Source organism: uncultured Parvibaculum sp. (genome assembly GCF_963975745.1).
Lineage (GTDB): Bacteria > Pseudomonadota > Alphaproteobacteria > Parvibaculales > Parvibaculaceae > Parvibaculum.
The window spans coordinates 171,881-229,551 of sequence record NZ_CAXBIB010000002.1 but is presented as its reverse complement, the minus strand read 5'-3'; the positions used below and the strand labels follow the sequence as shown (position 1 = coordinate 229,551).

The 57,671-nt window shown below is 63.3% G+C and carries 47 protein-coding genes and 1 tRNA gene (2 of these 48 running past the window's edge); 32 read left to right on the top strand and 16 right to left on the bottom strand.

Going from position 1 to position 57,671, the window contains the following annotated elements; all coding sequences use genetic code 11:
* Together AAC071_RS02655 and AAC071_RS02650 are read right to left on the bottom strand one after the other, a co-directional pair.
* Positions 1-874 carry the 5' portion of an LLM class flavin-dependent oxidoreductase gene (locus tag AAC071_RS02655; RefSeq protein WP_339829717.1) on the bottom strand. Its footprint begins 158 nt before the window's first position, so 874 of the gene's 1,032 nt are visible here — the first part of the coding sequence; it begins with the start codon at positions 872-874; its stop codon lies beyond the left edge, outside the window.
* 10 nt (positions 875-884) lie between these two features.
* A complete protein-coding gene (locus tag AAC071_RS02650) occupies positions 885-1,325 on the bottom strand; it encodes a hotdog domain-containing protein (RefSeq protein WP_339829715.1) in 441 nt (146 codons plus the stop codon).
* A 188-nt stretch (positions 1,326-1,513) separates the two neighbouring features.
* Between AAC071_RS02650 and AAC071_RS02645 the strand changes: the two genes are divergently transcribed.
* The 5 genes from AAC071_RS02645 to AAC071_RS02625 all read left to right on the top strand — a co-directional run bounded on the left by AAC071_RS02645 (position 1,514) and on the right by AAC071_RS02625 (position 7,754).
* Positions 1,514-2,026 carry a PAS domain-containing protein gene (locus AAC071_RS02645; protein ID WP_339829713.1) on the top strand — a complete coding sequence of 171 codons (513 nt, stop codon included), beginning with the start codon at positions 1,514-1,516 and terminating at the stop codon, positions 2,024-2,026.
* Between the two features lie 75 nt (positions 2,027-2,101).
* The gene (locus AAC071_RS02640) at positions 2,102-3,253 is read left to right on the top strand and encodes an acyl-CoA dehydrogenase family protein (RefSeq protein WP_339829711.1); all 1,152 of its coding nucleotides are present in this window, start codon (positions 2,102-2,104) and stop codon (positions 3,251-3,253) included.
* Positions 3,254-3,975: 722 nt separating this feature from the next.
* The gene (locus tag AAC071_RS02635; RefSeq protein WP_339829709.1) at positions 3,976-6,090 is read left to right on the top strand and encodes a TonB-dependent receptor; all 2,115 of its coding nucleotides are present in this window, start codon (positions 3,976-3,978) and stop codon (positions 6,088-6,090) included.
* 82 nt (positions 6,091-6,172) lie between these two features.
* On the top strand, positions 6,173-7,168 hold the full coding sequence (locus AAC071_RS02630) for a lysophospholipase (RefSeq protein ID WP_339829707.1): 996 nt from the start codon (positions 6,173-6,175) through the stop codon (positions 7,166-7,168).
* A gap of 85 nt (positions 7,169-7,253) precedes the next feature.
* Positions 7,254-7,754, top strand: a complete 501-nt coding sequence (locus AAC071_RS02625; RefSeq protein WP_339829705.1) for an Hsp20/alpha crystallin family protein — start codon at positions 7,254-7,256, stop codon at positions 7,752-7,754.
* Between the two features lie 3 nt (positions 7,755-7,757).
* Here AAC071_RS02625 and AAC071_RS02620 read toward each other — a convergent pair whose 3' ends face one another.
* Positions 7,758-10,262, bottom strand: a complete 2,505-nt coding sequence (locus tag AAC071_RS02620) for a patatin-like protein (protein WP_339829703.1) — start codon at positions 10,260-10,262, stop codon at positions 7,758-7,760.
* A gap of 290 nt (positions 10,263-10,552) precedes the next feature.
* Between AAC071_RS02620 and AAC071_RS02615 the strand changes: the two genes are divergently transcribed.
* A complete protein-coding gene (locus tag AAC071_RS02615; RefSeq protein WP_339829701.1) occupies positions 10,553-11,290 on the top strand; it encodes an SDR family oxidoreductase in 738 nt (245 codons plus the stop codon).
* 31 nt (positions 11,291-11,321) lie between these two features.
* Here the strand turns inward: AAC071_RS02615 and AAC071_RS02610 are convergent.
* Positions 11,322-11,397, bottom strand: a tRNA-Val gene (locus AAC071_RS02610).
* Positions 11,398-11,468: 71 nt separating this feature from the next.
* On the opposite strand from AAC071_RS02610, the gene AAC071_RS02605 reads away from it, so the two are divergent.
* On the top strand, positions 11,469-12,638 hold the full coding sequence (locus AAC071_RS02605; protein WP_339829699.1) for a DUF3047 domain-containing protein: 1,170 nt from the start codon (positions 11,469-11,471) through the stop codon (positions 12,636-12,638).
* On the opposite strand, the gene gph is transcribed toward AAC071_RS02605, so the two are convergent.
* Complete coding sequence (gene gph / locus AAC071_RS02600; protein ID WP_339829697.1) at positions 12,635-13,324, bottom strand: phosphoglycolate phosphatase; 690 nt, start codon at positions 13,322-13,324, stop codon at positions 12,635-12,637. The two genes, AAC071_RS02605 and gph, sit on opposite strands and share 4 nt — an antisense overlap.
* 107 nt (positions 13,325-13,431) lie before the next feature.
* Between gph and AAC071_RS02595 the strand changes: the two genes are divergently transcribed.
* Positions 13,432-13,923: a GNAT family N-acetyltransferase gene (locus AAC071_RS02595; RefSeq protein WP_339829694.1), complete on the top strand. Its 492-nt coding sequence runs from the start codon at positions 13,432-13,434 to the stop codon at positions 13,921-13,923.
* On the opposite strand, the gene AAC071_RS02590 is transcribed toward AAC071_RS02595, so the two are convergent.
* Positions 13,924-15,066, bottom strand: coding sequence for a M14 family metallopeptidase (locus tag AAC071_RS02590; protein WP_339829692.1), 1,143 nt, complete (start codon positions 15,064-15,066; stop codon positions 13,924-13,926).
* Positions 15,067-15,180: 114 nt separating this feature from the next.
* On the opposite strand from AAC071_RS02590, the gene AAC071_RS02585 reads away from it, so the two are divergent.
* The 5 genes from AAC071_RS02585 to AAC071_RS02565 all read left to right on the top strand — a co-directional run bounded on the left by AAC071_RS02585 (position 15,181) and on the right by AAC071_RS02565 (position 21,046).
* The gene (locus AAC071_RS02585) at positions 15,181-16,641 is read left to right on the top strand and encodes an NAD-dependent succinate-semialdehyde dehydrogenase (RefSeq protein ID WP_339829690.1); all 1,461 of its coding nucleotides are present in this window, start codon (positions 15,181-15,183) and stop codon (positions 16,639-16,641) included.
* 3 nt (positions 16,642-16,644) lie between these two features.
* On the top strand, positions 16,645-17,343 hold the full coding sequence (gene rpiA, locus AAC071_RS02580; RefSeq protein WP_339829687.1) for a ribose-5-phosphate isomerase RpiA: 699 nt from the start codon (positions 16,645-16,647) through the stop codon (positions 17,341-17,343).
* Between the two features lie 16 nt (positions 17,344-17,359).
* Positions 17,360-18,745, top strand: coding sequence for a glutathione-disulfide reductase (gene gor / locus AAC071_RS02575; RefSeq protein WP_339829684.1), 1,386 nt, complete (start codon positions 17,360-17,362; stop codon positions 18,743-18,745).
* Between the two features lie 164 nt (positions 18,746-18,909).
* Entirely contained in the window at positions 18,910-20,301 is a 1,392-nt protein-coding gene (locus AAC071_RS02570; protein WP_339829681.1) for a 3-deoxy-7-phosphoheptulonate synthase class II, read from the top strand.
* A gap of 112 nt (positions 20,302-20,413) precedes the next feature.
* Positions 20,414-21,046 (top strand): hypothetical protein, encoded by a 633-nt coding sequence (locus tag AAC071_RS02565; RefSeq protein WP_339829678.1) that lies wholly within the window; start codon positions 20,414-20,416, stop codon positions 21,044-21,046.
* On the opposite strand, the gene AAC071_RS02560 is transcribed toward AAC071_RS02565, so the two are convergent.
* The 6 genes from AAC071_RS02560 to AAC071_RS02535 all read right to left on the bottom strand — a co-directional run bounded on the left by AAC071_RS02560 (position 21,043) and on the right by AAC071_RS02535 (position 28,986).
* A complete protein-coding gene (locus tag AAC071_RS02560; protein WP_339829675.1) occupies positions 21,043-22,056 on the bottom strand; it encodes an NADP-dependent oxidoreductase in 1,014 nt (337 codons plus the stop codon). The genes AAC071_RS02565 and AAC071_RS02560 overlap by 4 nt on opposite strands.
* A 136-nt stretch (positions 22,057-22,192) precedes the next feature.
* Positions 22,193-23,218 (bottom strand): NADP-dependent oxidoreductase, encoded by a 1,026-nt coding sequence (locus tag AAC071_RS02555; protein WP_339829672.1) that lies wholly within the window; start codon positions 23,216-23,218, stop codon positions 22,193-22,195.
* A 146-nt stretch (positions 23,219-23,364) separates the two neighbouring features.
* Positions 23,365-24,726 carry an efflux transporter outer membrane subunit gene (locus tag AAC071_RS02550; protein WP_339829669.1) on the bottom strand — a complete coding sequence of 454 codons (1,362 nt, stop codon included), beginning with the start codon at positions 24,724-24,726 and terminating at the stop codon, positions 23,365-23,367.
* 8 nt (positions 24,727-24,734) lie between these two features.
* Positions 24,735-26,681, bottom strand: coding sequence for a MacB family efflux pump subunit (locus AAC071_RS02545; RefSeq protein WP_339829666.1), 1,947 nt, complete (start codon positions 26,679-26,681; stop codon positions 24,735-24,737).
* Positions 26,678-27,907: an efflux RND transporter periplasmic adaptor subunit gene (locus AAC071_RS02540; protein WP_339829663.1), complete on the bottom strand. Its 1,230-nt coding sequence runs from the start codon at positions 27,905-27,907 to the stop codon at positions 26,678-26,680. The genes AAC071_RS02545 and AAC071_RS02540 overlap by 4 nt, the downstream gene beginning before the upstream one ends.
* A gap of 80 nt (positions 27,908-27,987) precedes the next feature.
* The gene (locus AAC071_RS02535) at positions 27,988-28,986 is read right to left on the bottom strand and encodes an NADP-dependent oxidoreductase (protein WP_339829660.1); all 999 of its coding nucleotides are present in this window, start codon (positions 28,984-28,986) and stop codon (positions 27,988-27,990) included.
* A gap of 171 nt (positions 28,987-29,157) precedes the next feature.
* Here AAC071_RS02535 and AAC071_RS02530 point away from each other — a divergent pair, with 171 nt between their 5' ends.
* The 13 genes from AAC071_RS02530 to AAC071_RS02470 all read left to right on the top strand — a co-directional run bounded on the left by AAC071_RS02530 (position 29,158) and on the right by AAC071_RS02470 (position 44,228).
* A complete protein-coding gene (locus tag AAC071_RS02530; protein ID WP_339829657.1) occupies positions 29,158-30,825 on the top strand; it encodes an NAD+ synthase in 1,668 nt (555 codons plus the stop codon).
* A gap of 223 nt (positions 30,826-31,048) precedes the next feature.
* Positions 31,049-32,407 carry a glutamate--tRNA ligase gene (gene gltX / locus AAC071_RS02525; RefSeq protein ID WP_339829654.1) on the top strand — a complete coding sequence of 453 codons (1,359 nt, stop codon included), beginning with the start codon at positions 31,049-31,051 and terminating at the stop codon, positions 32,405-32,407.
* Positions 32,408-32,616: 209 nt separating this feature from the next.
* Positions 32,617-34,263: a citramalate synthase gene (gene cimA, locus AAC071_RS02520; RefSeq protein WP_339829651.1), complete on the top strand. Its 1,647-nt coding sequence runs from the start codon at positions 32,617-32,619 to the stop codon at positions 34,261-34,263.
* A 413-nt stretch (positions 34,264-34,676) separates the two neighbouring features.
* Positions 34,677-35,621: an EamA family transporter RarD gene (gene rarD / locus AAC071_RS02515; protein ID WP_339829648.1), complete on the top strand. Its 945-nt coding sequence runs from the start codon at positions 34,677-34,679 to the stop codon at positions 35,619-35,621.
* Between the two features lie 163 nt (positions 35,622-35,784).
* Positions 35,785-37,167 (top strand): Rieske 2Fe-2S domain-containing protein, encoded by a 1,383-nt coding sequence (locus AAC071_RS02510; protein WP_339829645.1) that lies wholly within the window; start codon positions 35,785-35,787, stop codon positions 37,165-37,167.
* Entirely contained in the window at positions 37,167-37,730 is a 564-nt protein-coding gene (locus AAC071_RS02505) for a 3-phenylpropionate/cinnamic acid dioxygenase subunit beta (RefSeq protein WP_333668315.1), read from the top strand. Before AAC071_RS02510 ends, AAC071_RS02505 begins: the two co-directional genes overlap by 1 nt.
* Positions 37,731-37,867: 137 nt before the next feature.
* The gene (gene hcaB, locus AAC071_RS02500; protein WP_339829636.1) at positions 37,868-38,698 is read left to right on the top strand and encodes a 3-(cis-5,6-dihydroxycyclohexa-1,3-dien-1-yl)propanoate dehydrogenase; all 831 of its coding nucleotides are present in this window, start codon (positions 37,868-37,870) and stop codon (positions 38,696-38,698) included.
* Between the two features lie 13 nt (positions 38,699-38,711).
* A complete protein-coding gene (locus tag AAC071_RS02495; RefSeq protein ID WP_339829633.1) occupies positions 38,712-39,584 on the top strand; it encodes a VOC family protein in 873 nt (290 codons plus the stop codon).
* A gap of 26 nt (positions 39,585-39,610) precedes the next feature.
* Positions 39,611-40,462, top strand: coding sequence for an alpha/beta fold hydrolase (locus AAC071_RS02490; protein WP_339829630.1), 852 nt, complete (start codon positions 39,611-39,613; stop codon positions 40,460-40,462).
* A complete protein-coding gene (locus AAC071_RS02485; protein ID WP_339829627.1) occupies positions 40,452-41,231 on the top strand; it encodes a fumarylacetoacetate hydrolase family protein in 780 nt (259 codons plus the stop codon). The genes AAC071_RS02490 and AAC071_RS02485 overlap by 11 nt, the downstream gene beginning before the upstream one ends.
* 9 nt (positions 41,232-41,240) lie before the next feature.
* A complete protein-coding gene (locus tag AAC071_RS02480) occupies positions 41,241-42,188 on the top strand; it encodes an acetaldehyde dehydrogenase (acetylating) (RefSeq protein WP_339829624.1) in 948 nt (315 codons plus the stop codon).
* Between the two features lie 2 nt (positions 42,189-42,190).
* A complete protein-coding gene (gene dmpG / locus AAC071_RS02475; protein WP_339829849.1) occupies positions 42,191-43,216 on the top strand; it encodes a 4-hydroxy-2-oxovalerate aldolase in 1,026 nt (341 codons plus the stop codon).
* 25 nt (positions 43,217-43,241) lie between these two features.
* Positions 43,242-44,228, top strand: coding sequence for an AraC family transcriptional regulator (locus AAC071_RS02470; RefSeq protein ID WP_339829621.1), 987 nt, complete (start codon positions 43,242-43,244; stop codon positions 44,226-44,228).
* A gap of 204 nt (positions 44,229-44,432) precedes the next feature.
* Here AAC071_RS02470 and AAC071_RS02465 read toward each other — a convergent pair whose 3' ends face one another.
* Positions 44,433-44,981, bottom strand: coding sequence for a TIGR00730 family Rossman fold protein (locus AAC071_RS02465; protein ID WP_339829618.1), 549 nt, complete (start codon positions 44,979-44,981; stop codon positions 44,433-44,435).
* A gap of 144 nt (positions 44,982-45,125) precedes the next feature.
* On the opposite strand from AAC071_RS02465, the gene AAC071_RS02460 reads away from it, so the two are divergent.
* The 4 genes from AAC071_RS02460 to pssA all read left to right on the top strand — a co-directional run bounded on the left by AAC071_RS02460 (position 45,126) and on the right by pssA (position 49,779).
* Positions 45,126-46,094 (top strand): Ig-like domain-containing protein, encoded by a 969-nt coding sequence (locus AAC071_RS02460; RefSeq protein ID WP_339829615.1) that lies wholly within the window; start codon positions 45,126-45,128, stop codon positions 46,092-46,094.
* A 132-nt stretch (positions 46,095-46,226) separates the two neighbouring features.
* Positions 46,227-48,134 (top strand): ABC transporter ATP-binding protein/permease, encoded by a 1,908-nt coding sequence (locus tag AAC071_RS02455; protein ID WP_339829612.1) that lies wholly within the window; start codon positions 46,227-46,229, stop codon positions 48,132-48,134.
* Positions 48,135-48,174: 40 nt separating this feature from the next.
* Positions 48,175-48,882: a phosphatidylserine decarboxylase gene (locus AAC071_RS02450; RefSeq protein ID WP_339829847.1), complete on the top strand. Its 708-nt coding sequence runs from the start codon at positions 48,175-48,177 to the stop codon at positions 48,880-48,882.
* A 27-nt stretch (positions 48,883-48,909) separates the two neighbouring features.
* On the top strand, positions 48,910-49,779 hold the full coding sequence (pssA, locus tag AAC071_RS02445; protein WP_339829609.1) for a CDP-diacylglycerol--serine O-phosphatidyltransferase: 870 nt from the start codon (positions 48,910-48,912) through the stop codon (positions 49,777-49,779).
* Between the two features lie 223 nt (positions 49,780-50,002).
* Here pssA and AAC071_RS02440 read toward each other — a convergent pair whose 3' ends face one another.
* On the bottom strand, positions 50,003-51,316 hold the full coding sequence (locus tag AAC071_RS02440) for a hypothetical protein (RefSeq protein WP_339829606.1): 1,314 nt from the start codon (positions 51,314-51,316) through the stop codon (positions 50,003-50,005).
* 278 nt (positions 51,317-51,594) lie between these two features.
* Between AAC071_RS02440 and AAC071_RS02435 the strand changes: the two genes are divergently transcribed.
* Positions 51,595-53,895, top strand: coding sequence for an MMPL family transporter (locus AAC071_RS02435; RefSeq protein ID WP_339829603.1), 2,301 nt, complete (start codon positions 51,595-51,597; stop codon positions 53,893-53,895).
* A gap of 202 nt (positions 53,896-54,097) precedes the next feature.
* Entirely contained in the window at positions 54,098-55,507 is a 1,410-nt protein-coding gene (locus tag AAC071_RS02430; protein WP_339829601.1) for a class I SAM-dependent methyltransferase, read from the top strand.
* Between the two features lie 18 nt (positions 55,508-55,525).
* Here the strand turns inward: AAC071_RS02430 and AAC071_RS02425 are convergent, their stop codons facing one another.
* Both AAC071_RS02425 and AAC071_RS02420 read right to left on the bottom strand, forming a co-directional pair.
* The gene (locus AAC071_RS02425) at positions 55,526-57,052 is read right to left on the bottom strand and encodes a HAMP domain-containing sensor histidine kinase (RefSeq protein ID WP_339829598.1); all 1,527 of its coding nucleotides are present in this window, start codon (positions 57,050-57,052) and stop codon (positions 55,526-55,528) included.
* Between the two features lie 157 nt (positions 57,053-57,209).
* Positions 57,210-57,671, bottom strand: the 3' portion of a protein-coding gene (locus AAC071_RS02420; RefSeq protein WP_339829595.1) for an undecaprenyl-diphosphate phosphatase. The gene runs 348 nt beyond the window's last position; 462 of the gene's 810 nt are visible here — the last part of the coding sequence; its start codon lies off the right edge, out of view; the stop codon is at positions 57,210-57,212.

Sequence of the window (57,671 nt, the reverse complement as noted above, 5' to 3'; positions counted from 1 at the left end):
GCTGTTCGATGGCACGCAGCATGGTCCGATCCTCGTCGGTATAGGGATAGGCGAGCGCCTCTTCGATGGACGGGAAGGGGCCCGCGCGATTTTGCAGTAGCTGCATGACCCAGAGATTGCGTGAGGCAGAAATCCGCCGTGCCTCTTCTTCCGTTTCCGCCACCGTCACCGATACGGCAAGGGAGCTGCGCGGTGACGAGAGGTGGCGTGAGGCGCGGAAGTTGCGACGGTAGATTTCAAGCGGCTGCGTGCCGGCATCCTGGTTGATGAAATGAGCGAAGCAGTAGGCCATGCCGAACTGCGCCGCGATAATGGCGCCGTCGCCACCCGATCCGAGCATCCAGAGATCGGGCATGCCGGGGCCGCGCGGCGTGGCGTGGAGCCCCGTATAGGGATGATCCGCCGGAAAGCCACCAGCTTCGCCGGCCAGTCCTTGCGAATCCTCGAGGAACTGGGTCAGCAGTTCGACCTGCTGCGGAAAGACACCGACATCATAGGCCTGCGGGCCGGGTTGCAGCGCACGCGTGGTGCGTAGGTCGCCGCCCGGCGCGCGACCGAGGCCCAGATCGATGCGGCCTGGATAGAGTGTTTCGAGGAGGCGAAAGCATTCGGCGACCTTGAGCGGACTGTAGTGCGGCAGCATCACGCCGCCGGAACCCACACGGATACGCGAGGTGGCGCCGGCAACCGCAGCGATCAGGACTTCGGGCGCCGAGCCGGCGAAAGACGAAGTGTTGTGGTGTTCCGCAAGCCAGTACCGGCTGTAGCCGAGCCGTTCGGCATGGCGCGCCAGGTCGATTGTGTTGGCAATGGCCTCGGCCGCCGTACCGCCTTTGCGGATCGGCGATTGGTCGAGGACGCTGAGCGTGACCACGATAGGCCTCCTAACCGATCGGCTTTTTCTTGACCCGCTTCACGATACCCGAAAAGTTGAGCAGGATGCGCTCCTCGGCGCCGTGCCCGGTGAAGACCTGCCCGCGCAGGAAGACCATGCTCCCCGTATTCCTCACAATGTCGCCCCGCGCCTCGATGAATTCGCCGGCGCCCGCCGCTGCGGTGAATTCGCCATTGAGCGACAGCGTGACCGACGGCCCTTGAAGCACCGATCGGCCAATGGCGAAAAGCGAGAAATCGGCAAAGGTCAAAAGCAGGCCGCCATGCAGAAAACCGCCGCCGTTGCAGTGATGCGGTTTGGCCTCGAAGGCGCTGGTTACACACCCGTCTTCATGCTGGCGGAAGTAGAACGGCCCGGCATGGTCCTCGAATGGGTCATGCCCTTCCCATGTCTCATATCCGGAAAGCCGGCCGCTTGCCTCGCTGTTCATCGATAGACCCGTGTGTTGTGATTTTCGGAATGCGCGTTTCTATCAGGAAGGCCGGATTTTCCAAGCCCACCTCTTTTCCACAACATTGATAAGGAGATTCACACTCCGTTAGCAGCTTGGGGAGCACTCTTCTCCTTGGCGCGGCGACAACCGCATTCAGGCAGGGCGATGGCCGGATGGCGCAATCCATGAACGACTTCAAGACCCTCATAGAGCCCGCTGTTGCGGAGTCGGTCGGGTTTCGGCGTCTGAAGGAACTTCAGGAGCCGCTCTGCATCCATATGCTTGAGTACTGGAAGAGCGTGCGTGGTGCGCGTGCCATGCCCCGGCCCGACGATATGGATCCGATCAGGTTTGCCCGTTTCATGCCCAACCTGCTGATGCTGCAGGTCAATTGGGAGCCCTTCGATTTGACCTATCGCCTTCTTGGCGAGGATATCGTTGCCGCGCATGGTGCCAATTTCCGGGGCCGGCGTGTCCTCGATGTCGACGAATACAAACAAGGATTCGGCACCACGCTTTTTGAATTCTACAAGTACGTGGCCGAAGCCGGGCGACCTTACGCCGCAGCGGGGAGCATGGAATATATGGGCCGTGGCCATGTGACTTTCGAAGGCGTCTACATGCCGCTCTCGATCGCAGGTGAACGTGCGGACAGGATTCTAGGCGCATCGGTCGCACGGTCTGTTCCGGGCTCCTGAAAAGCATCCTTTTTGACCGCCCGGCCTTGAATGGCCTAAATTCCCGCAGCCTTATCACTGACCTGCGGGAACCCCATGGCCCTCGACGCCGAAACACGAGAACAGCTCATTTCTTCCGTCCGCCGTTTTGTCGACGAGCGCCTGCGCCCGATCGAGGACAAGGTGTCGGAAACGGACCAGGTGCCCGAAGAAATCGTGCAGGAAATGCGCGACCTCGGTCTCTTCGGTATTTCGGTGCCGGTCGAATATGGCGGCCTCGGCCTGACCATGGAAGAAGAGTGCCTGCTGATGTTCGAACTCGGCCGCACCTCGCCGGCCTTTCGCTCGGTCATCGGCACCAATGTCGGCATCGGCAGCCAGGGCATCGTGATGCATGGCCGCCAGGACCAGAAGGAATACTGGCTGCCGAAAATCGCCAGCGGCGAGATCATAGTCAGTTTTGCATTGACCGAACCGGAGGCCGGCTCCGACGCCGCCTCGCTGAAGGCAACGGCCATTCGTGACGGCGATCACTACATCGTCAACGGCACCAAGCGCTACATTACCAATGCCAACAAGGCGCATGCCTTCACGCTGATGGCGCGCACCGACCCGAAGACGCCGGGCGCGAAAGGCGTTTCGGCCTTCGTCGTGCCGCGCGACCTGCCGGGCATCCATGTCGGCAAACCCGAAAAGAAGATGGGGCAGCAAGGCGCGCATATCTGCGATGTGATCTTCGACGACGCGCGCATCCCCGCTGATTGTCTGCTGGGCGAGGAGGAGGGCAGGGGCTTCGTCACCGCCATGCAGGTGCTGGAACGCGGCCGTCTGCATATCTCGGCTGTCTGCATCGGCGTTGCCGATCGCCTTGTCGAAGACAGCGTCAGATATGCGGCCGAGCGCAAGCAGTTCGGCGCCCCTATCGGCGACCTGCAGCTCGTACAGGCGATGCTCGCGGATTCCAAGATGGAGGCCTATGCCGGCCGTTGCATGGTGCTCGACGCCGCCCGCCGCCGCGACGCGGGTGAGAACGTCGCCACCGAAAGCTCCTGCTGCAAGCTCTTCTGCTCCGAAGCCGTCGGGCGCATCGCCGATCGCGCGGTGCAGGTGCATGGCGGCGCCGGCTATGTAGCCGACTACGGCATCGAGCGTTTTTACCGCGACGTGCGCATCTTCCGCATCTACGAAGGCACAAGCCAGGTCCAGCAGGTCATCATTGCGCGCAATCTGCTGAAGGCGGTGAACTGAGCGCCATCTCGCACAGATGAGCGGAGGGGCGGCAGGCGCCACCGGCCCTCTTCATTCTGTCGACTACCGTCGTGTTCGTCGTCGCCACACTGACCGGTGAGGCGCCGAGCTTGTCGATGTCGCGCAGTTGAGCCGGCGCGTTGTGCGTCACCGCGCCGCACGCGCGGAGGCGGGCCGCGCTTTGACATGACGGTTCCCGTGCCGATACTGACCGGAAAACAGGGGGTCGGGTGGCACCGCGGCAACAGGCACAGCGGCAAGGTTCGAGAGTCTTCCGGAAGTCCGGTGGGCTGTCTGTTGTTGCGCGCCTCGTCGTTCTGTTGGCCGCCGTTTCGATTCTTCTGCCGGGCCTGTCCGGCGTCCTCGTCGCACAGCAGCCGCATCAGCTTGAGACCGGCATTTTCGGCGACCGGATTGTCATCTGTACGGGCAGCGGTCTGAAGGTCATCTGGCTGGATCAGAACGGCCCCGCCGAACCTGCGGATGAAGACACCTACAATATCGCGCCGGGTCTCTGTGCACCTGTTGCAACGCTGGCCTTGGCGGCGTTTCGCGACGATCTTTTCGTTCAGCTCCGGCGGCCGAACGCACCCGGTCTGCCATGTCCGACATTGGAGTCGTGCGCGCCGCATACGGCGGATCGCCCGCCATCGCCGCCGAGGGGGCCGCCTGTTTTTTCCTGAATCGCTCCAGTCTCCATTCAGGTCAAACAGGAAAATCAAATGTCATCCAATTGCTTCCTTGCGGGGCAGCGCGCTGTCCTGCGCGCCGGCGCGGCATCGGCCGCCCTGGCTGTTGCGTTCACGGTCGTGAGCCCGGCAGATGCCGATACCGCACAGCATCCGATTCCCCACGCCCCCGAAATTCTGGTCGAGGCACCGCCCGAACTCGAACCTGCGAAACAGGTCGTAACACCCGACATGATCAACGCATCGCCGGCCCGGGATGCAGGCGAATTCCTTGCGCGTCTGCGCGGCGTTTCTGCGGGACGCATGGGCGGTCACGGGTCGGAAATTTCCATTCGCGGTCAATCCGAAGACCGCATCGCCGTCATCGGTGACGGCGCCTATGTCTTCGGGGCGTGTCCGAACCGCATGGATCCGCCGAGTTCCGCCATGTTGCTGATGTCAGGCGATCGAATAACGATACGTCGCGGCTATCAGTCGGTACTCGACGGCCCGCCGGCACCGGCGGGAACCATCCGTATGGAACGCGCCGATCCGGCAGATATGGGGGCCGGCTTCTCCGGCCGAATCGAGAGTGGAATCGAGTCGAACGGCGCGCAGCGCTTCGCGACCGTGCAGGCGCGTGGCGTGGCGGAGAACGGCTATATACGCGCCTTTGCGACCGCCCGCCGGGCCACGAATTACGAGGACGGCGATGGGCGTGAAGTGCGTTCCGCCTTTGAGCAATATGGTGGCGGCGCTGAGGCGGGCTGGCGCTACGGCGCAGGATCGGTGCTGTCCGCGTCCGTCGAGAACGATCGCGTCGAAGACACGCTTTTTGCGGGGGCGGGCATGGACTCGCCATGGACGGCAACCGACACCTACCGCTTGGCACTCGATCACAATATGGAGGGACCCGGTGCGCTTCGTCGTATCACGGCGAACGTCTACGGCTCTTTTGTCGATCACGTCATGGACAACTATTCGCTGCGCACGCCCCCGGGCATGGTCATGCGGACCGATGCGGAATCGAATACGTTTGGCGGACGGTTCGCGGGCGAGTTTTCCTTTTCAGCTACGATGCTGACACTTGGTGTCGATCACCGTTCCAACAATCGAGACGCGGTCTCTCGTATGTCGATGGGCGCGATCCCCCCAGTAACGATTTCCGGCTACACATGGCCGGACATCGAAATTCGGGATACTGGCCTTTTTGCCGAAAGCGAGACATCGCTCACCGAAAGAACCCTGTTGACGGCCGGTGCGCGTGTCGACCTTGTCTCGGTCAGCGCCGGGAAAGCGGACCTCTTGCCTGCCGGCATGGGTGCAGTGACGGCCCGGCAGCTCTATGTTGCGTATTATGGCATCGGCGATACGGATCGTAGCGAGACCAATCTCAGCGGCCTTTTGCGCGTGACGCATGACTTCGGTCCCTTCGCCGGCTGGCTCGGTGCCAGTCGGGCAGTGAGGACGGCCGATGCAACGGAACGCGGCATCGCACGTGCTTCGGGAGCGAACAGCTGGGTCGGCAATCCCGGATTGCAGCCTGAAAAGCATCACCAGATCGACCTTGGCATTGAAGTCCGGCGCACAGGCTGGAACGCTTCGGCGGGGGTCTGGCACGACAATGTGTCCGATTTCATCAGTCGCGACACGGCCCGAGGTCAGCCGGGCGTGCTGCTGGCAAATGGTGCGAGCATCTTCCGCAATGTCGATGCGGAACTGACGGGCTTTGATCTGGAGGGTACCTGGAACTTCGCACGCGGCTGGCGGCTGGGCGGAGACGCGACCTATACCTATGGGCGGAACGTGACGGATGACAGGCCGCTCTATCAGATCCCGCCTTTGGCGGGAAAACTTGAGCTCGCCTATGAAGTGCCTGACTGGAGCGCCGGCATACGGACACGCTGGGCCATGAAGCAGACGCGGGCCGACACGAACCCGCTGACGGGCTCGGCGATCGACGTCCGAGAAACGCCGGGCTATGCGGCCGTCGATCTGTTTGCCAGCCGGAAGGTGTTGGGGTCGGTGGAATTTCGCGGCGGAGTCGCCAACCTGCTGGATGCGACTTATGCGTCGCATCTGAGCCGCTCCAACGGATTCGATCCGGCCGTGGTTCAGGTCAACGAGTCTGGCCGTACGTTCTACATTCAGGCAAGTCTGGACTTCTGAAGCGATGGGCGGGGAGGCGCAAGGCACCTCTCCGCCCTGACGCAGCCTCGATAGCGGCACGCCGTTGCGATAGGATGATCGCATGTTGCGATCCTGCGCGGTGTTTCTGTCGATCCTTGCAGCGTCGGCCTGTGTGCCGCGGTCGATGACGGTCGGCGACGCGGTGTTTGCGCCGCGCCTCGAGCATGGCTCCGCCGTGACGGCAGCAGTGATGGCCGATGGGGCGCGGCTTCCCATATTGTCTTTTGAGCCCGGGAATCCGCGTGCCGTCATCATTGGACTGCACGGCTTCAACGACTACGCCAATGCCTTTGCAGATCCGGGCCCGGGCCCCTGGTTCGCTGGTCGTGATATCGCATTCTTTGCCTACGACCAGCGTGGCTTTGGCCGCGCGCCGGGGCGTGGACACTGGGCTGGCGACCGGCAAATGGCCCGGGACCTTGTTGAGATTGTGTCGCTTCTGCGTCAGCGGCACCCGGGTGCGCCGGTCTATCTGCTGGGCGAGAGCATGGGCGGTGCAGTAGCCATGCGCGCCATGGCGCTGCCGGAAGCACCGGTGGTGGACGGCTTGATCCTGGCAGCGCCGGCTGTCTGGGGCTGGAAAACGATGAACCCGTTCTATGCGACGGTGCTCCGGATCGCCGCCCACACGGTTCCATCGGTTCGTCTCACCGGGCAGGGGCTCGACATCTGGCCGTCGGATAACATCGAGATGTTGCGGGCGCTTGCCCGGGATCCGCAGGTGATCAAGGAAACGCGGATCGACGCGGTATACGGCCTGGTCGGCCTGATGGATGGGGCCTATGAGGCATCCGGCAATCTGGGTGTGCCGGTCCTGTTCCTTTATGGCGCGCGCGATGAGTTGGTTCCGTCCGGACCCACGGCCGCAGCATTGGAGGCCATGCGCGGCAGCAATGCGCCGGTCACGGCGCTCTGCTATCCTGAAGGTTGGCACATGCTGCTGCGCGACCTGCAGCGCCAAACGGTCTGGGACGACATCGCGGCATGGATCGACGGTGAGGATCTCCCATCGGGCCGCCGTGATCTGCGGCCTTGCGGCACACTTGCACTGGATTGATCGCTTCCTAACTTGATAGGCAGCAGGGTAGATGCCTGCTTGTTCCATTCGTGTTTTTTTGTTGATCAGAATCCAGGAGGACAGAATGGCCAATCAAGTCACGAAATCGAACGACAGGGGCCGCGGTTCGCTTTTTTCCGGCGACCCCTTTGCGGGTTTCCGCGAGGAAATGAACAGTCTGATGGACCGTGCATTCGGCCGCGGATTTGGCTTCTTTGATGTGCCCGCGCTTGATCGCCTCGGGAACGGACAGATCGTCCCGCAGATCGATCTTCACGAAACCGACAAGGCCTACACGTTGACGGTTGAATTGCCGGGGATCGATGAGAAGGATGTCGATCTCAGCGTCCACAATGGCGTGCTGACGCTGAAGGGCGAGAAACGCTACGAAAAGGAAAGCGGCGACGAGGATGCGCGAATGATCGAACGCCACTATGGACGGTTTGAACGTTCCTTCACGCTGCCGTCCGCGGTGGATGAGGCGAAGATCGATGCGAGGTTCGACAAGGGCGTTCTGAAGGTTACATTGCCGAAGAATCCGGAGGCGGTGTCGCCGGGGCGTCGTATTTCGATCGGCAAGGGTTGACCTTCAACGGCCCTGCGACACGTTTCGGTGGCTTTCGCTGTGGTTTCCCTCCGGCGCCCGCGCATTCGTGTCGGGCGCCGTTGCCTTTCCGTTGCTGCCGAAGCGAATGTCGATCTCGCGTTCGAGGTCGGTGAAGAGATCGGGAATGTGGTCGAGATAGGGGCGCTCGGCTCTTAGAATGGCACGGAAGAGACGCGCCTTGAGTTGGTCGATGTCCAGCGTCGAGGCGTGAATGGCGGCGGGTGCCGCGCTGGCAACGATATCGACCAGCCGATCGGCGGCATGCAATCGACCCCACAGATAGTCATTCTCGCGCGCCCGCCGGCTGAAGAAGGCGGCGAAATAGCCGAGGTCGCGCCCCATCAGTGTTGCGGGCGCACCGCCTTCGCGCAAGGCCGTGGCATCTTCCGGACTGATGCGGTCGACAAGCACCGTGTCGACGTCGTCAAGATCCTGCCACTTGTTGAGTGGCAAAGTCAGCACATCGAAGAACGGAAATCCGACATAGGCCTGCACCAGTTCGATGCGGGCCTCGGGCGGCAGGCAGGTCGCGGCCATCTCCGCGAAGGTCTTGTCGATTTCACGGTCGAGACCGACAAGGTCGAGCTTCGGCGCGACGAAGGAGGCAAACTGATCGACCTCGTGCGGCTCGGCGATGCCATCGTCATAGATGGCCGTGCAGAGGGCCCGTACTTCGTCGGTTTTGAGGCGCGAGACCGACTCGAACTGCAGCCGCTCGAGACATTTGTAGAGGCTGGCCTTGAATTCGTCGAGCGCATCCGGATCGCAGGCCTCATCGGCCTCGCCGTTGCGCGCATAGAGTTCGTTGAGGCGCCGGATGACGAAGCGCAGGCGCCGGACACGAAAATGAACGTCGAATTCGCGCAGAAACCTTACCCACGCATCCTCCTTGCTGGGCTCTGCACCTTCATTTGCATGTTGCGACCAGAGCACCGGAAATATTCTACGCTCCTTGGCCCATGCTTCCACGGCTCTCGAAAGTGCCAGCCGGTCGCTGGGATGGTGGACGGCGTCGGACAGATCGGCAACGACGCTGGTGATCTGATCGAGCACCGAACTGACCTTGAGCTGGATATAGGCGTCATAGGCATAGCCTGCCTCGACGGCCGATTGGGCATTGGCCTTGTTGCGGAGCTTGGCCAGAAGTTCCGGCGTCGGCGGTGAATCGGCATCGCCATTGAAGAGCTGCCGGACGCGTTCGGCAACGTGCGGGCGCGTGGCTGAAACGATCTGGCGGTAGCGGCGCACGCGTTCGGAAAAGTCATGCAGCGACTCAAGCTCGTCGCGCACCGGCTGGTTGCGCGGGATGTCCGACAGCGCGCCGCGAATGGTCTGGAAGAAGCCGGGCTTTGCGCCGCCCGCTTCCACATGGCCGCCTTTCGGATCGGGATCGATATAGACGACGCGGCGGTCGACCTCCCGATAGGCCGGACGTCCGCGAATGGATTCAATGGCCTCGGCAAAGGGCTTGTTGTTGAGCACGCTACCGTCGATGAACGAAGCCCGGGCCGGATCGGAACCGGCCGCGATAAGCGGCTTGAAATTTCCCGTGATGAACTTCTCGCGTGTCGGCCAGTCCTCGCCGCGGGACTTGAGAACCTTGTCGACTTCGCTGATCTGCAGGGCGGGAAAGGCGCCAGGAAATGATGAGGTGGCGCGTGCGGCAAAGACAAGCCCGGGAACGTGGTCGCGATCGAAATCGCTTTCCACACGTCCGCTCGGATGTCGAAAATAGCTGAACTTCAGAATATGCCGATGTTCGCGCTCGCGGATCGACGTAGGATCGTGAAGGGGAATGTTCTGGCTGTAGCCGTGGAAGTCGGTCACCGACACCATCAGGTCGAGCCGGTGTCCGCCGGGCAGCAGGGAATTCTCTGGCGATGCTTCTTCTTCCATGGCCATGCAGGCGTCGAGCAGCATGCCGCTCATGATTTCGCCCGAGAAGGGCGGCTGGAACCAGCGCGACCGCGTGAATAGCTGCAGCTTCTGGCGCATTTCGACATCGGGCGCATAACGCGCCAGCCACCGGTCGGTGAAACCCCAGAACAGCGGCTTCATGAACAGCTTGTCCCAGCGCTTGGCTAGGTGAGCCTCGTCCATCAACGCGACGATGTCGGCCTGCTCGAGCCACATCTTGCGATGCGAGTCCATCGGCAGGTCATGGGCGAGCGCGCGGGCAAGCAGCACGCCATTGATGCCGCCGGCCGACGCGCCGGCGATCGTGTCGACGAATATTCGAAGTTCGACGGTCTCGCCGATCGCCTGGATCAGCTCGAAATAGGCCTCTTCGGTGTCGGTCTCTCGCGCGTCGCCATGATCGATGTCGTTGTAACTTGCCGACGGCCGATGCGAGCGGGCGAGATCCTGGTGGTAGACACGCGAGGCACGGACCAGCTTCAGAATCTCCTTGGTCACGCCATGCATGTAGACGGCAAGCGAAACGCCGCCGTAGCAAACCAGCGCAAGCCTGAGTTCCTTTTCCTTCATCGTCTTTCCGCCCGTCGGAATTTCCGGCGCCGCTTGGCGTCCGGGCTGTGGGGACCAGTCTAGGGCCGCACCCCCTCATGACCAATTAACGCTAATGGCGGCCAATTCCGCCACCTTATTAACAAAAGTTAATTGTGATTTGGCGGGGGTGCCGCAGCGTCTCCGCGCGAAGTGGCGGAACACGGACCTGCGATCGTTGCATTGGCGGCCCGCAAGGTCGTAGAGACGACGAACAGGTATTCTCGAAGCATGGAGACATGGGCGCCAGCCCGGTCGCCGGGGAGGGACGGATGAAAGAGGCTCTGGATTTCACAGGCAAGGCGGTCCTGGTCGTGGGCGGATCGAGCGGCATCGGCAATGGCATTGCCCAGGCGTTCCGGGCGCACGGTGCCTCGGTTCATGTCTGGGGCACGCGTGCGTCGGCCGCCGACTACACATCCGCCGAAGGCTCCGACATGACGGGTCTTGGCTATACGCAGATGGATGTCTCCGATTTCGCCGCCATCGAAGCCCATCGGCCGCCCTTCGCGACCCTTGACGTACTGGTCCTCGCGCAGGGCACGGTCATCTATCGTAAGGGCGAATTCCGCATGGACGGCTTTACGAAAGTGATGGATGTCAATCTCAACAGCCTGATGGCCTGCGCGCTGAAATTCCGCGAAATGCTGGCATCTGCCAGGGGCTCGCTGATCACCATCAGCTCGACCGCGGCCTTTCATTCGACGCGCGGCAATCCCGCCTACAATGCGTCCAAGACCGGTGCCGTGGGCCTGACACGCACGCTGGCCGAGGCCTGGGCCGGCGACGGCATCCGGGTCAACGGCATCGCGCCGGGCCTGGTCGACACCAAGTTGACGAAAGTCACGACCGAAAACCCCGAACGCCTCGCGGCCAGTTTGCAGAACATCCCGCTCGGTCGCCTCGGTACGCCGGAAGACATGGCAGGCGTGGCGCTCTTCCTCGCATCGCCGTTGGCGGCCTATGTCGTCGGCCAGACCCTGCCGGTCGATGGCGGTCTGATCCTCTGATCGGGCCAAAAGTGCGTGTAATAGGGGAAAATGGTGGACGGTACTGGACTCGAACCAGTGACCCCTGCGATGTGAACACAGTGCTCTACCAACTGAGCTAACCGTCCCCGAGGTGCCCGTCTATAGGCTTGGGGGCGACGGCAAGTCAAGCCGCAGCGGTCAAGGGGAGAAGCAGGAAATGACGGATCGGCAGGGCCTGCGGGCGATGACGACATTGGCGCGGCTGAGCGCGCGGGGCCTGGGCCGCGCCCTTCGGCCGCGCAGTACCGGGTCCGCGGCCGGCCCCGCTTTCGGGTCGGCGATGCGGCGCCACTTGGCCGACCCGGCGGTCGCCCGTCAATGTCGCGAGGTGCGCCTCGTGAAGCTCGGCCCCGATGGCGGCTGGCAGTCGCTCGGTTTCGACGTGCAACCGGGCGATGAGGTGACGGTCCTGGCCGCCGGCGGCTTCTGGGCTTCGAAACTGCTCGACCTGCGTTTCGGTGCGCGGATGGGCATCTGGCTGCGCCCGGGCGCGGGTGCCATTGTCAAAACGCCGGCCGACGCCGCCTCGCTGCGCATGGAGGCGGGCGGCCCACTTCACATCGTGGCCAAGCCCCCCGGCGAATGGGCCGACGAGTCGGGTACCTTCGATCCCGCATTTCCGCGCGGCGGCGTGTCCGGCGAAATCGATGCCTGTGTCATCGTCTGGAAGGAAGGCGCACTGTCGGGCCTTGGTGCCATGGCCGGCGCCGGTGATCACGGCGGTCTGGTCGCCGCCGCACTGGAGCGCGCGCGGCATCCGGTTCCGCCGCCACGGGGCTGGCGTTATCTCTGGCGCCTTGGCGCGGGCGAAATCTACAGTGAGACATCGCATGGCGGGGAAAGGCGCATTTGCTGCCACACGCGGCAAGACGTCGGCATTCTTCAGTTCCCCGCTGATTTCCCGCTGACGGAGAGCACCCGTCTGCGCTGGCGCTGGAAGGCCGACAAGCTCCCCTGCGACCTGCCGGAAGACATCCAGCCCACCCATGACTATCTCTCGATCGCGGTCGAGTTCGAGGACGGGCAGGATCTGACCTACATGTGGTCGTCGTCGCTGCCGGAAGGCACGATCTTCCGCTGCCCCTTGCCTTTCTGGGACAAGGTGGAAACCCATTGGGTTCTGCGGGCCGATGCCGGCGAACTCGGTCGCTGGCTGGCCGAGGAGCGCCCCTTGAGGGCCGACTATGCCAAGGCCATCGGCACGCCGCCGGCACGCATCGTCAAGGTGTGGTTGATCGCGGTCAGTGTCTTTCAGCGCGGCGAAGGTATCTGCGAATATGCCGATATCGAACTGGTCGACGGCGAGCGCGTGCTGAAAATTCTCTAGTCGAAGTGATGCGGCATCAGCCGCTTCAGCGCCGCCGGGAACTCGTCGAAATGATCGATCACAAGGTCGGCGCCGAGTTCGGCCACCGGCACCCGCGTATAGCCGAAACTGACGCAGATCGACGGCAGCCGCGCATTTCTGGCCGCATCGATGTCGGTCTCGCTGTCGCCGACCATCACGGCATGCGCCGTGTCGCCGGCAAGCTGGCGGATCGCTTCGAAGAGATGCTCGGGATCGGGCTTCTTGACCGGCAGGGTGTCGCCGCCGATGACAACCGGGAAATAGTGATCGACGCCGAGCGTCGTCAGCAACTGCCGCGACAGCTGCTCGGGCTTGTTGGTGCAGACGCCAAGCAGCGCGCCGCGCGCGGCGAGGCGTTCGAGTTGCCCCGCGACGCCGGGCCAGAGCTGCGTGTGGTCGGCGATATGGCCGCTGTAATGGTCGATGAACTCGACAAAGAGCCGGTCCAGCAGGTCCGCGCTGGCTGGTTCGCCGGTTTCGCGAAAGCCGCGCTCCATCAACAGCCGCGCACCGCCGCCGACCAGGTGCCGTACGCGGCTTTCCGGCACGCGCACCCGTCCATGCCGCTCCAGGATCACATTCATGGTTGCGCAGAGATCGAGTGCCGTATCGGCCAGCGTACCGTCGAGGTCGAAGAGCAGGGTGGGGCGGGGCGCGGACATCATGTGACATTCCAGATTGGGCTCGGCAGCCGCAAGCTCTCTCGCATGTTGGCTTGCGCTTGGCAAGACAGGGACTTCCCTTGTGCGGCCGGGCGGGCCAGACTTGGCCCATGAGCGTTCTGACCCGATACAGGCTGCGCATGGCGCGGCCCGGTGCCGACGCGCAGGTCCTTGCGCGGCTGAAGATTGCCTGCTGGCGCGAGGCCTATCCCGGCATCCTGCCGCAGCCGATCCTCGACGGTCTCGATCTCGGCCGCTCGACGGCCGAATGGCGGTCGGCCCTGAACGAGGGTATCGCCTGGATTGCGACAGAGGCGGGCGCCCCGGTCGGGTTCGGTCACATGCGCGGGGCCGAGGTGACAACACTTTATGTCCGTGCCGCCGATCACGGGCGTGGCGTTGGTCGCGAAATTCTGCACCATCTCTTTGACGAGATCGGTTGTCTCGGCCACCGCATGGCGCATCTCTGGGTGCTTGAGGAAAACCCGAAAGCACGCCGCTTCTACGAGCGCATGGGCGGGCGTCTTGCCGCGCGCCGTTGCGTCGGCTTTCGCCGCTACCCGCACATCACGGAAGTTCGCTACGATTTTACGCTCGGCTGATCAGTCTGCTGCGCGCAAACCCTCGCGCGCCCACTGGCCGAGACCCGACAGTGTGGTCTCGTAGCAGCCCAGCGCGTTGGTGATCACATTCTCCTGCCATGACCGGCGGCGCGGCGCATAGTCGTCGCGAATCTCCTCGAAATAGCCCGCCGCCTCCGGCGCGTCGAAGCCACCGACGAAACGCAGCCATCGCTCCAGCATCGGCACCCGCATTGCCTTGGCGGCACTGCCCTTGGTCTGCGCCGAACGAAACTCGATCACGGCACCTGCGATCTCGGCCTGCGGTTTCAGCTGTTCCTCGATCCCCCAGAACATGATGCCACACCGAGTCGGCCGCTTCGAACCCCACATCGCATCGACGGTATTCGGGTCGAGTGCCGTGCGGCCCCACCATGAGGCGGCACGCGCAAAACCGGTGCTCCGGGGATCGGAGAAGCAGAGGTGAATGAGATCCCCGTCGCCGGCGGGACCCGAATGCCAGTCGACGAAGCCGACGCGATGGGCACCGGAAAGCTGGTCGCGCACGATCTGCCGCATGGTGAGGTTGGACCATTCAGGCGCCTGACCGCCGAAATGATAGCCGTCCGGATGGCTGTATTGCCCGCGGCTGATGGCGTCTTCAAGCGCCCATTGGCCATGGCGCTCGATAAAGCGAGCGCCGCCCGCCAGCATTTTCTGGATGGCCGCATCGTCGATCCGCTCGGGGCAGAGCAACGGATGCAACTCGTCATAGAGTGGGTTGTCGGGATGCGGCTGGCTATGATCGAGAAAGTTGCGATTGAGATCGACATTGTTCTCGGTCCCGCGCAACCCCCAGGCGAAGCCGTAGGGATTGACCGCATGCACCATCAGCATGGCGACGTCGGGCGGCAGTCGCCGCGGACCGCCCTCGCTGATCCATGCAAGTTGCGCCGCCGATCCGCCATATCCTTCGGCACCATGCATGCCACAGCTGTTGAGCAGCACCGTTCCGGCATCCGCGGGGCCGAACCACGCCGTGTCGGTGAAAAGTGGCGTCAGCTGAGGACCCTTCGCATGCGGGTTTTCATGCGTTGCGATGCGGGCGCCGGCCGCCTCGGCCGCAGCGAGAAAGCGCGCGCGGGCCTGCACATAGGTTTCCGAGAAGAATTCCGTGGCCTTCATGCGAGGGATCTTTTCCGGCCTCTTTCCGGCATGAAGCCGGAGTGCTAACAAGGGGCAAGGATATAGTGCCGAGCCCATCATTCCAAAGGACTTCTCCACTTCAAAGGATTTCCTATGACGCTTGCCGCCCGTCTCAACGACAAGACCTTGCTGAAAAGCCTCTGTTACATCGATGGCAAATGGCAGGGCGACAAGGCGCCGCAGCTGGCGGTCACGGATCCGGCAACCGGTGAAACCATCGTCACGGTGCCGTCCCTCGGTCAGGCCGAAACGCGCGTTGCGATCGAAGCAGCGGCGCGCGCGCAGAAGGAATGGGCCGCGCGGCCGGCAAGGGAGCGTTCGGCCATTCTCCGGCGCTGGTTCGATCTGATGATGCAGAATCAGGACGATCTTGGCGCGATCCTGACGGCCGAGCAGGGCAAGCCGCTCGCCGAGGCGAAGGGCGAAATCGCCTATGCCGCCGCCTTCATCGAATTCTATGCCGAAGAGGCAAAACGCGTGTATGGCGCGATCGTGCCGGCGCCGACCGCGGACCGCCGTATCGTTGTGCTGAAACAGCCAGTCGGCGTCTGCGCTGCGATCACGCCTTGGAATTTTCCGGCCGCAATGATCACACGCAAGGCGGCGCCGGCGCTGGCCGCCGGTTGCGCCATGGTCGTGAAGCCGGCAACAGCAACGCCGCTTTCGGCCTTCGCGCTGGCGGAGCTCGCTGAACGCGCGGGCCTGCCGGCCGGCCTCCTCAGCGTCATCACCGGCAAGGCGGGCGCCATCGGTGGCGAAATGACATCGAGCCCGCTGGTCCGCAAGCTGACCTTCACCGGGTCGACCGAAATCGGCAAGGAACTGATGGTTCAGGCCGCCTCCACCGTCAAGAAAGTGGCGCTCGAGCTCGGTGGCAATGCGCCCTTCATTGTTTTCGACGACGCCGATATCGATGCGGCGGTCGAAGGCGCTGTCGCTTCGAAATACCGCAACACCGGACAGACCTGCATCTGCACCAACCGTTTTCTGGTACAGGACAAGGTGCATGATGTCTTTGTCGAAAAACTTTCCGCGAAGGTCGCCGCGCTGAAAGTCGGATCGGGCTTCGAAGACGGCGTGGCGCAGGGACCGCTGATCGACATGGCGGCCGTCGAAAAGGTCGAGGAGCATGTGGCGGATGCGGTCGCGGGCGGTGCACGCGTTCTGACTGGTGGCAAGCGCCACGCGAAGGGCGGCACCTTTTTCGAGCCGACGGTCATCGCCGGCATGACGCCGGACATGATGGCGGCACGCGAGGAAACCTTCGGGCCGCTGGCGCCGGTCTTCCGCTTCAGGACGGAAGAGGAAGCGATCCGGCTGGCCAATGACACCCCCTTCGGGCTTGCCTCCTATTTCTACAGCCGCGATATCGGCCGTGTCTGGCGCATGGCCGAGGCGCTCGAATACGGACTGGTCGGCGTCAATGCCGGCCTGATCTCGACCGAGGTGGCACCCTTTGGCGGCTACAAGGAATCGGGCCTGGGCCGCGAAGGCGGGCCATGGGGCATCGAGGAGTTTCTCGAAGTGAAATATGTCGCAATGGCGGGACTCTGAACCATGAATGCCGACGAACAGAAACAGGCGGCAGCGGTCCGCGCGCTCGATTTCATCGAACCTGGCATGAAGCTGGGTCTCGGAACGGGTTCGACTGCGGAACACTTCGTGCAGGCGCTGGGCGCGCGCGTGAAAGAGGGGTTCGATATTGTCGGTGTGCCGACATCGGAGCGGACAGGGCAGCTTGCCGAAAGTCTCGGCATTCCGCTGACCAATCTTGATGACACGCCGCATCTCGACGTCACGATCGACGGCGCCGACGAGCTCGATATCGATCTGCGTCTGATCAAGGGCGGCGGCGGCGCGTTGCTGCGCGAAAAGATTGTCGCGACGGCATCCGACCGGATGATCGTGATTGCGGACGCCTCGAAGCTTGTGACGACGCTGGGCGCCTTTCCACTGCCGGTCGAGGTCATTCCCTTCGGTTGCACGGCAACGGCAGGCAGGATGGCCGAGGTGGCAAGTGCCTGGGGCTGTACGGGCAGGATCGCCCGGCGCACCGACGAGTATGGCGAACCTTTCTTCACCGACAGCGGGAATTTCATCTTCGATTGTGCCTTCGGCAGGATTCCAGATCCGGTCGGACTTGCACATGAGCTCAACCGCATTGCCGGTGTCGTCGATAACGGATTGTTTATCGGGATTGCGGATCTGGCCATTGTAGGCACGCCCTCGGGTACCGATATCATCGAGGCGAAATAGGCCCCGGGAGCGAATGATGACTGGAAAATACGACTACGATCTTTTCGTCATCGGCGCGGGGTCGGGCGGCGTGCGCGCCGCCCGCATTGCGGCCAGTCACGGTGCGAAGGTTGCTGTCGCCGAGGAATATCGCGTCGGCGGCACCTGCGTCATTCGCGGCTGCGTGCCGAAAAAGCTGCTGGTCTATGCAAGCCATTTTGCCGAAGACTTCGAGGAGGCGGCGGGCTTCGGCTGGACCGTCGGCGAAACCAGCTTCAGCTGGAAAAAGCTGATTGCCAACAAGGACCGGGAGATCGATCGCCTCAACGGCATCTATATCCGCAATCTCGAAAAGGCCGGTGTCGAGATCATCGAGAGCCGCGCCGTGCTGAAGGATGCCAATACGGTCCGCCTCGTTGCCGATGGGCGAGAGATCACCGCGGGCAGGATTCTGGTTGCCGTGGGCGCGACGCCGTTCCGGCCGGACCTTCCGGGCGTCGAGCATGCGATTACCTCCAACGAGGCCTTCCATCTCGATGCCTTGCCCGGGCGCATCGTTGTCGTGGGCGGCGGCTATATTGCCGTTGAGTTCGCCGGCATTTTCAACGGTCTCGGCGCCGAGACGATCCAGCTTTATCGCGGCCCGCTTTTCATGCGCGGTTTCGACGAGGATCTGCGCAAGATTCTGGCGGAGGAGATGGTCAAGAAGGGCGTCGATCTCCGGATGAACAGCGACATTGTCGCGATTGAGCGCAAGGCGGGCGAGTTACACCTGAAACTCGCCGATGGCGACGTGCTGAAGACCGACGCGGTGATGTATGCAACCGGCCGCGTGCCCAACACTGCCGGGCTCGGTCTGGAAAATGCAGGCGTCGCGCTCGGCCCGAAGGGTGAGATCCTTGTCGACCGTTTCTCGAAGACGAACATCGACAGCATCTACGCCGTCGGCGACGTCACCGATCGCGCCAATCTGACGCCGGTCGCGATCCGCGAGGGCCAGGCCTTTGCCGAGACGGTGTTCAACGACAACCCAGTTGCCGTCGATCATTCGATCATCCCGACGGCAATCTTCTCGCAACCTGAAATGGGCACGGTCGGATTGACCGAGGTCGAGGCCCGGACAAGGCATGGCGAGATCGACATCTACAAGACCAGCTTCCGCCCGATGAAGGGAACCCTGTCGGGCTCCGACGAAAAGACCTTCATGAAGCTGGTGGTCGAGCCGGCGTCGCAGCGCGTGCTGGGCGTTCACATTCTGGGTCCGGCCTCCGGCGAGCTCATCCAGGCTGTCGGCATCGCCGTCACCATGGGTGGTACCAAGGCCCAGTTCGACGCGACCATCGCGGTTCACCCGACGGCCGCCGAGGAATTGGTGACACTGAAGGAAAAGTGGCAGCCGCCGGCAGCCCGGGCGGCGGATTAACCCCGATTCCGGGTCCCTGAGCGCAATCAAGGGCTTAGGCTTCCCTTTAGAGCCCTTGTGGCCTATAACTCGGCCTTCCATATGAGGAGTGCGTGGCAGCGGAGTGGGGCAATCGGGCCCGAAGCCCCGCGCGGCGCGCTCTTTTGTTCTTTGGAGACAAGAAGATGGCGGAGACCTGGAAACCGGAGAGCTGGCGCGCCAAGCCCGCCAAGCACCTCCCGAACTACCCGGACGCAGCGGCCTTGGCCGCCGTGGAGGAGCGCCTGCGCACCTATCCGCCACTGGTTTTTGCAGGTGAGGCCCGCAAGCTGAAGGCGGATCTGGCCGAGGTCTGCGAGGGCCGTGCGTTCCTGCTTCAGGGGGGCGATTGCGCCGAGAGCTTCGCCGAATTCTCCGCCGACAATATCCGCGACACCTTCCGTGTGCTGCTGCAGATGGCTGTGGTGCTGACCTTTGCCGCCTCCTCGCCGGTCGTGAAGGTCGGCCGCATCGCCGGTCAGTTCGCCAAGCCGCGCTCCTCGCCCACCGAAACCATCGATGGCGTGACGCTGCCCTCCTATCTCGGCGACAACATCAACGGCATCGAGTTTGACGAGAAGGCCCGTGTGCCCGATCCCGAGCGCCTGTTGCGCGCCTATTCGCAATCGGCCTCGACGCTGAACCTGATCCGTGCTTTTGCGCAGGGCGGCTATGCCGATCTCGATTTCGTGCACCGCTGGAACCTCGGTTTCGTCGCCGACAGTTCGGAAGGCGCGCGCTACGAGGAACTGGCGAACCGCATTACCGAAGCGCTCGATTTCATGCGCGCCTGCGGCATCGACAGCGAAACCCAACCGCAATTGCACACCACCGAGTTCTACACCAGCCACGAAGCTCTGCTGCTCGGCTACGAGCAGGCGATGACCCGCGTCGACTCGACGACCGGCGAGTGGTACGACACCTCGGCCCACATGCTCTGGATCGGTGACCGTACGCGCCAGCCTGATCACGCCCATGTCGAGTTCCTGCGCGGCGTGAAGAACCCGATCGGCATGAAATGCGGCGCCACGCTTGATCCGGAAGAGCTTGTGCGTCTGACCGAAATTCTCAATCCGAAGAACGAGGCGGGACGTCTGACACTGATCTGTCGCTTCGGTGCCGAGAATGTCGAAAAGCATCTGCCGCAGCTCATTCGCGCCATCGAGCGCGAAGGCCGGAAGGTCGTCTGGTCCTGCGATCCGATGCATGGAAACACGATCAAGGCCTCGTCGGGCTACAAGACGCGTCCGGTCGACCGCATTCTCGCCGAGGTACAGGCATTCATGGCCGTGCATCGTGCCGAAGGCACGCATGCGGGCGGCGTCCATTTCGAGATGACCGGCCAGAACGTCACCGAATGCATCGGTGGCGCGCAGGCGATTTCGGAAACCGAGCTTGGCGATCGGTACCACACGCATTGCGATCCGCGTCTCAATGCCAGCCAGTCGCTGGAACTGGCCTTTCTGATTGCAGAAGGTCTCAAGAAGGAACGCATGGAAGCGCGCCGCGAGCAGCCGCTGGCGCTCGGTGCCTGGTAAGAGCCGTCCACAGACGAACAGGAAAAGGCCCGGTCGATCCGGGCCTTTTTCTTTGCGCGCAAAGACGTTAAAAGGAAGCGGGGGGCTTGGAGCGGTCACGAGGAGAGTGCCGGTGAGCCCGATGAACGTCTGGAAACATCGCTGTGCTGTCGCTGCGGCAGGTTTTCTGCTCGCCGCCCCGGCGACGCATGCGGGCGCCGGCGAAAGCAACTGGCGCGCGCCCGTTCCGGATGACAGGCTCTACGCCGTCACCATCTTCATGGGCGAAGGCACCGAAAACAATTTCAGCAATGTGATCGAGAATTTCTTCGACGTCGAAGGCTCGACCGATCATGTTCTGGGGCTGACAGCATCGCGTCTGCTAGGCTGGTACGGTCGGTCGCTGAGCTTCGAGGCCGAACTGATGTATGCCTATCACTACGGTCGCGAGATCTATCACGAGGTCGGCACGGCAGCCTATGCGCGCTGGCACGACTTTCCCTGGAACCGCTATCTGCTGACGACGATGGCAGTCGGCATGGGTCCGTCCTACACGACCGAGTTTCCGCAACTCGAACGCCAGCCCGACGGCAGCCGTTCGCGTCTGCTGAACCAGTTCAATTTGCAGGCGAGTTTTGCCCTGCCGGCCTATCCTGAAACCGCCCTGGTCGCTCGGCTGCAGCACCGTTCGGGCATGTTTGGCGCCTTCAACGGCGTCACCGATGCCTCGAACTTCCTGACGCTCGGTCTGCGTTACGAGTTCTAGCTGACCTTGATCAGCCGTCGCCCGAGATTCTCACCTTCGAACAATCCGATGAAGGCCGCCGCTGAGCCTTCGATCCCTTCCGAAATATCCTCGGTATAGACGAGCTTGCCTGCGTGAATCCACCCGGCCATCTCGGCCTGTGCCTCGCGGAACTGCTTGAAATAATCGAACACGACCAGCCCCTCCATCCTGAGCCGATGCGTGATGAATCGCGTCACGTTGCGGATGCCGCGGAGCTCGTTTTCGGCACGGTTGTATTCGCTGACCTGGCCCGAAACGACGATGCGGCCATGCTCCTTCATGTTGAGGATCGCCGCATCGAGCATCTCGCCGCCGACATTGTCGAAATAGATATCGACCCCGTCGGGGCAGGCCGCCGAGATCGCCGTCCTGAGATCGGCACCGCGATAGGAAAAGCAGTCGTCGAAGCCGAGCCCTTTGACATAGTCGCACTTCTCCTGGGACCCTGCGATGCCGACGACGTGCGCGCCCTTCATCTTCGCGATCTGCCCGGCCGTCGCGCCGACGGGCCCCGCAGCCGATGAAATCAGCACCGTATCGCCTTCTTTCGGCCGGCCGAGGTCGAGCAGCCCGAAATAGGAGGTCAGGCCCGGAATGCCCAGAACGCCGATGGCCGCCGTCGGTCGAAGCTTGCCGTGATAGAGCGCCGGGTCGAGCTTCTGGACGCCGCGCCCGTTGGAAATGGCATGTGTGACCCAGCCGAAGCCGCCGGTCACCCGGTCGCCCACAGCGAACTTTTCGTTGTTGGAGGCCTCGACCACGCCGACCATCGCACTGTCGATGGTCTCGCCCACCGGCAGTGCCGCCGTATAGCTGTCGCCCGAAAGCCGCCCGCGCATGCCGGGATCGACCGAGTGATATTCGGTCCGGATCAGGAGTTCATGCTCGCCGATATCGGGCAGCGTGACCGTCTCGAGCCGGAAATTCTCCGCTCTCGGTTTGCCTTCAGGCCGCGAAGCCAGCACCCAGCGTTGTGCCCTTGTCGACATGATCCCTGGTCCTCCCCTCGAACGTCATGACCCGCTTTATGCGGGTCATCCACGTCTTTCTTTTCTTGGTGGAGTTTAAAGACGTGGATGGCCCGGACAAGCCGGGCCATCACGTCTTGAGGAGCGGGGCGTGGCCTTACACCGCCTTGTCCGGCCCGATCTTGACCAGCATCTTGCCGAAATTGCCGCCGGAAAAGAGTTTGAGAAAGGCCTTCGGCGCGTTCTCGATGCCGTCCTCCACCGTCTCCTCCCACTTCATCTTGCCGCCTTTGATCAGCGGACCCATTTCGGCGAAGAACTCGCCGATGTGCTGGAAATAGTTCGAGACGATGAATCCCTGCAGCCTCAGGCTCTTGCCGACGATCTGGATCAGATTGGTCGGGCCGGGGCGCGGCTCGGTGTCGTTGTACTGCTCGATCATGCCGCACATGGCGAGGCGCCCGTTCGGCCGCATGGATTCGATGGCGGCTTCGAGATGCTTGCCGCCCACATTCTCGAAATAGACGTCGATGCCCTTAGGGAAAGCGTCCTTGACGGCCTTGGTCAGGTCGCCGCAGGTCTTGTAGTTGATCGCCTTGTCGATGCCGGCCACCTCTTCGAGCCACTTGCACTTCTCGTCCGAGCCGGCCGAGCCGACCACATAGCAGCCATGCGCCTTGGCAAGCTGGCAGACGACCGAACCGACGGCGCCCGACGCCGCCGACACGAAAACCGTCTCGCCGTCCTTGAGTTCGGCGACCTTGAAGAGGCCGGCCCACGCCGTCATGCCCGGCATGCCGAGCGTGCCGAGAAAGGCCTCGATAGGGCCGAGCGCGGGATCGACCGGCGTGAAGCCGGCTGCCGGCGCTGTCGCATATTCGCGCCAGCCCAGCATGTGATTGACATAGGTACCGACCTTCAGCTTGTCGCTGTTCGACGCCACCACCTGGCCGATCGCGCCGCCTTCCAGCGGCTTACCGATCTGGAACGGCGGCACATAGCTTTCGCGGTCCATCATGCGGCCGCGCATATAGGGATCGACCGACATCCAGATGTTGCGAACGAGAACCTCGCCGTCGCCGGGCTGCCGGGCTTCGGCACTGGCCAGTTCGAAATCGCTCTCCTTCGGCGTGCCGACCGGACGCGCCTTGAGACGGATTTCCTTCGAGATCAGGTTTTGCATGGGGGATCCTCCAGCGGGTTTTGAGTTGGAGGCAGCCTAGCGGCCTTTCCGCTGCGGTGAAAGCAATGCCTGTCCTGCTTGTGAACAACAGGTTGTGAGCAAATGGACGGAACGGAAGTCGAGGTGGAGGGCGAGGGCGGGGTGCTTCAGCTCGCCCAGCCGCCGCCCAGCGCCACGAAGAGGTCGACGGCGGAGCTGAGACGGGCGAGGCGTGCCTGTGCGGCACTGTCGCGCGCCGCCAGCCAGTTGCGCTGCGCGTCGAGCACCGAAAGCAGGTCGCTGGCGCCGGCCCGGTAGCGCGCTTGCGACAGATCATAGGCCCGCCGTGCTTCGGAGGCTGCTTCCGTCAGAAATGCCTCGCGCCGCGCATGGCTGTCAGCACCGATCAACGCATCCTCGACTTCGGCGAAGGAAGTCAGCACCGTCTTCTGATAGGCGGCGGCGAGTTCGGCCTGTCGGCCCCGCGCCGATTGCAGGCTCCCTTCGAGCGACCCGCCCGAGAAGATCGGCGCCAGCAGTGAGGCGGCCAGCGACGAGGCGGTCTCGGCCGGCAGGCCGGTGGCGAAGCTGCGTGTGGCCGAGGCCGATATGTCGAGACTGGGAAAGAAGGCGGCACGTGCGGCGCCGATATCGGCATTGGCGGCCACGAGCTGCGCCTCGGCGCGGCGGATGTCGGGCCGCCTTTCGAGCAGGGCGGCCGGTTGCCCGGTCGCGATCTCGGGCAGCGTGAGATGTCCGGTGCCGCCGCCGGCGATCGTGAAGCCCTGCGGTGCCCGGCCCAGCAGGATCGCCAGTGCGTGGCGGTTGGCGGCAAGTTCGCGCTCGAGCGGCGGGATGCCGGCCTCGATGGCGGCGATATTGTTGCGCTGCTGCGCGATGTCGAGTGCCGATGTGCTGCCGGCGCGGTAGCGCGCCTCGGCGACACGATAGGTCTCGCGCGCGGCCGTCAGCGACTCGGCGGCGATGGTCAGCCGGTCCCGGGCATTGAGCGCGGCAAAATAGGTCGTTGCCACCTGCGACTGCACCAGCAGCAGCGTCGCCTCGCTATCGAACAGGGTCGCGTCAAGCGCGGCGCGTGCCGATCGTTGTTGTGCCCGGTAGCGGCCCCAGAGGTCGAGCGCATAGCTGGCCGACAGTCCCAGGCTGGCCTCTTCGCGCGACGGCCCGAAATCGCTGGCGCGGCTGGCCGCGCTGCTGCTGCCCGAAACGGCCGGCAGCAGCGGTGCCCCGGCCGCCCGCAAGGCGCCTCGCGACTGCTCGATCCGCGCCAGCGCCGCGACGATGTCGAAATTGGCACCGAGCGCCGCCGTCATCAATGCATCGAGTTCGGGATCGCCGAACTTCTTCCACCATTCGGCGCTCGCCGCCTGCGCATTTGCCGCATCCGCCATCTGCCATGCGGCCGGCGTTTCGACGGCAGGTCGCACATGCTCGGGCACCAGGCTGCAGCCGGCGAGCATCGCCAGCGCGAGAGCGGACAGGGCGGAACGAAAGGGAATGGAATTCATCGCAGGCCTCACTCGGTTGCCAGCGCGGCCACGGGATCGAGATGCGCCGCCTTGCGCGCCGGCAGATAGCCGAACAGCAATCCGGTCAGAAAGGCGCAGCTGAAAGCCAGCAGGGGCGGCCCGGCCGAATAGGCGACATTCATCCCCGCCCATTGCGCCAGGCCCGCAAGCCCCAGCCCCAGCAGAATGCCGCTGGCGCCGCCGATCCCGCACACGACCAGCGCCTCGGTATTGAACTGCAGCAGGATGTCGCGCTTGCGCGCCCCGGTCGCCATGCGGATACCGATCTCGCGCGTGCGCTCGGTCACGCTGACCAGCATGATGTTCATTACGCCGATGCCGCCGACCAGCAGCGAAATCGCCGCCACCGAGCCGAGCAGGATCGTCAGTGTCGTATAGGTCGCATCGGCCATTTCGAGCAGCGAGGCGGTGTTGCGCACGCGAAAGTCTTCGGCGCCGTGCCGGGCCATTAGCAATTCCTCGATCGCCGCCTGCGTCGCGTCGATATCGGTTGCATCCGCCACCTTGACGCTGATCGAGCTGACATGATGCTGGCCGAACAGCCGCATCGTGCCGGTCGTCATCGGCACCAGCGCCACATCGTCCTGGTCGCGTCCGAACATGGCTGCACCTTTGGGCCGCAGCACGCCAACCACCTCGAATGGCACGCTCTGCACCAGCACATACTGACCGATCGGATCGGTGTCGTCGGGAAACATCGTCTGCGCGACTGTCTGCCCCAGCACGATCACCGGCGCGTAGCCGTTGACGTCGGCCTGGTTGAAAAAGCCGCCGGCGGCGAGGTCCCAGTCGTTGACCAGCAGGAATTGCGGCCAGGTCCCCTGGATCTGCGTGCGGTGATCGCGATTGCCGAAGCGCATCGTCGCGGCGGTACTGCGCTCCGGCGCGGCGGCGATGATGTTGGGCAATTCGAGAATGGCATGGACATCGTCGACGGTCAGCGTCGTCACTTCCGCCGTACGCACGCCCGGCCCGCCCGCGCGCACGATCAGCAGATTGGTCCCCATCGACTGGATCTGCGACATCACATTGGCCTTGCTGCCGTCGCCGATCGCCAGCATCACCACAACGGCGCCGACGCCGATCACGACGCCCAGCAGCGTCAGCGCGGTCCGGAACAAGTTCATCCGCAGCGAACGGAACGCCATCTTGACCGCCTCGCTGACATCGGCGCCGAAGATCGCCGGCTGGGCCGGCACCGCGCTCTCATCCGCGTTGCGCCGCGTGGCTGCCGTGCTGCCGGCGCTGTCCTCGACGACCTTGCCGTCGGCCAGCCGGATCAGCCGGTCGGCATGCGCGGCGACGCTCGGATCATGCGTGATCAGGATGACGGTGCGGCCCTCGGCATTGAGTTCGGCCAGCAGCGCCAGCACCTCGGCGCCGCTCTGGCTGTCCAGCGCGCCGGTCGGCTCGTCGGCCAGGATCACCTGCGCGTCGTTCATCAGCGCCCGCGCGATCGAGACGCGCTGCTGCTGTCCGCCGGAAAGTTCGTTGGGCCGATGATCGGCGCGATCGGCAAGGCCGAGACGCGCGATCAGCCCCTGCGCCCGTGCCGCGCGCGCCGCCCGCGTCTTGCCGGCATAGACCGCCGGCAGCTCGACATTCTCACTGGCCGTCATCGTCGCCAGAAGATTGTAGCGCTGGAACACGAAGCCGAATGTATCGCGCCGCAGCGCCGCCAGCGCATCGCCCGACAACGTCGCCACATCGGCGCCATGGACCAGATAGCGCCCGCCGCTCGGCCGGTCGAGACAACCCAGAATGTTCATCAGGGTCGACTTGCCGGAACCCGATTGCCCCATGATGGCGACGAACTCGCCGGCCCGGATCGTCAGCGATACGCCGTCAAGCGCCCGCACTTCCGTATCGCCGGTGCGGTAGACGCGCGAGACGTCGCGCAGCGCGATCAGCGGCGCGCGAGCCGGCCCGCTCACAGGAACGGCCCGCCGAAGCGCCGCGACCCGTCGCGCGGCGCGGCCTCGATCGCGCCGGCGCCGAGGATCACCTCGTCGCCCGCTTCAAGACCCGACACGACTTCGGCCGCCACCCGGCTGGCGATCCCGGTCTCGACGCGCCGCAGTTCGGGCCCCCTGGCCGTCAGCACCGTCACTTCGTGAACATGGTCGCCCTCTCGCGTCGGCCGCAGCGCCGCCACCGGCACCAGCGGCACATCGCGCGCTTGCCCGAGCAGGAAGAACACCTGCGCCGTCATCTCGCTCATCAGCAGCCGGTCGGCATTGTCGATATCGATCAGCACATTGTAGAGCACGACGTCATTGAGCACTTCCGGCGTCGGCAGGATCTGCCGGATCGTCGACTCGCGGCGCCGGTCGGGATGGCCGAGCGTGGTGAAATAGACCGGCATCCCCACCTTGAGCTTGCCGATATCGGCCTCGGCCACCTGCGCCCGCACGGTCATCGTGCTGAGATCGGCGATCTGCAGGATGGTCGGCGCGGTCTGCGTCGCGTTGAGCGTCTGTCCCTTGACCGCCGGCTGCGCCACCACCGTGCCGTCCATCGGTGCATAGATGCGCGTATAGCCGAGATTGGTCTCGCCGCCTTCGACGGTCGAGCGCTGTTGTTCGATCTGCGCCGTGATCGAACCGATCGCGGCCCGCAGCATCTTGACCTGCGTTTCGCTGGTCTCCAGCTCGTTGCGGCTGACCGCGTCGATCCGGGCCAGATCGCGGTTCCGCGCATATTGCCGCTCGGCCAGCACCAGCTCGGCCTGGCGTCCGGCCAGCTGCGATTCGAGATCGGCAAGCCGCGCCCGCGCGGCCTGCACTTCGGTCTCGTAGATCTTGGCATCGATCTCGGCCAGCAACTGTCCGGCCGTCACCGTGTCGCCGATCTCGACAAGCACCTCCTTGAGCTGGCCCGAAACCTGCGCGCCGACATTGACGTCGTTCTTGGGTTGCAGCGCGCCGAGCGCCGACACGGTCTGTTCGATATCGCCCCGCGTCACGGTCTGCGTGCGATAGCTCTCGTTTTCGCCGCCGCTGAGGACGGAATATCCGAGCCACAGTACCGCGAGCGCCGCTGCCGCAACGAGGCCGCGCCGCCAGCCCGGGGCCAGGCGGCGCCAGCCCTGGCTGAACCGTTCCGGCACCGCCCGGATCCAGGCCGCCGGTCCTGCCGCCTCGCCGCTGTCATATCCCATTGCCGGTCCGGTTCCTGAAGTGCCTGTACGGGATACTCAACGCGGGCGGCACGTGGTTCCGTCGCGGAAATCCGCCATTTTCAGTCGAGCCGCACCATCCGCTTGCCGACATTGTCGCCGGCCAGCAACCCGACCAGCGCCTGCGGCGTGTTTTCGAGCCCCTGCAGGATGTCTTCCTTGACCTTGATCTGACCCGAAGCGACCCAGCCCTGCAGTTCCTCGAGCGCCTTTTCGTGCCGGTCCTGGTAGTCCATCACGATGAAGCCGCGCATTGTCAGTCGCTTGACGACGATCAGCCCCGGCACGCCGCGTGGCCCATGCGCCGGCGCCGCTCCGTCATATTGCGACACCGCCCCGCAACAGGCGATGCGGCCGAAATTGTTCATGCCGAACAGGCACGCTTCCAGAATGTCGCCGCCGGTATTGTCGAAATAGACGTCGATACCCTTGGGTGCGGCCGCCCGGAGCGCCTTGCCCACGGGTGCCGCCTTGTAGTCGATCGCGTGATCGAAGCCCAGTTCGTCGGTCAGCAGCTTGCATTTGGCGGCACCGCCGGCGATGCCGATGACGCTGCAGCCCTTGATCTTGGCAATCTGTCCGACGATCGAACCGACCGAGCCGGCCGCCGCCGACACCACCACCGTTTCGCCGGCCTTCGGCTGGCCGATATCGAGCAGTCCGAAATAGGCGGTGAGCCCGGCAATGCCATAGACGCTGAGGAGATGCGACAGCGGTTCGAGTTTGGGCAGCTTGTTGACGGTCTTCGCCTTCAGCGCCGCATATTCCTGCCAGCCGGTGTCGCCGAACACGAGGTCGCCGGGTGCCAGCCCCGGCGCCTTCGATTCGATCACCTCCGACACCGATCCGCCTGCCATCACCGTCCCGGCCTCGACCGCCGCCCGGTAGGTCGCGCCCTGCATCCACGCCCGGTTGGCCGCATCGAGCGAGATCAGCCGCGTCCTGACCAGCACCTCGCCATCCTTTGGCACCGGCATCTCGCCCTCATGCAGCCGGAAATGGCTGGTCGCAAGCTTGCCGCTGGGATTCTCGGTCAGCAGGATCTGGCGATTGACGGTCATGGCGGAATCTCCCTTGGAATCTGGCGGTTGCGGCGAGCCTAGCCTTGGTGCGGCCGCCGCGCATCCCGAAACGCCGCTGATCGGCATACTATTGTGAGTGCGTCCCTCAACCGCTAGAAACACCGGGCCCGGCCCCGTATATCCCTCAGAAGCTCCGGATTCCACCGTCCCATGACCGACAAGCTCCGCATCGCGCTGGCCCAGTTGAACCCCGTCGTCGGCGATATCGCGGGCAATGTCGAAAGGGCCGTTTCGGCCCGCCGCGAGGCCGAGCTTGCCGGCGCCGACCTGATCGTCTTTTCCGAACTGTTTCTCACCGGCTACCCGCCCGAAGACCTGGTGCTGAAGCCGGCCTTCCAGCGCGCCGCCATGGCCGCCGCCGCCGAACTTGCCCGCCAGACCGCCGATGGCGGCCCGGCCGTGCTGATCGGCACCCCCTGGCTCGAAGAGGGTCGCCTGCACAATGCGGTCCTCTATCTCGACAGGGGCGAGATCCGCGGCCACCGCTACAAGGTCCATCTGCCGAATTATTCGGTCTTCGACGAGCCGCGCGTCTTCGCCCCTGCCAGCCACATGCCGGGCCCCTTCGACATCCGCGGCGTCCGCATCGGCGTGCCGGTCTGCGAGGACATCTGGTATCCGGATGTTGTCGAATGTCTGGAGGAATCGGGCGCCGAGCTGCTGCTGGTGCCCAACGGTTCGCCCTACGACTTCAACAAGTTCGACGCCCGCCTGCAGCTCTGCCTGTCGCGCATCCGCGAAAGCGGCTTGCCGCTGGCCTATGTCAACCAGCTCGGCGGCCAGGACGAACTGGTCTTCGACGGTGCCAGCTTCGTTCTCAATGCCGATTTCTCGCTGGCCGTGCAATTGCCGGCCTGGGAAGAGAAGATCGCCGTCACCGACTGGACGCGCACGGACAAGGGCTGGGTCTGCGCCGAAGGCGAAAAAGCCGTGGTCGAGGAGGGCGACGAGGCGCTCTATCTGGCTGTCGTCCAGGGCCTGCGCGACTATGTGAAGAAGAACCGCTTTCCGGGCGTGGTGCTCGGCCTTTCGGGCGGCATCGACAGCGCGCTGGTCGCCGCCATCGCGGTCGATGCACTGGGCGCCGGCAACGTCCACTGCGTGATGCTGCCCTATCGCTACACCTCCGCCGAAAGCCTGACCGACGCCGAGGCCTGCGCGAAGCTGCTTGGCGTGCGCTACGACACGGTCCCGATCGAGGCTCCGGTCGCCGGCTTCACCTCGGCGCTCGAAAACCTCTTCGAAGGCACGCAGTCCGACACGACCGAGGAAAACCTCCAGTCGCGCACCCGCGGCGTCATCCTGATGGCGATCTCCAACAAGTTCGGCGCCATGCTGCTGACCACCGGCAACAAGTCGGAAGTCTCGGCCGGCTACGCCACCATCTATGGCGACATGAATGGCGGCTTCAATCCGATCAAGGACCTCTACAAGTCGCGCGTCTTCCGCATGGCGCGCTGGCGCAACGAACATATGCCGAAAGCCTGTCTCGGCCCGAAGGGCAGGGTGATCCCCGAACGCATCATCACGCGCCCGCCATCGGCCGAATTGCGGCCCGACCAGAAGGACGAGGATTCGCTGCCGCCCTACGACGTGCTCGACGACATCCTCCACTGCCTGATCGAGGAGGAGATGAGCGTGCGCGACATCGTCGCCCGCGGCCACGACCGCGCCGTCGTCAAGCGCATCGAGCATCTGCTCTACATCTCCGAATACAAGCGCCGCCAGGCCGCGCCGGGCGTCAAGGTCACCACCCGCAATTTCGGCCGCGACCGCCGCTACCCGATCGTCAACGGCTTCCGGGACCAGGACCTGTGAGCGGGAATGCGGCGCGCGCCGGTTCTTTAACCTCCCCCTTGAGGGGAGGTCGGGAAATTCGCGGTACGCGGATTTCCCGGGTGGGGGGAAGTGCGCTCCCGCATATGCTGTGCAACCTTCTTTGCCTCCGCGCGCCCCACCCGAATGGCGATGCCATTCGACCTCCCCGCGAGGGGGAGGTAAGAGTCGGGACTAGATATCTTGCAACCCCTCGGGTACGCAGATGACCGCCTCCCCCGAAAACATTGTCGTCCGCTTCGCGCCGTCGCCGACCGGCCGTCTCCATGTCGGCAATGCCCGCGCCGCGCTTTTCAACTGGCTCTTCGCGAAGAAATCGGGCGGCCGCTTCATGCTGCGCATGGACGACACCGACGACGAGCGCTCGACGCCGGAATTCGCCGCTGGCATCGAGGCGGACATGGCCTGGCTCGGCCTTTCCCACGACATCTTCGCCCGCCAGTCCGAACGCCTGGCGCGCTACGAGGCCGCCGCCACGCAGTTGAAGCAGGCCGGCCTTCTCTATCCCTGCTACGAATCCGCGATGGAGCTCGACCGCAAGCGCAAGCGCCAGATGGCGCGCGGCCTGCCGCCGGTCTATGACCGCGCCGCGCTGGCGCTGAGCGATGAGGATCGCGCGAAGCTCGAAGCCGAAGGCCGCAAGCCCCATTGGCGCTTCCGCCTCGAACAGGTCCACACCGCCTTTGACGACCTGATCCAGGGCCATGTCGAGGTCGATGGCGCCTCGCTGTCGGACCCGGTGCTGATCCGCGAGGACGGCCGCTTCCTCTACACGCTGCCGAGCGTCGTCGACGATATCGATTTCGGCATCAGCCATGTGATCCGCGGTTCCGACCACATCACCAATACCGGCGTCCAGATCCAGCTGATCCGCGCCCTGGGCGCAACGCCGCCCGTCTATGCGCATTACTCGCTGCTGAACGGACCGGAGGGCCGGCCGCTCTCCAAGCGTGACGATGCGGCGAGCTTCTCGCTGCAGGCCTTGCGCGAGGCGGGCTACGAGCCGATGGCGCTCAACGCGCTGCTGGCCCGTCTCGGCACGCCCGATCCGGTCGAACCGGTGCTGGCGCTGGCGGCGCTGGCCGAAACCTTCGACATCGCGCGCCTCGGCCGTGCCGATATCCGCTTCGACCCGGCCGATCTCGCCCGCGTCAACGCGGCGATCCTGCATCTGACCCCCTATGAGGCGGCGCAACCGCGACTGGCCGCGCTGGGCTGCGATCTCGGACCGGATTTCTGGGCCGCGGTCCGGCCCAATCTGGCCCTCTTCGCCGAGGTCGCCGGCTGGGCCCGCGTGGTCCGCGGTCCGGTCGAGCCGGTGATCGAGGATGCCGGCTTTGCCGCCGCCGCCGCCGCCGCGCTGCCGCCCGAGCCCTGGGACGAGGCGACCTGGGGCCTCTGGACCGGGGCCGTCAAGGCCGCGACCGGGGCGAAGGGCAAGGCCCTCTTCATGCCGCTGCGCCTGGCGCTGACCGGCCGCCCGCATGGACCGGAGCTGAAAAACCTGCTACCTCTGATCGGGCGCCGGCGGGCCGAAACCCGTCTGCGTGGTCTAACGGATTGATCCCGTTAGGATTTTTGTAACGGCACCCAGCGAGGATACCGGCATGAACCCGGCGCTCCCGATCATCCAGGGTCTGATTATTAGCGGCTGATTTTGATCCGCCGCCGCCGTACAAACACGCCTGCAGACATTGTGGAAAACGGACCGGTCGGTGGCGGATGTCGCCCGATTTCGGCGCCCTTGCGCCCACCACGATGCGGAACCGAACCATGAGCAAGTCCAGCAAAGCCCGCCTCTACCTCTTCGACACGACGCTGCGCGACGGCGCGCAGACGACCGGCGTCGATTTCAGCGTCGAGGACAAGCGCCTGATCGCCACTCTGCTGGATGAGCTCGGCCTCGACTACATCGAAGGCGGCTATCCGGGCGCCAACCCCACCGACACGGCCTTCTTCGGCGATCCGCCGAAGCTTTCCCATGCCAAGTTCACCGCCTTCGGCATGACCAAGCGCGCCGGCCGCAGCGCGTCGAACGATCCGGGCCTTGCCGCCGTGCTCGAGGCCGACACCGCCGCCGTCTGTCTGGTCGCGAAAAGCTGGGACTTCCACGTCTCGGTCGCGCTCGGCATCACCAACGACGAAAACCTCGAAAGCATCGACGAAAGTGTGCGCGCCGTGGCCGCGAAGGGCCGCGAGCCGATGATCGATTGCGAGCATTTCTTCGACGGCTACAAGGCCAATCCGGCCTATGCGCTGTCTTGCGTGCGGACCGCGCTCGATGCCGGCGCGCGCTGGGCCGTGCTTTGCGACACCAATGGCGGCGCGCTGCCCGACGAGGTCAAGCGCATCGTGACCGAGGTGATCGCCGCCGGCATCCCCGGCGACCGCCTCGGCATCCACGCCCACAACGACACCGAAAACGCGGTCGCGAACTCGCTGGCCGCCATCCGCGCCGGCGTCCGTCAGGTGCAGGGCACGCTGAACGGCCTCGGAGAGCGCTGCGGCAACGCCAACATGGTCTCGCTGATCCCGACCCTGCTCTTGAAACCTCATTATGCGGATCGTTTCGAGATCGGCGTCACGCTGGAGCGGTTGAAAAGCCTCGTCCACGTCTCGCGCACGCTCGACGAAATCCTCAACCGCGCGCCCGACCGCTATGCGCCCTATGTCGGCGAAAGCGCCTTCGCCTCGAAAGCCGGCATCCATGTCTCGGCGATCATGAAGGACCCGAAGACCTACGAGCATGTGCCGCCGGAAACGGTCGGCAACAAGCGCAAGATCGCGGTCTCCGATCAGGCCGGAAAATCGAACATCCTGGCCCGCCTCGAAGAGGCCGGCATCGCCGCCGATCCGGCCGACCGCCGCATCGCCCGCCTGCTCGACGAAGTGAAGGAGCGCGAGTTCCTCGGCTATTCCTATGACGGCGCCGAAGCCTCCTTCGAGCTTCTGGCGCGCCGCATCCTCGGCGAGGTGCCGGAATATTTCGACGTCGAGTCGTTCCGCGTGCTGGTCGAGCGCCGCTACAACGCCTTGGGCGATCTGGTCACGGTCTCGGAAGCAACCGTGAAGGTCGTTGTCGACGGCGAGAAATTCATCTCGGTCGGCGAGGGCGTCGGCCCCGTCAACGCGCTCGATCAGGCGCTCCGCAAGGACCTCGGCAAATACTCGCCCTTCATCGAGGATCTGCGCCTCGTCGACTTCAAGGTCCGTATCCTGACGAGCGGCACCGAAGCCGTCACCCGCGTGATGATCGAAAGCATGGATGGCAAGGGCAACCGCTGGTTCACCGTCGGCGTCTCCCCCAACATCGTCGATGCCTCCTTCCAGGCGCTCAGCGACTCGATCACCTGGAAACTCCTGCGCGACGGCGCCCCGGCGAAGAAGAAGCCGTCGGCAAAGGCGAAAGCCGGCGCGTAAAACTGGATCGTCATTGCGAGCGCAGCGAAGCAATCCAGAAGCCGCGAGCACCGAGTTTGCCGCATTCTGGATTGCTTCGTCGCTATCGCTCCTCGCAATGACGGTATTGAGAAAGCTGAAATACGGTGACAGGAGTTCCTGTCGCCGGGAATTCTTAGCCGGGCGAAGCCCGGCAAGAAGGAATACAGCGCATCTGGAGGCCCGGGGCGTTTGCGCCACATTGCAGCACCTCTGCGTCTCTGCGCCTCTGCGTGAGTCCTTCTTGCTTTTCTTCTTCGCGTCTCCAAATTCAAGCCCTTCGCGCCTTCGCCGCAACGGAATCCTTGCCCGCGAAATCGCATCTCCCCAACCCGCTCGAACAGGTCTATAGCTCAGGCCCGCCGCGTCAACCGACCGAAACAGGAACCTGCGCCATGCAGGAAAAACCCGCCGCGCCGCCCCTGCCTGTCAGCGAAGCCGCGCTCGGCGCGTCGGCGGCCGCCGCCGGCTATCTGCTCTGGGGCGTCTCGGTCGTCTTCTACAAGCAGTTGATGGACGTGCCGCCCTTCGAGGTGCTGGCGCATCGCTCGATCTGGAGTGTTGTGCTGGTCCTTTTCGTGATCCTGGTCCTGCGCCGTCGCGCGCAGCTGATGGCGCTGCTGCGCAACCGCCGCGCCATGCTGACGCTGTTGGGCACCTCGCTGCTGATCGGCTCCAACTGGTTCGTCTTCATCTATGCGATCAACGAGGCGCGCATCGTCGAAACCAGCCTCGGCTATTACATCAACCCGCTGGTCAGCGTGCTGATCGGCGTCGCCGTGCTGGGCGAGCGCCTGTCGCGGGCACAGATCTTCGCCGTCGCGCTGGCCTTCATCGGTGTGCTGAACTTCACGCTGGTGCTGGGCATGCTGCCCTGGATCTCGCTCTTCCTGGCCGCCAGCTTCGCGGCCTATGGCTATCTGCGCAAGATCACGAAGGCCGATCCGCTGGAAGGCCTGCTGGTCGAGGTCGCGTTGCTGATGCCTCTCGCGCTTCTCTATCTCGGGTGGCTGTCCGGCCATGGCGGCACCAGCTTCGGCAATGACGGCTGGTCGACCCTGATCTTCCTTGTGCTGACAGGTCCGATGACCGCGGTGCCGCTGCTGCTCTTCACCTTCGGCGCCCAGCGCATCCGCCTCGCCACGCTGGGCCTGATGCAGTATCTGGCGCCGACGACGCAGTTCCTCTTCGCGGTGCTGCTCTATGGCGAGCCGCTGTCGCTGGCCCAGCTGCTGACCTTTGCGCTGATCTGGGTGGGTCTGGCGATCTTCAGTTTCGACACTTGGCGCCGCGAGCGCGAACTGCGCCGTTTGGCCGCGCTGGCCTCACAGGCGAAATGAGTCTCGCATCCCGGTCTGATCTGGCTGCCCGCTGCATTTCCGGACGAATTATCAATTTTTCCGGACGTCGTGGTTATGTGTTTCGAGGCGGCAGGCCTCATCCTTTCCTCAATAAAACCGCCGCACGCGGATCTGCGGAAGTGGCGGAAGGAGGAGGAAAGCCATGGACTTGGTTCAAGAGCCGGGGGGCGCCCCGAGCAAATCTGAAATCCGTTCCTGTTTCGATCCGGCCGAGGGAACGCTCGATCGCCGGGTTTTCGCCGACCGGGAAATCTACGATCTGGAGATGCGCAACATCTATGCGCGTGCCTGGAACTTCATGTGCCACGAAAGCCAGATACCCAATCCCGGCGACTACTTCATCAATTATATCGGTGAGGATCAGGTCATCGTCGTCCGCGACAAGCAGGGCGAGGTGCAGGTCCTGCTCAACACATGCCGGCATCGCGGCAATGCGCTCTGCCGCGCCGAGCAGGGCAATGCCAAGTCCTTTGTCTGCTCCTATCACGGCTGGAACTACGACCTGAACGGCGACCTGATCGGCGTTCCCGGCATGACGGCCTATTACCGCAAGGACTTCGACAAGTCGCAATGGGGCCTCGCCAAGGCGGCGCAGGTGGATCATCTGCACGGCTTCTATTTCGCGACGCTCGATCCCGATACGCCGCCGCTCCCCGATTATCTGGGCGAGGTCGGCCGCATCGGCCTCGGCCTTCTCGTGGCGAACGGCCCCGTCGAGGTCGTGGACGGCGTCCAGAAGAACGTCATCGACTGCAACTGGAAGATTGCCGTCGACAATCTCTTCGACTGGTATCACGTGCAATACAGCCATGCCTCGGCCGGCAATTCAGGAATCCTGGACATTGCCGCGATCCTGCATCCGAACAACCAGATGGTGATGTTTGGAGAGTATGGGCACGCAATCAGCGGTCCGGTCATTCCCCCGGAGCGGCAGGCGGAAATCGACGCCATGAGCGATGAGGAAAGGTTCGCTGTTACCGTCGCGAAAATGACCGAGGATCCGAACAGGCTCCCGCAGCCGCTTCGGATGAGTTTTGCGAAAGACATGCTCGGACCTACGGGTGTTCGCTGTATGGGGCATCCCAACATCTTCCCAAACCTCTGGGTCTCGACTGGCGGCACACAGCTTTCGTTGCGACTGCCACGGGGTCCCTTTGAAACGGAGATCTGGTGGTTCACGGTCCTTCCGAAGGCGATGCCGGAGGAGATGAAGAAGAAACAGGTCGCCTTCATCACGCATCTGTTCGGCCCAGCCGGCCTGCTTGAGCAGGATGACGGCGAGAACTGGAGCCAGAGCACACGGGCCTCGCGCGGTGTCAAGGCGCGGACCTATCGCCACCACATGGCGATGGGGCTCGGCCAGGACGAGGTGCTGACAGACGCCACTGGCACAAGCCGCGTGGAAACGACCATCAGTGAACACGCGCAGCGCTGGCTCTATACCAACTGGATGAACTGGCTGACGGCCGACAGCTGGGCCGAACTGAAGGCGAACCATCCATCCTTTCCGAAGGGGAGGGTCTGATGTCGCAGGCAAGGGCGGTGGAAGCCGAAACATCCGGTCTCGACGCACTTTCTCTCCAGCAGCGGATGGAGCTGCAATACGAGATCGAGCAGTTCCTCTATGCGGAGGCGGCGATGCTCGACGGGCGCGAATATCGCGCCTGGCTCGATCTCTGGACCGAGGATTGCAGCTACTGGATGCCGATCCGGCGGACGGTGACGCTGTCCGACATCGACCGGGAATTCACGAAGCGCGGCGACATGTCCTTTTACGACGATGACAAGCAGGCGCTGGCGATGCGCGTCGCCAAGATGGAGTCCGGATCGTCCTGGTCCGAAGACCCGCCATCCCGCACGCGCCATATCGTCGACAATGTCCGTATCACTGCCGTGAACGGCGCGGAGACGACAGTCGACGTTGCCTTCATCCTCTACCGCAGCCGTCTCAATACGGAGGAGAGCATGTGGGTCGGACGGCGCGTCGATACGCTTCGCCGCGTCGATGCCGCGCTCAAGCTCTGCGGACGGGAAATTTATCTCGACCAGACGCTGATCCGCGCCACCAACATGAGCACCTTGTTCTAGAGCGTTTCCAGGCCAAGTGGAAGCCGGTTGGCCGTCCGGAAACGCGACAAAACAAAGACTTGGAGACGTTCATCGTCTCCGTGAAACGATGAACGTCTCTAGCACAGGGTTTTTACTTTCAGAGAGCGGGGAGGCTCATGGGAAGATTGGAAGGAGAAGTCGCGCTTGTGACGGGAGGCGCATCGGGCCTCGGCCGCGCCATTGTCGACAGGTTCGTGGAGGAAGGCGCGCGCGTGGTCGTCTTCGATCGCTCGGCGGAGAAGCTTGAGGAGGTGAAGCGCAACCATGGCGATGCCGTCGCGACCCATGCGGGCGACGTGCGCTCCGGGCCGGACAACAAGGCGGCCGTGGCGCTGGCGGTCGAGCGTTTCGGCAAGCTCGACTGCGCCATCGGCAATGCGGGCATCTGGGATTACAGCGTCACGCTCGATGACATGCCGGAAGAGCAGATCGACGGCGCTTTCGACGAACTGTTCGGCGTCAACGTCAAGGGCTACCTGCATCTTGCGAAGGCGGCGCTTCCCGCGCTTGTCCGCTCCGGCGGCTCGCTCGTCTACACGGTTTCCAATGCCGGCTTCGATCCGGCGGGCGGCGGTGTGCTCTACACCGCGTCCAAGCATGCGGTCGTCGGAATGATCCGCCAGCTCGCCTTCGAATTCGCCCCCACCGTCCGCGTCAATGGCGTTGCGCCCGGGCCCATCGATACCGACCTGCGCGGGCCGGCGGCGCTCGGCCTCGCCGACAAGGCGATCAGCAGCGTCGATCTGCCGGCGGTCGCGGCCCCTGTCGTGCCGCTCGGCCGGGTGCCGGCGCCGGAGGAGTACGCCGGCTCCTATGTCTATTTCGCCTCGCGCCGGGACAGCGCGCCGGCGACCGGCGGCGTTCTCATTTGCGAGACGGGCATCGGCGTCCGGGGCATCGGCGTCGTCGCTGCGGGCGCGGGCCTTGCCGCCAGATACAGGAAATAAGGGAGAGAAACCGATGAGCGTGGCATCGCTGGGATATATCGGCTTCGAGGTCAGCGACCTCAAGGCATGGGATGATTACCTGACGGGCTTTCTGGGTCTGATGCCGGGGAGCGGCAACGGTACCGCGGCCCGTTACCGGATGGACGATCGCGCCTTCCGTATCCATCTCGACAAGGGGGCGGCGGACGACATTTCATTCATCGGGCTCGAAGTCGAAACGCCGGAAGGATTGCAGGCCCTCCGCGAGCGTCTTGAAAAGGCGGGCGTCCCATGCGCGCCTGCATCCGACAATCTGAAGAAGGAGCGCGGTGTGCGCGACCTTCTCGTCCTCACCGATCCGGCCGGACTTCAGGTCGAGGTCTATGTCGGCGCGACGGCGCTCACCAATATGCCGTTCCATTCTCCGGCGGGTGTGTCCGGCTTCATGACGGGTGGCCAGGGCGCCGGCCATGTCGTTCTGGCTTCCGAGAAGATCGACGAGAACCGCGATTTCTACACGCGGCTCCTCGGCTTCCGGCTTTCCGACACGATCGGCATGGCGATTTCACCCGACTTCACGCTGGTGCTCGAATTCTACCACTGCAATCCGCGTCACCACACGCTGGCTTTGGCGCCGATGCCCGCGCCGAAGCGGCTGCACCACTTCATGGTGGAAATGGCGACGCTGGACGATGTCGGATTTGCGATGGACCGTATCGGTGCATGCGGCGTGAAGCAAACCATGACACTGGGCAAGCATTCAAACGACCAGATGGTCTCGTTCTATGCCGCAACGCCGTCGGGCTTCGAGGTCGAGGTCGGCACCGCCGGTATCGAGGTTCATGACGATGTCTGGCGCGTGACCCATCACGAGGCCATCAGCATGTGGGGCCACAAGCGCGTCTAGAAGAATAGCAAACGGGGAAAAGTTTCATGAGCATCACGGAAGAAGGCACCAGCCGGTTCGTCACGGTCAAGGGCGTCAGGATTCACTACAACGAAGCGGGCTCGGGCCCGGCGCTCGTTCTCATTCACGGCGGCGGACCGGGCGCCAGCGGCTGGTCGAACTACAACCGCAACATCGAGGTGCTGGCGCGGAGCTTCCGTGTGATCGTTCCCGACCTGCCGGGCTTCGGCAAGTCGGACATCAAGCCGAAGGGCAGCGCCATGCCGGCCTGGTATGCGACCAAGATGGGCGAGTTTCTCGATGAACTCGGCATCGACAAGGCACATTTCGTCGGCAACTCGCTGGGCGGCATGGTGACCTTGCGTCTGGCGCTGGACCGGCCGGAGAAGGTCGATCGCATGGTGCTGATGGGCCCGGGCGGCAGCATTCCGATGTTCAGTCAGTTTCCGACCGAAGCGATCAAGACGCTTCTGTTTTTCTACGACGGTCCGGGCCCCTCGATCGAGCGCTTGCGCGGCTTCGTGAAGGACTTCGTCTACGACCCCTCTCAGATCACGGAAGAGCTGCTTGAAGGTCGGATGAAGACGGCCTTGCAGCCGCATATCGTCGAGACGCCGCCCATGCGCCCCGATCCCAAGGCGCTGATGGAGCCGGTCTGGAACGATCCGCGCCTCGCCTCGCTGAAGCACGAGACGATGATCGTCTGGGGACGCGAGGACAGGGTGATGCCCATCGACATGGCGTTCCCGCTGCTCAAGCAGATTCCGAGGGCGCGTCTCTTTGTGCTGCCGCAGTGTGGACACTGGGCGCAATGGGAACATGCGGAAGAATTCAACCGCGTGACGGCGGACTTCTTCGGAGCGGCCAATGCCGCATGATCTGAAGGCGATAGCGGCCGCCCTGGCCGAGGCACGACATAACCGGACCCCCATACCGCCGGTTACCGAAACCGCCTCCGGTTTCGACGTTGCCTCGGCCTACGCCGTTCAGGAGATCAATACGCGCAGGCGCCTCGCGGCGGGCGAGCGTATCGTGGGCAGGAAGATCGGGCTCACATCGCCCGCCGTGCAGGCGCAACTCGGCGTGAACGAGCCCGATTACGGCATGTTGTTTGATGTCGACGATGTAAGCGGCAGGGCATCCGTCGCCATGTCGGAGCTGATGCAACCCAAGGTCGAAGCCGAGATCGCCTTCGTTCTCGGCAAGCCTCTCGAGAGCCCGGACCCGAGCCTCGAAGAGGTCGCGGCGGCCATCGACTATGCGGTGGCGGCGGTGGAAATCGTCGACAGCGCCATTGCCGACTGGCGGATCACGCTGGCGGATACGGTGGCGGACAATGCATCGGGCGCGAAATTCGTGCTCGGAAGCGACCGGCGCAAATTGTCGGAAATCGACCTGCATCTGGGCGGCATGGAAATGTGCCTCAACGGCAGGCAGGTATCGGTCGGCGTTGCGGCGGCCTGCCTCGGCAACCCGCTGAACGCCGCGCGGTGGCTTGCGAAGAAGATGGCGGAGGTCGGCCGGCCGCTCGAGGCCGGCGACATCGTTCTCTCCGGCGCTCTCGGCCCGATGTGCAATGCGGCGGCAGGCAGCGCGTTCACCGTTTACGTGCAGGGATTCAAGCCGCTGCATGTCGCCTTCGAATAGGAGCCGCGAATGACCGGAGCGAAGGGGAGAGTGCGCGCCGCGATCATCGGGTCGGGCAATATCGGCACCGACCTGATGATCAAGATCATGCGCCTCTCCAAAACGCTGGAAATGGCGGCGATGGTGGGCATCGACCCCGCCTCCGACGGGCTGGCACGGGCAACGAGGCTCGGCGTCGCCACGACGGCGGACGGTATCGAAGGGCTTGTGGCGCTGCCGGAATTCGCAAGCATCGGCATCGTCTTCGACGCGACCTCGGCGGGCGCCCACCGGCATCACAATGAAATCCTGCAGGCGCATGGCAAGCAGGTGATCGACCTGACGCCCGCCGCCATCGGTCCCTATGTGGTGCCGAGCGTCAATCTCGACAGGCTCGCAAACGAGCGGAACCTGAACATGGTGACCTGTGGCGGCCAGGCGACGATCCCCATCGTTGCCGCCGTCAGCAGCATGGCGCCCGTGCTCTATGGCGAGATCGTCGCCTCCATCGCCTCGAAATCCGCAGGCCCCGGCACGCGCGCGAATATCGACGAGTTCACGCAGACGACGGCACGCGCCATCGAAAGCGTCGGTGGCGCCACGCGCGGCAAGGCGATCATCATCCTCAATCCGGCCGAGCCGCCGCTGATCATGCGCGACACGGTCCATTGCCTGTGCGACGACGCCGACCCGGCGAAGATCGTCGCGGCCATCGAGAAGAAGATTGCGGAGGTGCAGGCCTATGTACCGGGCTACCGGCTGAAGCAGGCCGTGCAGATCGAGAAGGTGGGCAACAATGCACCGCTCTACTTGCCGGATATGGATTGCTCCTTCACCGGCCTCAAGGTCAGCACCTTCCTCGAAGTCGAGGGGGCAGGGCATTACCTGCCGTCCTATGCCGGCAATCTCGACATCATGACGTCGGCCGCATTGCAAACGGCGGAAGCGCTCGCCCGGAAATGGCAGGTGGCGGCATGAACATTCCGGATCGTCTCTACATTCAGGATGTGACCTTGCGCGACGGCATGCATGCGATCCGGCATCAGTATTCGCTGGATCACGTGCGGGCGATTGCCCGCGCGCTCGACAAGGCGGGTGTCGATGCCATCGAGATCGCACATGGCGACGGGCTCTCGGGCTCCAGCCTCAATTACGGCTTCGGCGCCTGTACCGACTGGGCATGGATCGAAGCGGTCGGTGAGGTGGTCGAGAGGGCGGTGGTGACGACACTGCTGCTGCCCGGCATCGGCACCATCGAGGATCTGCATCGTGCCCACGGGATGGGCGTGCGTTCGGTGCGCGTTGCGACGCATTGTACCGAGGCGGATGTCGCGAAACAGCATATCGAGTTTGCACGGCATCTTGGCATGGACGTCTCTGGCTTTCTGATGATGAGCCATATGGCGCCGCCCGATGCCCTCGCGGCGCAGGCGAAGCTGATGGAAAGCTACGGCGCCCATTGCGTCTATGTGACCGACAGCGGTGGCGCCATGACGATGGATGACGTTGCCGCCCGGCTTCGCGCCTATGACGAGGTGCTGAAGCCGGAAACGCAGCGCGGCATCCATGCGCATCACAACCTGTCGCTCGGCGTCGCCAATTCCATCGCCGCTGTCCAGAACGGGGCTGTCCGCGTCGATGCCTCGCTGACCGGCATGGGTGCGGGCGCGGGCAATGCGCCGCTCGAAGTCTTCATCGCCGCCGCCGACCGCTATGACTGGCAACATGGCTGCGATCTCCTCGCGCTGATGGATGCGGCGGAGGAGCTTGTCCGTCCCTTGCAGGATCGTCCTGTCCGCGTGGACCGCGAAACCCTCAGCCTCGGCTATGCGGGCGTTTATTCGAGCTTCCTGCGTCATGCGGAAACCGCGTCGGAACGCTACGGCGTCGATGTCCGCAAAATTCTGCTGGAAGCCGGCAAACGGGCTATGGTCGGGGGGCAGGAGGATATGATCGTGGATATCGCCCTCGATCTCGCGCGGCAGGAAGCGGCGCGCGCGGATTGAGCTCTTGGGAGGGAGCCGATCGGTCATGACCGGGAGAGAAAAGGCCGAAGCGGCAGGTCTGCATCCGGCCGGAATTATCGGTGCCAGCGACGTTCGCGCCGATGTGCGGATGGACGGCGTCTATTTTTTCCGCTCCTCGGCCGACTATCCCTTCAACAAGAAGCTCGATGCCGGCGACTTCTCCTATTGCTTCATGGTGCGTCGCGGCGAGCTCCGTCTGACGATCGACTTTCCCGAGCCGCGGGTGATCGACCTGAAGCCGGGCGCGATCGTCGGCGTGAGCGGGCTCGCGCCGCACCGGTTTCATTCGATACCGGACAGGGAGGCCATGCCGGTCGATTGTTTCGAGCGGATACCGATTACCGAAGAGATCGCGCCCGGGAAGGACGTCGAGCTCCTGCTTGGCGTGGTCCCTTCGGAAAACATCGCCCTGACGAACCTGATTGTCGGTCCGATCTATCTCAGCCGCGAGACCTCGCCCGAATTCACGCGCCGCATATGGCGGGCGGCCGAACTTCTCGATGAGGAGTTTATCGGTGCGGGTCCGGAATATGGCCAGGCGATCATCGTCCGGCGGATTGCCGAAATCATCCTCATCAACATGACCCGTTCGCTGCTGGTCGCGCGCGGCGAGTCCGACATGCGCGAGATGGGCCCCATCAGGAACAGGGGCGTGATAACGGCCATTCGCGCGTTCCTCGACGATCCGCTCGAAGACTGGAGCATCGACAGGCTGGCGAAGCATGCCGGCATGTCGCGAACGAAATTCGCCGAGGACTTCCGTCGCATCGTCGGCCGCACGCCGATGCAGACGCTGGCGCGCCTGCGTCTGACCCTTGTCACGCGCAAGATGCTGCTCGACGACCTCTCGGTCGAGGAGGCCGCCGATATGGCAGGCTACAGTTCCTCCGCTGCGTTCATTCGCGCCTTCAGCCGCGAATTCGGGGCAACCCCGCTCCAGTGGCGCAAGATGCAGATGCCCCGCATGGCGGAGCCCGAAACCCGGGGATAAGTTTTTTTCACGACGGGCGTCGCGTGTCCCGCGACCGGCTTCGCGCACCGGCCACCCCCGGACCGGGGATAAACCCGGGCACAAGTTCCGGCGGCGTCCTTCCATGCCGCTCGACACTGAACGGCAAGCGGTTCGCCGGCAAACCGGCGCCGCTGTTTGTGACAGTTTTTTGACAGTTGCATGACAGAGGGGGGGTCGCGCTGTTCACAGCGCTGCCTCGATGCGTGGAATGATGTCCTCGATCCGGTCGACCACCGCATAGATTCGCCTGATGTCGGAGCGTGCGAAACCGGCCTTGATGATGTGATCGAGGATCTCGATCAGCGGGTCCCAGAAGCCATTTATGTTTGCAATGACAATGGGTTGGCTGTGCCGCCCCAGCTGCGCCCAGGTCAGCATCTCGACCGCTTCCTCCAGCGTCCCGATGCCGCCCGGCAGGGCGACGAAGGCCTGGGAGCGCTCGAACATCAGCTGTTTGCGCGCATGCATGCTGTCGGTGACGATCAGCTCTGTCACATCGTCGAGCTGCACCTCGACCTCGGTCAGGAATTTCGGAATGATTCCCGTGACTTGCCCGCCTTCTGCCAGCACCGCGCGGGCCACCGCGCCCATCAGCCCGACGCCGCCGCCGCCATAGACCAGCCGCACGCCGGCCTGTGCCATCAGCCGTCCGAAGCCCTCCGCCGCGGCCATGAATTGCGGTTCGTTGCCGACGCTCGAGCCGCAATAGACGCACAGGCTGTCCAGGGTCATCTGCGTTAAGCCTTTTTCTCTGTTGAGTTAATTGGCACGCAGCATTCACATTGGTGCCGTATTTGCAAGTTACGCGGTAGACTGTGCGCGCCGCGATATTCGCCTCGTTTCGGCACGCATGCCAATGGTTAGGGAAACAGCAAAATGAAATTCGGAGCGATTGTCGGCGCCTTGGTGGTGGCTCTTGCACTGCTGGCTGCGGGCTACTGGTTCTTCCTGCGCGGCGATGGCGTGCCGGCGCCCTCCGATCCGGTCATCGAAGAGCAAGTACCTGAAGACATTGATGTTTCCGGCGATGCCGTCGATCCCGCCATCCCCACTTTCGACATCGTCCGCGTCGAGCGCGACGGCGCCACGCTGGCCGCCGGCCGCGCCCTGCCGGGCGCCCGCGTCCAGGTCAGGGCCAATGGCGTCGTGGTCGCCGAAACCACGGCCGACGACCGCGGCGAATGGGTCGCGGTCCTCGACCAGCCGCTCCAGCCCGGCACGGTCGAACTGACCCTGACCGCGGTCAATCCGGACGGCAGCACGGCGGATTCCCTGCAGGTCGTCTCGGTCGTCGTGCCCGACCAGCCCGACAAGCCGGCGCTTGTCGTGCGCAGCGAGCCCGGCAAGGCAAGCGTTGTGCTGCAGGGACCGGGCGTGCCGGCCGATGCCGGCAGCCTGATCCTCGAAACGGTCGACTACGACGAAAACGGCAATCTGATCATCGCCGGCCGCGCCGATGCCGATGCGACGGTACGCGTCTATGTCGGCGGTGATCCGGTCGGCCAGACCGTCGCCGATGCCGCGGGCCGCTGGGAACTGCGCCCCGATGTCGAAATCGCCCCCGGCCAGTATGCCTTGCGCATCGACCAGCTCGACGCGGAAGGCCGCGTCGTCGGCCGCGTCGAGGTGCCCTTCGAACGTGGCGAACCGGCAGCGGTCCTTGCGGCGCTCAAGGAAGGCAAGGTTGTCATCCAGCCGGGCAACAACCTCTGGAACATCGCCCGCCGCCTCTACGGCTCGGGCTTCCGCTATACGGTCATCTACGAGGCCAACAAGGAACAGATTCGCGATCCGGACCTGATTTATCCGGGCCAGGTCTTCGAAACGCCGGCCGATACCCGCTAAAGGCCTGTTGCGCTTCGCAAAAAGACGCTTATCTAGGGAAGAGAACGACGCCCCGCCGGAAGTAACCGGCGGGGCGTCGCCATTGCGCTATACCCTTGCCAGAGGCAGCCATACCGGAGACCCTCGGCCACGATGTCCAGACACTTCGCCCGCGCCGCCGAAAGCGGCCCCCCGCCGCTGGTCCCGCGCGGCCATTGGTGGACGCTCGCCTCGGTGCTGCCGCGCCTCTGGCCGGCCGGCCGGACCGATCTGCGCGCGCGCGTCGTGATGGCCATGATCGCGCTGATCGGCGCCAAGATCGTCACCGTCTATGTACCCTTTCTCTACAAGGAAGCGGTGGACCGGCTGTCGCCGGAAACGGCCGCGGCCGCCGCGGTCGTCGTCCCCGTTGCCCTGATCGTCGCTTACGGCGTCGGCCGTATCCTGATGGTGGCGCTGGCCCAGCTCCGCGATGCGGTTTTCGCCAAGGTCGGTCAGAACGCGGTGCGCGAACTCGCCGTCGAAACCTTCCGCCATCTGCATGCGCTTTCGCTGCGTTTTCACCTCGAACGCCGCACCGGCGGCTTGTCGCGGGTCATCGAGCGCGGCACGAAGGGCATCGATTTTCTGCTGCGCTTCTCGCTCTTCAACATCGTGCCGACGATCATCGAACTCATTCTCGTCTGCATCATCCTCGCCTATGCCTTCGACGTTCGCTATGCGGCCGTCACCGCCGTCACGGTGATTGTCTACATGATCTTCACCTTCGCGGTGACCGAATGGCGCACGCGCTTCCGCCGCCAGATGAACGACCTCGATACCGAGGCCAACACCAAGGCGGTCGACAGCCTGCTCAACTACGAGACGGTCAAGTATTTCGGCAATGAGGATCATGAGGCGCAGCGCTTCGATCGTTCGATGGCCGGATACGAACATGCGGCGGTCAAGACGACCACGTCGCTCTCGCTGCTCAACACCGGTCAGACGCTGATCTTCACCGCCGGCCTGGCAGCGCTGATGCTGATGGCCGCTCAGGGCATTGCGGACGGCATTCTCACCGTCGGCGCCTTCGTGATGGTCAATGCTTATCTGATCCAGCTCTATCAGCCGCTCAATCTTCTCGGCACCGTCTATCGCGAAATCCGTCAGGCGCTGATCGATATGGAGACCATGTTCGATCTGCTGCAGGTCCCGCCCGAGATCCGAGATGCCGCCCATGCGCAACCACTCGCGGTCGCCGGCGGCGAACTTGTCTTCGAGCATGTCGGCTTTTTCTACGACCCCGACCGCCGCATTCTCGACGACGTTTCGTTCCGCGTGCCGGCCGGGCGCACACTCGCCATCGTCGGCCCGTCGGGCGCCGGAAAATCGACCATCTCGCGCATTCTCTATCGCTTCTACGATATTGCGGAGGGCTGCGTTCGTATCGACGGACAGGATATCCGTGACGTAACCCAGGCCTCGTTGCGTGCGGCCATCGGCATGGTTCCTCAGGACACGGTGCTCTTCAACGATACGATCCGTTACAACATTCGCTACGGTCGGCCCGATGCCAGCGACGCTGAGGTCGAGGCGGCGGCGCGGTTGGCCCAGATTGCCGGTTTCATTGAGCGATTGCCGAAAGGCTACGAAACCCGGGTCGGGGAACGCGGCCTGAAGCTGTCCGGCGGCGAGAAGCAGCGCGTCGCCATCGCACGCACGATCCTCAAGAATCCGCCGATTTTGCTGCTGGATGAGGCAACCTCCGCGCTCGATACCCATACCGAGAAGGAAATACAGGCGGCGCTGAAGGGCATCTCGGAAAACCGGACCACGCTGATCATTGCCCATCGCCTTTCGACCGTGATCGACGCCGACGAAATCCTGGTGCTGGAGCAGGGCAGGGTGATGGAGCGCGGCCGGCATGACGACCTGCTGGCGAAAGGCGGAATCTATGCCGACATGTGGAACCGCCAGCGCGAGGCCGATGCCGCTCGGCAGAAGCTGGAGACGATGCCGGCCAGCGACGCGTTGCCCGAAAAAGAAGCGGACCTGATTGCGGCCGATTCCGGTTACGCTTAACCCCGGTGCTCCGGCAGGTTACACTGACACTCACTGTAACATCGCCCAACAAGACAGAAAGACCGACATGGACAGCCTGACTTCGATCCTGACTCCGATCCACAAGGAAGGGCACCGCTGGGTTCTCATTTTTGCCGCGGTGACGATCGTCCTCTTCCTGATCTGGAATCCGCTCGGCTGGATTGGCGTCGTCCTGACGCTCTGGTGTCTCTATTTTTTCCGCGATCCCGATCGGATAACGCCGTCGCGCGAGGGCCTGGTCATCAGCCCGGCCGACGGTGTGGTCAACATGATCGCGGAGGCGTCGCCGCCCGAGGAGCTGGGTCTGGGCGACATGACGCGCACCCGCGTCAGCATTTTCATGAATGTCTTCAATTGCCACGTCAATCGCGCCCCGGTCGCCGGCAAGGTCAAGCGCGTCGCCTATCGCCCGGGCCTCTTCCTCAATGCCGATCTCGACAAGGCCAGCGACGCCAATGAACGCAATTCGATCCTGATCGAACGCGCCGATGGCGAGCAGATCGTAGTGGTCCAGATTGCCGGTCTTGTGGCACGACGCATCGTCTGCGACGTCGCCGAAGGAGTTGATCTCGCGGCAGGCGAGCGCTTCGGCATCATTCGCTTCGGCAGCCGTCTGGATGTCTATCTGCCCGTCGGTGCGATCCCGCTCGTCGCTGTCGGTCAGACCTCGATCGGCGGCGAAACGGTTCTTGCCGATTCCATTTCCGTGGAGCCGCACCACGTCTGAATTGCGGATGAAAGCGAGTAGATGAACATGGCCGATCCGATTCCGCCCTTCGAGCCTCGGTCCGGTCCGGGTTTCCGGGCCGGTGAAAGCTTGCGCATCCGTCGGGCACGTCAGTTTGCACAGCTGCCCGTTCGCACCATCATTCCCAATGCGCTGACGGTGCTGGCGCTTTGTGCGGGGCTGACGGCGATCCGCTTTGCCATTGAAGGCCGTTTCGAGATTGCGGTTGCCGCCATCATAGTCGCGTCGGTCTTCGATGCGCTGGATGGGCGCGTCGCGCGCCTGCTGCAGGGTTCGACGCGGTTTGGCGCAGAACTGGATTCATTGACCGACTTCGTCAATTTCGGCGTTGCGCCTGTCGTCGTTCTCTACCTGTGGTCGCTGGTCGAAATCGGCGGTATCGGGTGGATTGCGGTATTGGGCTTTGCTGTCTGTTGTGCGTTGCGGCTGGCACGCTTCAACGTCGCATTGGAGGATCCGGACAAGCCGGCATGGACAGGCAACTACTTTGTCGGCGTGCCGGCGCCGGCGGCAGCGGGGCTGGTGATGTTGCCGCTCTATCTCACATTCATTGGCGTCGACTGGCTCAAGGAAGTGCCGATCCTGATCGCGATGCACGCCCTTGCTGTCGCCTTCCTGATGGTAAGCCGCATCCCGACTTTCTCGGGCAAGCGCATGGGCTTGCGTATCCGCCGCGACATGGTGCTGCCGATCCTGCTGCTGATCGGCTTCGGCGCGGCCGTGATCCTGAGTTATCCGTGGTGGACCTTCACGACACTGGCTGCGGTGTATTTGCTGTCCATTCCGCTTGCCGTGATGCGGTATCGTCACCACAAGGCCCGCACCGCCGAACTCGATCCCGATGCGGTCGAAGCGGACGATCTGAAGCTCGACTAGAAAATCTTTCCAGTGTCAGCGTGACGATCGTGGATCTCCGTCGGCTGCTTCGCTGGCGGCGTGATCGGCATGCGTAGCGCCCGGCCTGCGCAGAATGTTGCGCCGGAGTGTGCCTGACGCATCGAAAATGGGTTCGATGCGCGTGGATTCCGGAGCCGTGGACGTGTCTCTGCTTGGTGTCGTCATTGTTGTTTGCGCTTCGGCGCCTCCGTTTGTCCGGACGTCAGTGCGGCTCATCGATCAGCTCCGCGTCCGCTTCCTGATTGTCGTTCGGCGGCGCCATTGCCGCCGCGCCGGCCGGTTGGCGGATTGCATGAACGCGAAGGAGGCGAACCATACCGGTTTCGAGCGCCCGACTCCGCGCCAGCCATGCATTGCCTTCGCGCATCAACATGGCGGCCGTTTCGGGCGGAAGTTTGGCGTTTTGCAGGCAATCGTGAAAATGCCGCCATCCGGCATGGACGAGAGGCAGATATTCGGCCGTCAGGTCATCCATCCTGTCGATCTTGTAATGTTCGGCCTCGAGCGCTTCCCGGTACTGGTATTCGGTCCAGGGAAAGAGCGGCGCCGCTTCGGCATTCTGCCAGACGACCATCATGTCGTCGTCGGGTTGGTCCTGGGCGAGGACAAAATCCGTCAGCAACAGGGAGCCGCCCTCACGCAGGGCGTGACCGATGAAATCGAACATCGCATGCCGGTCCTCGACTGCGAACAATGCCTCGCGGATGAAAACGGCAGCATATTGTCCCTTGGGGTCGAAGTCCTCTGCCGCAAATCCGTCGGGCCGCGCCATGATGGATGCCGCCGCTTCGACACCGGCACGCTCGGACAGTTCGTGTCCGGCCTCTGCCAGTTGGGCATCGGTCTCGAGACCCTTGATGTTGATGCTGAAGGTCTTGGCGATGGCGCGCATCGCGCCGCCGAGACCCGGTGCCAGATCGAGATAGAGCCCGTTCCTTTCGAGCGTCAGCGGCCGGACAAGCTTGATGGCAAACTCGCTGCCGCCGGGCAGGCTGAACCCGTCACCCCAGAGCTTCTGTATGATGTCGACGCGGCCAAGCGGCGGCTCGGGGGCGGCTGCCGCGGGCGCGGTGGGCGGAGCAGCCGCAGGCGCCGGCTTTGGGGCGACCTGTAGCTTCGGCGCAGGTGGCGGCTTGACCTTCTTCTTCTTCTTTCGTCGGGCGATACCTTTTTCCCGCGCAACGTCGTCGGTTTCCATGCCCTCCCACCAGGCGATCAGCCGAAGCAGGAACTCCATGACGAAGCTCGACTCTTTCGGTCGCGCAGCCGCACTGCTGGCCTTGCCGTCTTCCTTGGATTCAGGCGTAGCTGGCTGACCAGGCCGCTTTTCCGGGTGCTCGACCAGAAACTTTTCCAGCGCCTGCCGATGGGTGGCGCTGAGCTTGCGCATCCGCCGGAACCGGGCGATCGCATCGGCAGACATCGACTCGAGGCCCGATGTGAAGACGCCGACCGGCATTGCCTGCAGCTCATCGCTGCCGACTGTTGCCAGATTGACGAGCGTCGTGTCGCCCATGGTCGGTCCGCCGATTTTCCCGAAGCCGCCCCGCACCGCTGCGCAGGCCGGTTTCCGTTAGGTTCAGATGTCCGATACCGCCTGTCGGCTCCATCTCGTGGCCCGCGCGGCGCAGGGCATCGCCTCAGGCGCCATAATATTGCCCGGTGCGTTAAGTCCCGGTTTCCGAGCAAATGATGCATCCGTTAACCTTTCGTGAACTCGCGCTTTTCTTTGTGTCGGAAATCGCTCAAGTTAACCGCGCGCTGACGGGGAATCGGGTGGGGTGGCGCCGTTTTATGAACACAATGATCAATCTGATACTGCGGCTGCCGCGCGCGACCATCGCGTTGTGCGTGGGCCTGTTTCTTGTTGCGGCAACCGGGATTTTCCAGTTCCCGATTTCGTCCGACACGCGGGTCTTCTTCTCGCCCGAGGGAGAGGGGCTCAGGGCTCTGCAGGCCTTTGATGCCAAATACGGCCAGAACAACAATGTGCTGCTGGTTGTCTGGGCCGAAGGGCGCAAGGTGACCGAGCCCGATGTGCTGGCCGCTATCGGCGACCTGACCGAACGCGCCTGGAAGCTGCCGCATTCGACGCGGGTCGACACGCTGACCAATTTTCCGCATGTTTCGGCCGATGCCGACAGCTTTACCGTTGCCGATCTGGTGCCTGACCCGGCCAACGTGACCTCCGACGAGGCCCGCGAAATCGAACGGATTGCCTTGGCCGATCCGATGATCCGGAACCGCCTGCTGGGCGAGCATGCGCGCGCTGCAGGTGTTCTTGTCAATTTCAATCTGCCGGCCGAGGCCTCGATCGAGGTACGCGAGATCATGGCTGCCAGTCGGGCGCTTGCGTCCGACTTCGAGACGGATCATCCCGGTATCGTGGTCAAGGTCACCGGCAATGTGATCCTGATGGGCACCTTCTCCGAGGCCGCGTTGAGCGATGCGATGGTGCTGATTCCGATCAGTCTCGCCGTCACGGCGTTGGTGATGTTCGTCTTTGTTCGCGCCATGCTGCCCAGCCTTGCGATTCTTTCGCTACTCGGTTTGTCGAGTGCAGCCGCAATGGGCGTTGCAGGCTGGTATGGCTGGGAAATCAATACTGCCACGATCGCGTGCCCGATCATCATCATGACGGTGAACATGGCGGCAGCGGTTCGTATCGTCACGACAGTACTCAGTGCGCTCGGGCGTGGCCTGCAGAAGCACGAGGCGATCGCCGAAGCGATCCGGACAAATCTGTGGCCGATCACGCTGACCAGCTCGACCACGATGATCGGCTTTCTTGCGATGAACCTTGCCGACGCCCCACCGCTGCGGCAGGAAGGCAATATCGTGGCGCTCGGTATCCTGATTGCCTTTTTCTTCACCTTTACATGGCTCCCGGCCGTTCTCTCGCTGATGCCGCTGCGCCCGGCCGTGCAGCGCTCCGAAGCGATCATGATATCGCTCGGAAAATTCGTGAACCGCTACTACAGGCAGCTCTTCTTTCTCAGCGGCACGATCGTCGTCGCCTGCGCTTTCTGGGTTGGAGACATTCGGCTTGATGACGATTTCGCGCGGTATTTCGACCGGCGTTTCGATTATCGCGTCGCGTCCGATCTGGCAGAGGAAACGCTGACAGGCCTCAACATTCTGGAATTCGACGTCGGCGCCGGTGAGGAGGGGGGCGTTTTCGATCCGGATTATCAGCGCCACCTCGCCGCCTTTGAGACGTGGTTGCGCGCCCAGGAAGGTGTGGTCAGCGTATTGGCCATTCCCGACATAACGCGCCGCGTTCACGAAGCCATGAATGCAGGTGGTCCCGTGGCCGAATCCGACGGCATACCGAATGATCGCGACCTCATCGCGCAGTACTTCCTGCTTTACGAATTGTCGTTGCCCTATGGCGCGTCGCTCAACGACCAGATCAACGTCGGCCGATCGTCGAGCCGCGTAACTGCCATTCTGCGTCACACCACATCGAGCGAGATCCGTGCGCTCAATGCGGCGGCGACACAATGGCTGGCCGCCAACGCACCGCCGCAGATGCAGGGTTCGGGAACCGGTATCAATCTTCTGTTCGCGGAGCTCTCCGGCATCAACATCCGCTCGATGATATTGAGCACCATCGTTTCCGTGCTGCTGATTGCAGTTGTGGTTGGTCTCGCGTTGCGCAGTGCCATGCTCGGTTTCCTGAGCATTTTTCTCAACATGCTGCCTTCGCTTGTGGGCTTCGGACTTTGGGGTTTGCTCTATCAGGAGATCGGGCTGGCGGCGTCGGTTGTGACTGCAATGACGATCGGCCTTGTGGTCGATGACACGATCTACTTCCTGCTGATGTACCGGCAGGCAAGGGCACGCGGCCTTGATCCCGAACAGTCGATCAATCATGTCTTTGCGACCGTCGGCGTTGCCATGTTGGTCATCACGGCCTCCCTGGCGCTCGGCTTCGGAACCCTGGTTCTTTCGGGATTCGAATCAAATCGCTCTCTAGGCGCCATGACCGCGCTGGTCATCATGTCCAACCTCTTCATCGACTGGCTGATGCTGCCGCCCCTGATGCGGATCATTGAAAATGCCCGGATGAGGGCGGCGCGACGCGCTGCCTAGTGGCTCGCGGCGGCCCGGCATACTAGATTCACGATTTTCCCTAGACTCGTCGTTATGGAACGCTTTAAAGCCGAGCATTAACCGTTTGTTAATGTTTGTAATTTGCTAACGCATGTGATTCCTTATGAGCCGGTGTGTGTGAGTAACGGGTGGGTGGGCAATGCGAACGTATGAGCAACTGACGGGAGCGCACGGGCGCAAGATGTTTTATCGCGCGGAGCGCTTCAAACCGGAGCAGCTCTTTCGCGATGCAATCCCGGCCGTATTCATCGACGACGAGCGCGCCACGTTGAAGGATCTCAGCATGACCGGCATCGCGGTGCAGAGCGCCAAGGCCGACGGCTGGGACAATCTGATCGGCGCTGAAATGCCGTTCGAACTGCGGCTGGGCGAGGCGCGGCTTTTCGGTGGCGCCGGGCGAGTTCGCCGAATTGAGCCCCATGGCATGAGAACCACGGTAGCGCTCGAATTCACGACTGGCTATCTCGATATCCCGACGATTGTGACCGATCACGACAGTCTGGTGCTGACACAGGCGCTGGCTGACCCGGCCTTTGGTAGCTCGCAGGGAATCCTCCCGGAGTTCCAGCAACTCAGCACCGAAATTCTCAATCTGTTCCGCTCCTACAAGGACATTCTGGAAACGTTCGAGGCGCGCCTCACTGCGACCGGACGTGAGCGCGAGAGACTGCTGCTCGACGCCCTGATTGCCTGTGAAGACCGGATCGTTCCGCAATGGAAGGAGCTCTGGTACCGGGGCAACGACATTCTGGCGCCGGTCTGGAGCGATCCGGCAATGCTGGCGCGGCATAAACGATACGCCGAACGCGTGCTGACTCCCGACTTCATGCCGGGCGCGGTCATGAAACGCTGCTACGAGAAGCCGCTGGGCTATCCCGGGGACTTCCGCATCATGAATTACGTCTATGAGTGGCAGCGCGTCGGCGATACACCCTACGAAAAGCTGCTGCATCGCATCGGCATCGAAACCGGCGCCTGTGTCGGCACGCGATTGCGCATGACACAGAAGCTGATCGCGGAACGCATCGCGGCCTCCGCCGGCGACACACCCCTGAACATTGCCAATCTGGGCTGCGGATCGGCCTACGAAGTTTACGATTATCTGAAGATCGATCATCTGCCATCGCCGGTCAATTTCACGCTGATCGATCAGGATGATCGCGCCTTGAACCACGCCTATGAGCACGCATATCCGGAAGTGGTCCGTCATGCGGGCCGGGCAAAGGTCCAGTGCCTGCAGGCATCGTTTGCACAGCTTTTGAAAGCTGGGGCATTGTTCAAGTCGCTGCCGCCCCAGGATGTAATCTACAGCCTTGGCCTCTATGATTATCTTTCGGCACGTCGCGCACGTGCGTTGACACATGATCTCTATGCGCAGGTCAAGCCGGGTGGGCAGTTGATACTGGCCAATGTCAAGAAAGGTCGCGAGGCCTGCGAATGGCCGCTCGAGTTCGTGACGGATTGGAGTCTGGTCTATCGTACCGAAAGCGATATGCTGGCCCTGATCGACGGGCTGGATATCGCAAACGTCACGGTTGAAGTCGACTCCACGAAGTGCATCTATCTGATGGTAGTCGACAAGCCGGCATAAGCCGCCGGAATAGATCGGCTAGTATGTTCGCCAGGCAGCGGCATCGGCCTCGGGAGCAACGAAACGGCTCTTGGGGAACGTGGCCTTCACAATCGTGCCCTCGCCAACGCGGCTATCAAGGTCGACCGTTCCGCCATGCAGGTTCATGATCTTGCGGACCAGCGGCAGACCGAGACCCGTGCCCTGTTGTGTGCGCGACATGGCATCCTCGACCTGCACGAAGGGCTCGAATATCCGCGTGAGGTCTGATGCCTTGATGCCGATACCTGTATCCTCGACGCTGAATACCATGTCGCCATGGTTGTCGAGGCCGAGTTCGACGCGAACCTGCCCGCCTTCGGGCGTGAACTTGAGTGCATTTGAGGTCAGGTTGATGGCTACTTGATTGAAAAGCCGCGGATCGACGATTATCCAGGGAAGATCGTCCCTTACGCGGAAGGTGAGATCGACGCCGAGTTCGGAGGCACGCTGCCGGAACATGCGCATCGTCTGGTTGAGTGACTCGACCGGATCAAGCGGTTCCTCTTCGAGTTGTAGCTTGCCGGCCTCCGCTTTCGAAATGTCGAGAATGTCATTGATGATGCTCAGAAGATGCGCGCCGCTGGAGCGGATGTCACCGGCATAGTCCACATATTTCGATTGGCCGACGGGTCCGAACATCTGGCTTGAGATGATTTCCGAGAAGCCGATAATCGCATTGAGCGGCGTCCGCAGTTCGTGGCTCATGATTGCCAGAAAGTCGTTCTTGGACCGATTGGCCGCTTCGGAGCGGCTGAGAAGGCGTTCCGAACGTCGTTTTTCGAAGCGCAGTTGTTCATTGTAGATGAACGCCTTGCGGAGCTGGTATTCCTGAATGTAGTTGACGAAGATGCTGACGCCGACGCCAAAGATCAGAAAGGCGTTGTTGTTGATCAGAATATGCGTCGGGATCGGGTTGACGAAGAAAACCACATATTCATAGCAGACGAGTGTGACCAGCGACATCAGGCTGCAATAGTAGTAGCGAAGGCGCCACAGGCAGTTGACATAGCTGAGGACGATCAGCACGCCGGCATAGTAGAGATAGTTGCCGGGCGCATCGGCGATCGAGATCATGGCCACGACGGCCAGACCCGGAATGCACATCGCCAAGGACAGAAGACCCTGGTGTCGATGTGAAAAGCCGGGCAGGTAGGAAATGGCGACGATGGCGAACAGAAGGGGCGCGGCCACGCCGAGCCGGATCGCAGCGGCCTCGTTGACGATTTCCGGAATGATGTAGGGGTCGAACAGCGCATAGAGCGAGAAGATCACGGCACCCATCGCGATCGAGAATCGCGTCAGTCCGATCTGTTCCGAGAAATTGCGTGTCGCATATTGTTCTTCGACGCCGGCATCCCGAAAATGAAGTGTAATCGGGTCGATCTGGTAGTTGGTTTTCGGTTCCTGCTGATCGGCAGGCGTATCCGGGGCGGACTCAGGCGTACCCATCCATGCCGTGCGCTCGGCGCAGCCATCCGGTCCGGCCGTGAAGTTGCTCTGGGCCTGAGTGTGAACTACCGCCATGTGAAATCGGACGTTCCTGAGAATCCCCGCGTACAGTTGGCACGCTACGGCCAAACGTATAACGCTCGGTTAAATGCGGGTTACGTGCCGACTTTCAGTCATGCATTCAGGAAAATCGGGCGACGCATTAACGGATATTAATGTCTGGCCGAATGCGTCAGCTTCCCATCAGAAAGTAGACAAGCAGGAAGCTGCCGAAAGCGATCCGGTACCATCCGAAAATGGAGAATCCGTGATGACTGACAAAGCCCACGAACCATTTCACGGTCACCAGCGCCGCCAGAAAGGCGGCGACCACACCAACGGCAAGTACCGGCAGATGGGCGCCATTGAGCAGAGCCCGATTGCCCCAGAGGTCGAAAACCGTGGCGCCGACGATGACCGGAACAGCGAGGAAAAAGGAAAACTCGGCCGCTGTCTTCCGTTCCACGCCGACCAATAGAGAACCGATGATGGTTGCGCCCGCGCGTGATACGCCCGGAATGAGTGCAAGACACTGGAAAACGCCGATTTTGAGGGCCGTCAGGGGTGTGAAAGCCTCAATGGAGTCGACCGTCTGGTCGATATTCAGCCGCTCGATCGTGATGATGGCGATGCCCCCCACGATAAAGGCCACACT

Coding starts and splice junctions, on each gene's coding strand:
- AAC071_RS02620 (WP_339829703.1), bottom strand. CDS start 10,262: ATGAAGGAAAAGGAACTCAGGCTTGCGCTGGTTTGCTACGGCGGCGTT.
- AAC071_RS02595 (WP_339829694.1), top strand. CDS start 13,432: ATGAGCGTTCTGACCCGATACAGGCTGCGCATGGCGCGGCCCGGTGCC.
- AAC071_RS02460 (WP_339829615.1), top strand. CDS start 45,126: ATGAAATTCGGAGCGATTGTCGGCGCCTTGGTGGTGGCTCTTGCACTG.
- AAC071_RS02540 (WP_339829663.1), bottom strand. CDS start 27,907: ATGGGATATGACAGCGGCGAGGCGGCAGGACCGGCGGCCTGGATCCGG.
- AAC071_RS02635 (WP_339829709.1), top strand. CDS start 3,976: ATGTCATCCAATTGCTTCCTTGCGGGGCAGCGCGCTGTCCTGCGCGCC.
- AAC071_RS02585 (WP_339829690.1), top strand. CDS start 15,181: ATGACGCTTGCCGCCCGTCTCAACGACAAGACCTTGCTGAAAAGCCTC.
- AAC071_RS02570 (WP_339829681.1), top strand. CDS start 18,910: ATGGCGGAGACCTGGAAACCGGAGAGCTGGCGCGCCAAGCCCGCCAAG.
- AAC071_RS02430 (WP_339829601.1), top strand. CDS start 54,098: ATGTTTTATCGCGCGGAGCGCTTCAAACCGGAGCAGCTCTTTCGCGAT.
- hcaB (WP_339829636.1), top strand. CDS start 37,868: ATGGGAAGATTGGAAGGAGAAGTCGCGCTTGTGACGGGAGGCGCATCG.
- AAC071_RS02535 (WP_339829660.1), bottom strand. CDS start 28,986: ATGACCGTCAATCGCCAGATCCTGCTGACCGAGAATCCCAGCGGCAAG.
- AAC071_RS02605 (WP_339829699.1), top strand. CDS start 11,469: ATGACGGATCGGCAGGGCCTGCGGGCGATGACGACATTGGCGCGGCTG.
- AAC071_RS02590 (WP_339829692.1), bottom strand. CDS start 15,066: ATGAAGGCCACGGAATTCTTCTCGGAAACCTATGTGCAGGCCCGCGCG.
- AAC071_RS02645 (WP_339829713.1), top strand. CDS start 1,514: ATGAACGACTTCAAGACCCTCATAGAGCCCGCTGTTGCGGAGTCGGTC.
- rarD (WP_339829648.1), top strand. CDS start 34,677: ATGCAGGAAAAACCCGCCGCGCCGCCCCTGCCTGTCAGCGAAGCCGCG.
- pssA (WP_339829609.1), top strand. CDS start 48,910: ATGGCCGATCCGATTCCGCCCTTCGAGCCTCGGTCCGGTCCGGGTTTC.
- AAC071_RS02495 (WP_339829633.1), top strand. CDS start 38,712: ATGAGCGTGGCATCGCTGGGATATATCGGCTTCGAGGTCAGCGACCTC.
- rpiA (WP_339829687.1), top strand. CDS start 16,645: ATGAATGCCGACGAACAGAAACAGGCGGCAGCGGTCCGCGCGCTCGAT.
- gltX (WP_339829654.1), top strand. CDS start 31,049: ATGACCGCCTCCCCCGAAAACATTGTCGTCCGCTTCGCGCCGTCGCCG.
- AAC071_RS02640 (WP_339829711.1), top strand. CDS start 2,102: ATGGCCCTCGACGCCGAAACACGAGAACAGCTCATTTCTTCCGTCCGC.
- AAC071_RS02625 (WP_339829705.1), top strand. CDS start 7,254: ATGGCCAATCAAGTCACGAAATCGAACGACAGGGGCCGCGGTTCGCTT.
- AAC071_RS02470 (WP_339829621.1), top strand. CDS start 43,242: ATGACCGGGAGAGAAAAGGCCGAAGCGGCAGGTCTGCATCCGGCCGGA.
- AAC071_RS02435 (WP_339829603.1), top strand. CDS start 51,595: ATGAACACAATGATCAATCTGATACTGCGGCTGCCGCGCGCGACCATC.
- AAC071_RS02615 (WP_339829701.1), top strand. CDS start 10,553: ATGAAAGAGGCTCTGGATTTCACAGGCAAGGCGGTCCTGGTCGTGGGC.
- AAC071_RS02560 (WP_339829675.1), bottom strand. CDS start 22,056: ATGTCGACAAGGGCACAACGCTGGGTGCTGGCTTCGCGGCCTGAAGGC.
- AAC071_RS02480 (WP_339829624.1), top strand. CDS start 41,241: ATGACCGGAGCGAAGGGGAGAGTGCGCGCCGCGATCATCGGGTCGGGC.
- AAC071_RS02555 (WP_339829672.1), bottom strand. CDS start 23,218: ATGCAAAACCTGATCTCGAAGGAAATCCGTCTCAAGGCGCGTCCGGTC.
- gph (WP_339829697.1), bottom strand. CDS start 13,324: ATGATGTCCGCGCCCCGCCCCACCCTGCTCTTCGACCTCGACGGTACG.
- AAC071_RS02490 (WP_339829630.1), top strand. CDS start 39,611: ATGAGCATCACGGAAGAAGGCACCAGCCGGTTCGTCACGGTCAAGGGC.
- AAC071_RS02425 (WP_339829598.1), bottom strand. CDS start 57,052: ATGGCGGTAGTTCACACTCAGGCCCAGAGCAACTTCACGGCCGGACCG.
- cimA (WP_339829651.1), top strand. CDS start 32,617: ATGAGCAAGTCCAGCAAAGCCCGCCTCTACCTCTTCGACACGACGCTG.
- AAC071_RS02550 (WP_339829669.1), bottom strand. CDS start 24,726: ATGAATTCCATTCCCTTTCGTTCCGCCCTGTCCGCTCTCGCGCTGGCG.
- AAC071_RS02465 (WP_339829618.1), bottom strand. CDS start 44,981: ATGACCCTGGACAGCCTGTGCGTCTATTGCGGCTCGAGCGTCGGCAAC.
- gor (WP_339829684.1), top strand. CDS start 17,360: ATGACTGGAAAATACGACTACGATCTTTTCGTCATCGGCGCGGGGTCG.
- AAC071_RS02630 (WP_339829707.1), top strand. CDS start 6,173: ATGTTGCGATCCTGCGCGGTGTTTCTGTCGATCCTTGCAGCGTCGGCC.
- AAC071_RS02440 (WP_339829606.1), bottom strand. CDS start 51,316: ATGGGCGACACGACGCTCGTCAATCTGGCAACAGTCGGCAGCGATGAG.
- AAC071_RS02505 (WP_333668315.1), top strand. CDS start 37,167: ATGTCGCAGGCAAGGGCGGTGGAAGCCGAAACATCCGGTCTCGACGCA.
- AAC071_RS02530 (WP_339829657.1), top strand. CDS start 29,158: ATGACCGACAAGCTCCGCATCGCGCTGGCCCAGTTGAACCCCGTCGTC.
- AAC071_RS02485 (WP_339829627.1), top strand. CDS start 40,452: ATGCCGCATGATCTGAAGGCGATAGCGGCCGCCCTGGCCGAGGCACGA.
- AAC071_RS02510 (WP_339829645.1), top strand. CDS start 35,785: ATGGACTTGGTTCAAGAGCCGGGGGGCGCCCCGAGCAAATCTGAAATC.
- AAC071_RS02455 (WP_339829612.1), top strand. CDS start 46,227: ATGTCCAGACACTTCGCCCGCGCCGCCGAAAGCGGCCCCCCGCCGCTG.
- AAC071_RS02650 (WP_339829715.1), bottom strand. CDS start 1,325: ATGAACAGCGAGGCAAGCGGCCGGCTTTCCGGATATGAGACATGGGAA.